Genomic DNA, 55,961 nt, shown 5'->3' on the forward strand with positions numbered 1-55,961 from the left:
ACCAGTTCAGGTTCGAAGCTACCGTCCCGGTCCCGTGGCACAGCGATAGGCAGTTCGCCGTCTTGCCCCTTCAATCTCTTGGCGGATGACCCGTTGCGACGGTTGGTCTGATCAGGCGGGGCATCCTTGCCGTCTTCATAGCCCAAATGTGACGTCAACTCAGCACCGAGCATTCGCTCCATCAGCTTGATCTTGAGCTCTTTCATTAGACCGGCATCGCCAAGCAGATCTTCAGGCCGCTCGCAGCCCTTCAGTAGTTCGTCCAGCAGTTCCTCGGATATGGTCATCGTCCTTGCTCCTCTCAGGAAGCATGGACCAGATCGCAATTACACAGAAGATCGGACACTCTCCTGATTACCGGGTCAGCGTCTTCATCCCGCGGCTCAGCCCTTCGAGGGTCATGGGCACCATGGCATCCTGTCCAAAGATTTCCTGCACCATTTTGATCGATTGCGTGTAGGGCCAGTATTTCTCGGGGATCGGGTTAATCCAAAGGTTGCTGGTCCACTGTTCGCGCGCGCGTGACAGCCAGACTGATCCGGCTTCGGCATTCCAATGTTCGTTGGCCCCGCCGGGATAGGCGATCTCGTAGGGGGACATGGATGCGTCGCCGACGAAAATACATTTATAATCAGAACCGTAGGTGCGCAGAACTTCCATTGTGTCCAGCTGTTCGGTCCAGCGGCGACGGTTGTCGCGCCAGACGCCTTCGTAGAGACAGTTGTGGAAATAGAAGTGTTCGAGGTGTTTGAATTCGGACTTGGCGGCGCTGAACAGTTCTTCGACGGTTTTGATATGCGGGTCCATAGAGCCGCCAATATCCAAAAACAGCAAGACCTTGACCGCATTGCGCCGCTCGGGGCGGGTTTTCACATCGAGATAGCCGTGTTCTGCCGTGGCGCGGATCGTGCCGCCCAGATCGAATTCGTCATTCGCTCCGTCACGGGCCCACCGGCGCAGACGTTTTAGCGCGACCTTGATGTTGCGGGTGCCCAGTTCAACGGAATCGTCAAGGTTCTTGAATTCGCGTTTATCCCAGACCTTGACCGCGCGTTGATGGCGCGATTCATTCTGGCCGATGCGTACGCCTTCTGGGTTGTAGCCATATGCGCCGAAAGGCGAGGTGCCCGCCGTTCCAACCCATTTGTTGCCGCCCTGATGCCGTTCTTTTTGTTCCTCAAGCCGCTTGCGCAGCGTCTCCATAAGTTTGTCAAAACCACCCGCGGCTTCGATCTCGGCTTTTTCTTCCGCGGTCAGATGCTTTTCAGCCATCTTTTCCAGCCATTCATGCGGGATATCCACCGCCTCCATCACCTCGTCGAGGCTGATGTTTTCAAGACCAGAGAAGGCTGCCGAAAAGGCGCGGTCGAACTTGTCGATGTTGCGTTCGTCTTTGACCATGCTGGTGCGCGCAAGATAGTAGAACGCGTCTACGTCATAGGTCGCAAGCCCGGCCGACATACCATCGAGAAACGCCAGAAACTCGCGCATGGACACAGGCACCTTATGCTGGCGCAGTTGCTCAAAGAACGGCAGAAACATATATTACGCTCCGGTTAGGACTCGGTCCAGAACGACTGTAAGGATCATGCCCACGATGATAAAGGCCATCGCAAAGCCCACCGCGTATTGAGCAATATCCTTGCGGTTTCCGTTGCGTTTACGGGCGGTCAGCCCCCCGATAACAGCGCCGATCACGGCGAGAAGTATGACGATCATTTTAACCCGTTTCGCTAATTATTTGAGCGGGTTAAGCGACGCGATCTCGCGCATTTTGGCCCGCACAGCCCAGTCAGAGCCAAATCCGTACCGTGCCCAGCCCAGACTGTCCAGCCTGACGGCCTGCGCCTCGGCCGCGCGGTTTTCCAGTTCAAGCGCTTCGGCACGCAACAACAGCAAGGTGCTGAGCAAGGCGGCATTTTCGCGCAAGCGTGCGGTGTTGATATGGGGCGCGATCAGACGCAGCGCTTCGTCACCCTGACCCTTGGACACAGCATAAGCCCCCAGTTGCGTCGCGACATAGGCGCGGTGCAGGTCCGTTCCGGGGGTGCGCGCGTAGAAAAGGTCGGACATCTTGTACTGTTCATGCGCGGCTTCGGCGTCACCAGATTGCAAGGCGCGGCCCATTGCGTAATGGGCGAAGGCGCGGCGGTGATCCTGCCAGCCGAGGCTTTGCGCGATCTTAATGGCGCTATAGGCAGCGTCCTGACGTTGACCACTGGACCGGCCGGGTCCAAGAGCGCCTTGAACGGCGGCGTTCCATTCGCGTGGGGTGCGGGTCACAAACCGTGCTTGGGTCGAGGTGCCGCCGGGATTGATCCGTGCAAAAATGCCGGGCAGGGCGTTGGCCACTTGACCCCGTGTCATGCCGGACCGCAGCGCAGGATCGTAATAAGCGCGCAGAATTGTCATATCAAAGCCGGTTAACACGGTATGCACGTTGTCATCGTTGAAGACTGAATCCGGCAAGCGGTAAAGATCATTCAGCGGCCCGAGGGCTTGGGCCAGCTCTTCGTGCAGGCAGTCGCGGACCTCTTGCGGGCTGGCGTCATTGGGGATGAATATCGACACGCGGCTGCGGGTTTTCAGCAAGGACCAGTTGGTCTGCGCGGTGCGGCGGACTTTCTTGTATTCATCAAGGCTGCTGACATTCGGGGCCACAAAACAGGCGGCTTGCGGCAGCACCTTGCTGATGGTGCGACGGCTGACGGCTTCGACCGTGATATTGGCTGCCGGGTTGGTTGTCGGGCTGATGTCGATGCGGGCCTCTTGCCGCAAACGGTTCATCAGCGCGGTCAAGTCAGGGCCGAGGGTCGGCGGCGGCGCACCGATGACGCGCACGCTGACGGGGCCTTCGAAACGGGTGAAAACGGGCAGCTCTTTACCGCTTTCCATACGGAACGACAGCTCGATGAAATCAAGTGATAAATCGTTGTTGGACCGCGGCGCGGGCAGCGATTGATGCACAGTGAACCGTTTCATCGCGGGCAAAGAGGACGTCGAGGCGGGCTCCATCGCGGCGCGGGTGACCACACCGGGGTGCGAGGCCGGAACACAGGCACTGACCGCTAGCACGAGGGGCAACAGGAGGATCTTTTTCATGGACGCGCCCCCGCTGCGACAGACGTAAAGACCGTTCGGGCGACTTTAACGATATCCAACGCGGTGCGCACGAACAGTGCGAAAATCATATGCATCATAAACCTGACTGCCCTTTTGAGCTGATTACAGGTGTTTTTTCGCCCGCTATCCCGACCATTCTAGGGAGCAAGCATGTCAATTTAGAGAAAAATGTTAACAAATAAGGCAGGCTTGTGACCATCGTTGCCGGAACGTCACAAGTAAAGCTATTAAAGCTATTTCGCTGGTCGCCATGAAATAACGGGGCAGCGGACAATATCAGGCGCGTCAGGGCGCGGCGTGCCGCGCCCTTTTCGGGTCACTTTTGCGCGCGGGCCATAAAGGCAAGGCGTTCAAACAGATGCACATCCTGCTCGTTCTTCAACAACGCGCCGTGCAGCTTGGGCAGGGCAGATTTGCCGTCTTTTTTCAGATCGGACGCCTCCAGATCTTCGGCCAATAGAAGTTTCAGCCAATCAAGAACTTCGGACGTCGACGGCTTTTTCTTCAGGCCTTGCTGGTCGCGGATGTCGTAGAATTGGGTCAATGCGGTGGTCAACAAGGCGTCCTTGATGCCAGGGTGGTGAACCTCGACGATCTTGCGCAGAGTGTCCATCTCGGGGAACTGGATATAGTGGAAGAAGCAGCGGCGCAGAAAGGCGTCGGGCAGCTCTTTTTCATTGTTTGAGGTGATGATCACGATGGGGCGGTTCACCGCCTTGATCGTTTCGCCGGTCTCATAGACGAAAAACTCCATCTTATCGAGCTCTTGCAAGAGGTCGTTGGGGAATTCAATGTCCGCCTTGTCGATCTCGTCGATCAGCAACACGTTTTTGCCCTCCGCTTCGAAGGCCTGCCACAGCTTGCCCTTACGGATGTAGTTCTTTACATCGTGCACGCGCTCTTCGCCAAGCTGGCTGTCGCGTAGCCGGCTGACGGCGTCATATTCGTACAGGCCCTGTTGTGCTCGGGTCGTGGACTTGATGTTCCATTCAATCATCGGCAAGCCCAGCGCATTCGAAACCTGACGCGCAAGTTCCGTTTTACCTGTACCCGGTTCGCCCTTTACAAGCAGAGGGCGTTCCAGCGTCACGGCCGCATTTACCGCAATCGTGAGGTCATCTGTGGCAACGTAATCTTGAGTACCTTGGAATTTCATCTTGTTTTCAACCTTCTTCAACGCGCTATTCTTGGTCCTTAAACCAACAAACATAAGCATTGTGTAGTGACAATCCGCTAACGCTGCGTTAGATGCACGCCACGGGAGTGATGTCGGGAGACGCGCCTTCATGACAGGGATTAAAGACCGCGATGGGGAATGATATGAAGCAGGAAGTTTTTTTGGCGGATGGCTATACACCCGCTGAAGACGAACCGTTCATGAATGATCGGCAAGTTGAATACTTCAGACGCAAGCTACTGAATTGGAAATCCGAACTGCTGGCAGGAAGCCGCGATACCATCGAAGGCTTGCAGGACGGCACGCGGAATATCCCAGATGTAAACGATCGGGCCTCCGAAGAGACAGACCGTGCGCTTGAACTGCGCACACGGGACCGCGCACGCAAGCTGGTGAGCAAGATCGACGGGGCGCTGCGCCGCATTGACGAAGGTGAATTCGGGTATTGCTCTGTCACGGGTGAACCTATCTCGCTGAAGCGTCTCGACGCGCGTCCAATCGCAACAATGAGCCTCGAGGCGCAAGAGCGTCACGAACGCCGCGAGAAAGTCCACCGCGACGATTGATCGCCTGAAGACGGTGTCGCGCATGATGGCATTCGTATGAGAATAATAATGAAAGCGCCGCGGTGAGAGCCCGGCGCTTTTGTGTATGAAGCTGACAAGACAGGCTTGGTAACATGGGTATCAGCAACGCAATTGTAATAGGTGGTGGGATCGGCGGGCTGGCCGCAGCGGCGGCATTGTCACGTCGGGGCATGGCCGTCACTCTACTTGAACAGGCCCCCGCGATTACCGAGGTTGGCGCAGGCTTGCAGATCAGTCCAAACGGCATCGCGGTACTGCGCGCCATGGGGCTCGAATCCAAGCTGACCGAACGCGCCGCCGTGCGGGGGCAGGCGGTCGTGTTGCAGGACTATAAGACAGGCACGCGTGTCGCACGGCTTGACCTGATGCGCGGGCAGGGTGCGTACCCATATATGTTTGTGCATCGTGCGGATCTGGTGGACATCCTTCTGGGGGCTGCCAAACGAGGCAATGTGTCGATTGAGCTGGGCGTCGAGGTGGCAGAGGTGACGCCCGGTGCCACGCCGCAACTGCGCCTCACAGACGGATCGCACCGACGGGCCGAGCTGATCGTGGATGCCAGCGGCATTCATAGCCGCGCGCGCGCGGTTTTGAATGGCGCAGATCAGGCAGAGTTCACCGGACAGGTGGCATGGCGGGCTGTCGTACCCAATACCTTTGACCATCCGAACGAGGCGCATGTAACCATGGGACCGGGGCGGCATCTGGTAAGCTACCCCTTACGTGGTGGACGACTGGTGAATCTGGTCGCGGTGGAAGAGCGGGACGGATGGGCTGCCGAAGGATGGAGCTGCTTTGACGATCCGGCCAATCTAAAGCAGGCGTTCGCAGGCTTTGGCGGTCGTGCGAAGGCAATGATCAACGCGGTCGAGACATGCACGCTTTGGGGGCTGCATCTACATCCCGTGGCACAGACTTGGCATCAGGGCGGGGTCGCGTTGCTTGGCGATGCTGCGCATCCGACGCTGCCGTTCCTCGCCCAAGGGGCCAATATGGCGCTAGAAGATGCATGGGTGCTGGCCGACAGCGTTCTGAACCACTCTGCAGAACAAGCGCTAACCCGTTATCAAAGCCTGCGCCAACCGCGTGTTACCCGTGTCGTCAAAGCGGCGGCAGGCAATGCCACGCGCTATCACCTGCGCCCCGGTGCGGTACGGACAGCCGCCCATCTGGGGTTGAAGGTGGCCAGCACCCTTGCCCCCGGGGCGATGGTCGGCGCGTTCAACTGGCTATATCACCATGATGTGACCGCGCCGAGATAGCCCCGTTTTGCCAGTTACTTGGCGCGTTGAAGCATTCCGAAAAGGTCACGCGGATCTTCGGGGTCGGCCAGCAGGTCAAGGGGATCAAATAGATCGGTCGCCTTGATCTGGTCGCGCACATACCGCAGCGCCGAGAAATCCTCGATCGCGAAGCCGACGCTGTCGAACAGGGTGATCTGCTTGTCATCCGTGCGCCCCTGCGCCTGACCGGTCAGAACCTGCCAGATTTCCGTAACGGGATGGTCCGATTCTAGCTGCTGGATTTCGCCCTCGATACGGGTCTGTTCGGGGTATTCTACAAAGATCCCTGCACGGTGCAGGATCGCGGGGGCAAGCTCGGTCTTGCCCGGACAGTCACCGCCGATGGCGTTGATGTGGATGCCGCTGCCAATCATGTTATCGGTGAGGATGGTGGCATATTGCTTGTCCGCCGTGCAGGTGGTGACAATCTGTGCGCCCAGCATGGCCTCTTCGGCGGTGCCGCAGGGCACGATCTTGATGCCCAGACCTTGAAGGTTGGCGGCGCATTTGGCGGTGGCATCTTTGTCTATGTCGTAAAGCCGCACCTCGTCGATACCGACGATGGCCTTCATGGCGAGGGTCTGGAATTCGGACTGCGCCCCGTTGCCGATCATTGCCATCACATGCGCGCCCTTGGGGGCCAGCAGCCGCGCCACCACCGCCGACGTCGCCGCCGTGCGCAGCGCGGTCAGCATCGTCATCTCGGACAGCAGCACCGGATAGCCGTTGGCCACATTCGCCAGCAGACCAAAGGCGGTCACGGTCTGCAAGCCGTCGGCGGTATTCGAGGGGTGACCGTTGACGTATTTGAACCCGTACACTTCACCATCCGAGGTCGGCATCAGTTCGATCACACCTTGTTCCGAGTGGCTAGCAACGCGGGGCGTTTTGTCAAAAAGCTCCCATCGCTTGAAGTCAGCCTCAATATAGTCGCCGAGGCCAATCAGCATGGGCTCTAACCCGACGTGATGGATCAGCTTCATCATGTTGTCGACGGATACAAAGGGCACCAGCGCTTTGTCGGAGGGGGTCAGCTTGGTCATGGCAGGGAGCCTTTCAGTCAAATCAATATGCACGGGTGGGGCGGTCGAAAACCCAGCGGCCAAAGGCAGAGGCAGCCAGATCAACCATCAGCTGCGCGGTGCGGCCCCGTTCATCAAGAAACGGGTTCAGTTCGACCAGATCAAGCGAGGTCATGAGCCCACTGTCGTGCAGCATCTCCATGACAAGATGACCTTCGCGTACCGTCGCACCGCCAGGGACAGTTGTGCCAACAGCAGGTGCAACGGACGGATCAAGGAAATCCACGTCAAGCGAGACATGCAGCATCCCTTTCGCGGCCGCGACCTTTTCAAGGAAGGTGTTCAGTGGCGTGGCGATCCCGGTTTCATCAATCTCGCGCATGTCGACGCGCTGGATGGTGGTTTCCTGCAACGCAGCTCGTTCCGCGGCGTCGACGGACCGCAGCCCGATGATCGCGATATTATCATGCGGCAGGGCATAGGGCAGAGCAGGGAACGCGTCGAAGCCTTCGCGGCCCGTGACATAGCCCAATGGCGTGCCATGCAGATTGCCGCTGTCGGTGCTTTCGGGCGTGTGGAAATCGCTATGGGCATCCAGCCAAAGCACAAACAGCGGACGGTCCTGCGCCTGCGCATGGCGCATCGCGCCCAGAACGGTGCCGGACGCCAGCGCATGATCGCCGCCCATGATGATGGGTGTGCCGTCTTGCAGGGCCGCTTGGGTGGCGTCAGCCAGACTATGAGTCCAAGCGATGGTCTCTTCAAGCGCGTGCAGCTTGGGGTGCTGACCGGGGGTGAACGCTGCGGGGGCCACGTTGCCGCGATCGGTGACATCATGGCCCAGATCGGTCAGGGCGCGCGCCAGTCCAGCTGTACGATATGCGTCGGGGCCCATCAAACAGCCCAAACGACGCTTGCCACTGTCCAGCGGCGCGCCAAGAAGAATGCAGTTTTGTCCAGTCATACAAGCGGTCCTTTATTCCGAGTTTCATGCAGATTATCTGGTTGGTATGATCAGCAACAATCAACTAAAGTGACCAAATCGGAGAATAATTATCCAATTTGGGCAAACACTATGGACAATACGGACGAAGCAATTTTGGCAGCCCTGCGCGATGACGCGCGAGCCTCGCTTTCTGATCTTGCCGCCGCCTTACGGTTGTCGCGCACAACGGTGCGTGCGCGACTGGCGCGCTTGCAACAAAACGGAGAAATTTTGGGGTTTACCGTCGTGACACGATCGGATGTCAGGGCCGATCCCGTGCGCGGCTTGATGATGATCGAAATCGAAGGCCGCGGGACGGAACGTATCACGCGTACGCTTGCCGGCATGGCGCCGCTGCGCGCGGTGCATTCGACCAATGGGCGGTGGGATGTGATAGTTGAAATCGGGACCAAAACGCTCGAGGAATTTGACGAGGTTCTGGCCCGTATCCGCAAACTTGATGGGGTGGTCGCCAGCGAAACCAGCTTGTTGCTGAAGACTCGCAAGGCGGGGCAGGTCGCCGTTTAGCGCGGCGACCTGCCGGATATATTAGCGAGACCTGCGCGCCGCAGAGACCCAGAACGCCAGCAGTACGGCGCATGCGACGGCGTTCCATCCTGCCATGGAAAGCCCGAACAACTGCCAGACGATAGCGTCGCACATGACCAGACCGGAAGGCGCTGTCGTGGACAGCAGGTCGCTCCCGCTCATGGTGCCCAGATCCATGCCGCCACCGGTGCAGGACGACGGACCGGGCCAGTATTTCCATTCGACCCCCGCGTGATAGACGCCGATGAGGCCAGTAATAGCCACCGAGAGGGCCCCAAGCCAGATCAATGCACGCGGCGCGCCGAATAGTACAATCACCCCGATGACAATCGCCGCGGCATGGGGCCAACGCTGCCAGAGACACATTTGGCACGGGGCGTAGCCGCCGATGTGCTGGAACCCAAAGGCCCCCAGTAACAGTGCCGCAGAGCCAAGCGTGGCGATCAAGACATAGAAGTTTCGGGTCATCACAGATACCTCAGTAGAAAGAAGCTGCCAAACAGCAGCACGACAAATACGGTAAACACCAATGGCAGGCGGCGTTCAATAAAGTCACGGATCGGTGCGCCAAATTTCCACAGCAGCCCCGCGACGATAAAGAAACGTAGCGCACGCGCGAGGATAGAGGTGACGATAAAGGTCGCCAGCGGCATGCCGGTCCAGCCAGACATGATTGTGATCACCTTGTACGGGAAGGGCGTGACCCCTGCGCCAAGCACCGCCCAAAAACCGACATCATTAAACCGCGTCGAAAATTCAGCCATCGCGTTGCCTTTGCCGAGGCTGGCGAGGATCGGCTGTCCCAACTGTTCAAACGCGAGCGCCCCGATGGCATAGCCCAACATGCCGCCCAAAACCGACGCCACAAGCGCAACCCCTGCGATCAACCACGCCCGGCTGGGGCGAGCGAGGATCATCGGGATCATCAACACATCCGGTGGAATAGGAAAAACCGAGCTTTCGAGGAACGCGACAACCGCAAGCGCCCAAAGTGCGTGTGGATGGTTCGCCAGGCCAAGAACCCAGTCATAAAGCCGTCGGATCATACTGATTTCTCCGGTAAAGGTTGTCCGTAAACTGGCAACACCAGAACAATCGAACGGGGTCAAGCAAAAGCGGTAAAATTGCTCTTGCCGCGGGGCGCGTTGCACGGTAACAGACCCCCATTGTGCCCAAGTGGCGGAATGGTAGACGCAGGGGATTCAAAATCCCCCGCCGCGAGGCGTGCCGGTTCGAGTCCGGCCTTGGGTACCACCTTGTTTCGACAGGGTTTTCCGTGAAATAGAGTTTCGACCAGTGATGTGGTTTCGTATCGGACTGCTTTCGAGTCGCGCGTTCGTTCGACTTCTGTGCCGATGGTGGGATTGTGCTGGACTGGTACAACAATCGCAGTCTTAGCAGGCTGGTTGTCATGTCGCCTGAGGTCGATCCAATGGCCCTGCAAAGATAATTTTGCGTCAAAAATGATGTAATTATTGCTTTGCAGTCGGGAAATGCGGCTGTTCGATGCCGCTGCACGATCACAGTCTCGTATTGAAAACGGGCTGTTTTAAGGTGAATTTCCCGTATCGTTTGAGCCGTTGACTACTCTTTCGCCCAGCAGATGATTCGGACGTGTCAGCAAACACTACCTACATTTTTTGAAGAAATCCTCGCTGGTACACCCTATTGGTTCCATTCTGTGCTTTTTAGAAATGGCGCATATCGGTATAGTTGAATTTGTGGGCACGCGGTGCTTTCTGTATCAGATATCGAAACAATAAATATTTACTCCGGAACGATAGTTCGGTTCTCTATTATTTTTCGATATTTTCGGCAGTTGGATGAGTATCCGTTCAGATGAATTGGAAACAATGCACTACCTTTGCGTGTGCAGCCATTCATTTCATCCTGACGAAACATGACCGAAAAGTGGCGTATCAGCACTTTCTTGCCACTTTCCTCTTTCTACATAGCTGACCGAGGCGTATTTATGGGCCTGCCCAACTGGGGGGCAAAGTTTTTAGGTTTCGGGGACGACCGCATTGAACGCGCAAGTTGTGCGGGGAAGATGTGTCGCTCGGCTCTTCGGAGATCGTTGGATACACCACTGTCGATTGCTCGGCAGAGGGCGGCCTTGTTTGGCTGTCTCTCCCTCCAGAACGGTAAAGTTCTTTGCGCGTCGTCAATGGCCGCGAAGCGTTGTTAGGGGGTTAGTGTTCGCCATTTTGCGATGGCCCGCCATATCGGTGGAAAACGGGAGAGACCGATGGGATCACATGTCTACCTAACGCGAAAGCCAGACCGGCTGGTTAAAGGCGAGGACGCAACGCTGCGTTGCGGCAGGCGCGCCGCTTTCGCCTTTTTTAAATCCCCAAACCGCCGCCGTCGGATCACGTCAAGAACACAAATGCCCCATACCCAGTTGATTACAGATTTAGACAATCGGCGCCGCGCTTTTTGTCCTGCACCGCTACGCGCCCACCCGTGGCGGTGCGGACAGGGCGGCACCGCGTCTGACATTAAATATCTCGCGCCTTTCTGGCGCACCACGAACTGATGAGCTTCGCCCGTGAACGCGCACATTACTATTTTGGGCTGACGGTACCCACCGCAGCGTGCCCGAGCAAATTTTGGAGACGACTGATATGACCATTTTTTTGAACAGGCTATGGCTTTTTGGTAAAACCAGCACCGCCGAGGCCGAAAAAACGGCGACCGAGGCTCCGAGCGAGGGGCCGAACGGGATCGTGGATGGTAACCAACAAGACAACCTGATCGACGCCAGCTATACAGACGACCCCCATGGTGACCGCGTTGATGCAAATGATGCGGTGTTTGGCTATGCCAACAACGACGACATCATCCTTGCGCGCGGCGGGAACGATACCGTTAAGGCGGGTTTAGGCGATGACACAGTCGTGGCAGGGTCGGGCGATGATTTGGTCGAAGGTGGTAGTGGCGATGACATCCTGATCGGTGACGGTGCGACCAAGGGTACCTACGGCGACAGCCGCGAGAGCTTCGAATGGTCCAAGGCGCCAGATCCTTCCGGCGACGGGTCCGAGATCGATGACGATGATTCCCTCAAGGGCGGGTTCACCCAGAACACCGGTTCCGTCAATGTAACGTTCGATCTGAAAAGCTTCTCTCCCCATAATAATGCCTCGCAGGAATTCAGCGATCGTGACCAGTTTACCGGCAACATCGATAGCGGTTCCGAAGTAATCAACGACGAGAGCTCCTTTGAATCGCTGGCAAACTGCACCGGTGAGACGAAGTTCGAGCTCCGTTTCGATCAGGCCGTCGGCAACGTATCGTTCAACGTGAATGATATCGACAACAATGGTGCCGTTAAGGTTCTGGCCTATGATGCGTCAGGGAATATGATCGATGTCGACCTGATTGCGAACAGCAGCTCCAGCGGTGTGAAACTGACTGACAGCGATGGCAAATTCGGTGTCGATACCGCAACCAGCAAAGGTGGCGACGACTACCCCTCTGATAGCAAATATTCGGTTAACGTCTCGATCGACGGCCCCGTATCGCGCATTGAATTCATTCACACAGGTGCGACCAGCGGCAATTCAGGCGTGAACGTGACCGACGTGTTCTTTGACAGCCCCGTGGCCGCGCTGCCCGATGATGACGGCACCGTTGGCAACGACACTCTGGACGGCGGCGAAGGGGATGACATCATCTTTGGCGACAGCGCTGGCCTGACCAAGGCGGAGCCTGTGTCCAAAGGGGTCGATCCTGTAACAGGTGCAGATCACACTGTTTTGACGTGGGACTTGTCGAATGTCACCGTCGCTGGCGGCTCTAGCCCGTTCCGCGATAGCGATACCGGCACCAGCGATCTGGCGGGTAAATCATTTACTATTAACGATAATTCGGCCCCGGTAGCTGTTGGCGTCAAGGACGGGGACGACTCGTTGAATGACAACGATGGTACGCAGACCCTTGTTCAAACCACCAAGCTGAACGGCAACACCGAATACGCAGGGGATAAATTCATCCCCGAATATTCCTATGTTGTGCGTCCCTTGGACGCCGTGGATTCCTCGCAGGATGTGACCGTTTACGTGATGAACTTTGACGGTACGGATGCCGTCGGGATCGTGACAGACAAACCGCTTGAGGTTGGTAAATCCTATGATTTCGTTAGCCACAGCTCTGACCTGCCGTCGATCAAATACGACCACATTGCGAACACCTACACCACGCCCGGCGATGCGACATCGCCGACAGACGGGCTGGCCGGTGGCGACGATGTGCTGACCGGCGGTGCCGGTAATGACACGATCTTTGGCGAGGGTGGCAACGACGATATCGAAGGCAACGAAGGCGACGATTACCTCGAAGGTAACGGCGGCGATGACACCATTTCCGGTGGCAGCGGCAAGGATACGATCTACGGTGACAACAACACCGATGATGGATCATCTGGCGGCACGAAAGAGCGCGAGAGCTTTGAGTGGGACAAGGCACCTGACCCCCACGATACCTCTGCTGTCGACAATAATGACAATCTGGGTGGTGGCTTTGTTCAGGACACGGGCAACGTCAATGTGACCTTCTCGGTCACGGGCAGCAATAAAACACCCGAGACGACATTCTCGACGGACCAGCAAAAGGTGCATTCGATCACTGGCGACGGTCAGGCGACCAATGCCAACAGCTCTTTGGCCTCGCTGGCGAACCAGGATGGCGAGAGCGCGACATATCGTTTGGATTTCTCCAAGGATGTGACCAACATTAGCTTCCGCATCAATGACATTGATAACGCGTCGAAAGTCGTCATCGTGGCGGTTGGTCCCGATGGGACACGCACACCGATCAAGGTCGATGCAGGCAGCGGCATCAATGCCCATAACCAAGACGGCGTTGGCGGTTACGAAACGCTAATCAGCGGCGGTGATAATGGCCCCGATACCGATCCCGACCACTCTGCCCTGGTGAACATCGAAGGCCCGGTCGATTACCTCGAGATTACCCACACGATGGTTCAGGATCTGTCGGATGGCAATCACGCGGGCATCAACATCACCGATGTCTATTTTGACGCACCCGTAGGTAGCATTGACGATGGCGCGGGCAATGACCTGTTGATGGGCGACGAGGGCGACGACTTTATCGACGGTGGCGCAGGCGACGACACGCTGTTCGGCGGCGATGACGACGATACGCTGATCGGCGGTGACGGGGATGACCAGCTGACCGGTGGCGAGGGCAAAGACAAGATCAGCGGTGGCGCAGGCAAGGATACCATATTTGGCGGCAACTATGGCGATGAGGTCGACGGCGGCGCAGGCGGCTTCGATACAGACCCGGACTTGAACACCGACGATGACACGCTTGATCTGACTGGCCTCAATTTCCGCCTGCGTGATCTGGAACCAGATAGCAACGGCAATGGTCAGAACGGTACTGTTGACCTTTACAATGCCGATGGCAGCTCTGCTGGATCGTTCAAGTTCACCGAGATCGAACACATCATCGGCGAGGAGATGGCCGGTCCGGTTGATGGTCTGGACAGCGGCGAAACCATGCTTCCGGAATATACCGACGCGCAGGGGGACCAGATCGACGGTACCGACGGTGACAACGATACGATCTTTGGCAACGGCGGCGACGACACGATCGACAGCGGTCTTGGCGACGATACCGTTGACGGCGGGTCGGGCGACGACACCTTCACGCTGACTGATGGCATTGATAACGACGTTATCATCGGCGGCGAAAGCGGCGAAACCAACGGCGACGTGATCGACAGCACGGCAGTGGATGATGATCTGACAGTCAACTTCACAGGTGACGAGGAAGGGACACTGACCAACGGCCCGGGCAATACTGAGTTCTCGGAGATCGAGAAGCTCGAACTGGGTGGCGGTGATGACACGGTCACAGGCTCTGGCGGTGACGAACATGTCTTGACCGGCGACGGGAACGACGTGGTGAGCGCCGGTAGCGGCGATGATACAATTGATGGTCAAGGCGGCGATGATACCATCGACGGTGGTGGCTATGATGACAGCCTGATCGGTGGTGAGGGCAGCGACTCCCTTGTTGGCGGATCGGGTGACGATGTGCTGATCGGCAACAATTCGGGTGTGATCGGCGTACCGGATGCTGACATCCCCCTCATTGACACGCCAAAAGATCAGGATACCAATCCCTACGATGATAGGGACACGTTGATTGGTGGACGCGGCAATGACACCATCGATGGCGGCGATGATGCCGACTATATCGACGGTGGCGCGGACGATGATTTAATCGAAGGCGGTGTCGACAATGACACGATCCTGGGCGGCGGCGGCAACGACACCATCACCGATATTCAAGGCGCGGACAGTATCCATGCTGGCGACGGCGATGATTATGTCAATGCGGGTACGGATACGTTCTCTGACTACAAGAATGACCAACCGTTCCTGATTAACCCGATTACCGGCGCGTCCTATCCGAACCCATTCTATGGTAAAGGCGATCCGAACACGGAAGATGGTCGCGACTTTGTCGATGGCGGTGACGGAAACGATACGATCCTTACTGGAGACGACGCGGACACGATCTATGGTGGCGCGGGCGAGGATTCTATTGACGCGGGCATTGACGACGACGAGGTGCACGGTGATGGGGGCGATGACTTTATCATCGGCGGTCATGGATCCGACAAGCTGTATGGTGACGCTGGCAATGATACGATCTATGGCGACTACGAGACCGGACCCAATCCCGGTTTCATCTCAGAAGAAGTAGACGCAACTGATCCGCAGCCGGATAACGGCAAGGATTACATCGAAGGCGGCGGCGGCAAAGACGTGATCTTTGGTGGCGACGACGAAGATACCATTCTTGGCGGTGCCGACGACGACTATATCGACGGCGGGATCGACAATGACAGCCTTGATGGCGGCAGAGGCAATGACACCATTCTGGGGGGGCAAGGCGACGACACCATCAACGGGGCGCAAGGCGACGATACAATCGACGGTGGCGACGGTGATGACGATATCTCGGGCGGCTTTGGCAACGACAGCATCGATGGCGGGGCTGGAAATGACACGATCGTTGGTGCGGCTGACAATGATACCCTCAACGGCGGTTCCGGCGACGATTCGCTGAACGGCGATGGCGGCAATGACCAGCTCTCGGGCGACGAGGGGAATGATTTCCTGTCCGGCGGCAGTGGCGATGACAGCCTGTTCGGCGGCGACGGTAACGACACGATCATCGGCGGCGCGGGCAACGACAGTATGCGCGGTGACGACGGTCGTGATACCTTCTCCGATGTGAATGGGGGCGACACCATTGCGGGCGGTAGCGGTGATGTCGAAACCGACTATGACGTCATTGACCTGCGTGGATCGTTGAACGGTGGGAAATATCGTCTTGAGAATATCACCGACGATACCGATGCAAATGACACAATCGATGACGGCAGCGATAACGACGGTATCGACGGCACGATTGTCTTCACGGATGCATCAGGCACCGAAACCGGCCGGTTGGACTTTACCAATATCGAAGAGATCATTCCCTGCTTTACACCGGGTACCTTGATCGCGACGCCCAAAGGCGAGCGTCGGGTCGAAGAACTGGAGGTCGGTGACCGTGTCATTACCCGCGACAATGGCATTCAGGAAATCCGCTGGGTTGGTGCGCGTGAAATGTCCGGTCATGAGCTGGCACGTAAGGTGCATCTGTTGCCGGTGCTAATCCGTCAGGGTGCTTTGGGGAACAACCTGCCCGAGCGAGACATGCTCGTCAGCCCCAACCACCGCGTTCTGGTGGCCAACGACAAAACGGCGCTTTATTTCGAAGAACGTGAAGTCCTCGTCGCGGCGAAACACCTCACTGGTCTTGAAGGCGTTGATATCGTCGAGACCTCGGGGACGACCTACATCCACATGATGTTCGACCAACACGAGGTGATCCTGTCCGACGGTACATGGACTGAAAGCTTCCAGCCGGGCGATATGAGCCTTGCAGGGGTGGGCAACGCGCAACGCAACGAGATTCTGGAGCTGTTCCCGGAACTGGCGACACGCGAAGGGGTGGACGGCTATGTCGCCGCGCGCCGCACGCTGAAAAAGCACGAAGCGAAACTTCTCACGAAGTAAGCGTCAGGCTGAATGCAGCAACATCCGTGTTCCCCACAAAAGGGGGTGCACGGCGATGAACGGGGCAGGAGACTGTCCCGTTTTGTCGTTTTTAGCTTTATCGTTGAAAGGCAGGGGTCAGCGAGCGGCGCGCCAAGCGGCCCAGGCTTCGGGCGTATCCAGATCCAGCCGCGCACGGTTCCCCGGTAGGGGCACGGTCAGCGTCTCTGCCTGTGCCTGTGCGATAATCTCTTTGGCGCCTGTATCACCGGACATCTGCAAAATGCGGTTGAAATGATACGCGGCAAACACCGTCGGATGTCCGGCTTTTCCATCAGAGGTCGCGCCGCGCCATATCGTATACTTAGTTTTTAAATCAACGGACTGCATCACATACCTAAGGTCACCTTCGGTGAGTTCCGGTAGATCGGCCAGCAGGATCATCGCGGCCAGAGAACCGCTCGGCAAGGCCGCAAACCCCGCGCGCAGCGATGCGTTTATCCCTTCCGCTGCGTCTGGCACCGGCAGCAGTGTGACATCCAAACCGCGCAGCAGATCATAGCGCGGATGGGGCGCGGGTGGCAGTGCTACGATCACTGCAGCCTTTGTCGCGGCGCGTGCGATCCGTGCCTGCCGTCGCAAAAGCGGCTCAGCGTCAATCAGTTCTGTCAGCTTATCGCGCCCCCGCATCCGCGAGGATTGGCCCGCGGCCAGCAAGATGATGGGAATGTCGTCTCGCATCCGGAGTCCCTGATAAAAATAGTGTGGTGTCTAGAAGACGTAAGCCTATTCGCTGCCTCAACTTTTCATGCTAACCAGTATGAACCAGTCGGGTGACCTGCGTATTGAGTGTAAAAGCCAAGTGATCTGCGCGCAAGTTTAGGAAGCTCGGTAGCCCAAGCGCGGAATGTATATATGACACCTGAATTTTTAATTCCCTCGACGCTGATCCGTAAAGGCCGCGAATACAGCCGCAAACTTTGGGTGCGGGTTCTGATTATGGGGCTCTTGGCGGTGTTTTCTTTGTTGGTCAGCACGCTGATTGAAAGGTGGATACCACAGTCACTCGCGACATACCTGACGGGCAGTGCTGCAGACCGGCTTTTGTCGATTATTGCCAACGCGATGCTCGCGGTGACCACCTTTTCGCTAAGTGTTATGGTCACCGTGTATCGCAGCAGTTCCACGCAATGGACGCCGCGGGTGCACCGTCTGATCGTAAAGGACCGTACAACGCAGAACACTTTGGCGGTCTTCATCGGCGCCTATGTCTATGCGTTGATCGCGATTATCCTGCGCGAATTAGGGGTGTTCGACGACAAACGATCGTTTGTCTTATTTATCATGACCGTGATCGTTCTCATCGTTATTGTGTTCAGTCTGATCCGCTGGGTGCTTCATCTGCAGTCCTTTGGCAGCTTGATCGATACGTCACGCCAGGTCGAAGAACAGACCCGCCAGACTTTCCGCGAGAGACTGCAGAACCCCTGCCTTGGGGCCAATGCGCTGACCGGTGATATTCCCGACAGTGCCGAACCGTTCACGGCCGACGAGAATGGCTATATCCAGCATCTCTACCCGGAAGCGTTGAACACCGTCGCGGCAAACCATGGGGTGAAAATATACTTTCGACGCAACATCGGTAGCTTTGTGTTCGTAAATGAACCGTTGATGATGATCGACCGCGTGGGCGACCCCATCGACGACGAACACACCGACGAAACCCTAAGCGCGGGGATCAAGGCTAGCGTTATCATCGGCGACCTGCGGACCTTTGACCAAGATCCCCGTTTTGGCCTGATCGTGATGGGAGAGGTCGCCTCAAAGGCGCTGTCACCTGGCGTAAACGATCCCGGCACCGCGATCGACATGATTACACGGATCGGGCGGGTTCTGACGGACTACGAGGACGAAACGTCACAAGAGAGAGACGAGGTTTTGGACCATATCTACGTCGAACCCCTAAAGGCGTCGGATCTGGTCCAAGACGCCTTTGGCGCGCTGGCGCGGGATGGCTGCACGGTCGTAGAGGTGCAGCAACGCCTGCAAACGACCTTGAACGGATTGATGCGCCACCCCGACAAGGGGCTGCGCGATGCGGCGCGTACTTCGGCTGAACGTCACCTGCGTCGGGCCCTCTATGCTATCGAGTTTGAACCGGACCGCGCACAATTGATGGAAAGCGCGAGCGATGCCGTGCGCGAGGCGGTCACAAAGACCTTGCGGCAGAGCCCGGAACAGGACGATGCACCTGAAATGGACAACGGCACAGATACAACCTAACGCCTCGGTGCGCCTCGCGCTAATCAGAGCGGACGGATTTTCAGCTGGGTAATGCGGTTACCGTCACGCGCCATGACTTCGAACCGGAACCCGTGGAAGGAAAATACCTGACTGGGCGTCGGGATCATCTGCGCTTCGTGAATCACCAGACCGGCGACGGTGTTTGCCTCATCATCAGGCAGGTCCCATTCTGTCGCGCGGTTCAGGTCGCGGATGGTCATGGCCCCGTCGACGAAAAACTGCCCGTCTTCGGTCTTAGTGACCCCGTGATCTGCGTCTGGGTCAAACTCGTCAGTGATCTCGCCGACGATTTCTTCCAGAATGTCTTCGAGCGTGATTAGCCCTTGCAGCGATCCGTATTCATCTACCACGAGTGCAAAATGGGTACGCCGGCGGAGGAACTGGCGCATTTGTTCGTCAAGCGTAGACGTTTCTGGCACAAAATAGGGCTTCACCGCGATATCGGCGATTTTGAAAGACTTGAACGGCGCGTCGTCATCGGCATCATTGATATGCTCGTACATGGCCCGCAGCACGTCCTTGGCGTGGATCACACCAATGATGTTTTCTGGGTCGTCGCGGTAGACGGGCAGGCGGGTGTGATTGCTTTCAAGGATCTGTTCAAGGATCTGTGACGGGTCATTCGCGGCGTCGATCATCTCGATCCCCGACCGGTGGAGCATGACCTCTTCGACCATACGTTCTCGTAGGTCCAATGCCCCAAGAATACGATCGCGATCCTCTTTTTCGACCACACCTTCGGATCGGCCGATTTGCAGCGCACCAGCAATTTCTTCACGCACGGCAAGGATGTTACTGTCAGGGTCGATCGTCACGCCGAATAAACGCAAGATACCACGGACCAAAAAGCGGACAGCCGACACAACGGGGCTGAAGACCAACACCACCAGCGCAATGGGGCGCGACACAGCGGCTGCGGCGGTTTCTGCATTGGTGATCGCATAGGTCTTAGGCAGCACCTCGGCAAATATCAGCACAAGCAGGGTCATCACCAGCGTCGCCAGCGCCACACCGGATTCACCGAAGACACGCGTAAACAGCGCCGTCGCAAGCGAGGCTGCAAGAATGTTCACAAGATTGTTGCCCAGCAAGACAGAGCCAATCAGCCGCTCGTTATCTTCGGTGATCCGAAGCGCCCGTTCAGCACCCTTGGACCCTTTGTCTGCTTGCCCGCGCAGCTTGCCCCGCGATGCAGCCGTCAGCGCCGTTTCAGACCCCGAGAAGAAGCCGGAAAGCACCAGAAGAAACAAGATGATACCGCAGCTGATCCAAAATGCGCCGTCTAGGATTGCGGGGGCCGTGTCCATTTGTGATTATACCTTATCCGTTTGCTCTTAGGGTTATGGGCGTGTGTGCGGTTTCATTCAAGGGATGAGCAGGGTGAACCATCAAGATTTGGGACAATTGAACGGGCCGATTGTGCTGTTCGGCGGGCCATATTCGAACCTGCAGGCGCTTGAGGCGCTGTTTGAGCGTGCGCGGGCCTTAGGGGTTGGGCCGGAACGGATGATCTGCACCGGCGATGTGGTGGCCTATTGCGCTGACGCCTATGCGGTCAGCGAAAGGATGCGGTCCAGCGGTGTGCCTGTCGTCGCTGGAAACTGTGAAAAGCAACTCGCCGCCGGGGCGATGGATTGTGGCTGCGGGTTCGAGGACGGCAGCGCCTGTGATCTGCTGTCTGTCGGCTGGTACGGCTACGCCAGTGCGCGGATCTCTGACGTGCAGTGCAGATGGATGGGGCAGGCGCCCGACATCATTAGTTTTGTCCACGCCGGAAAACGCTATGCCGTGATCCACGGCGGGCACCATGATATCGCCCGCTTTATCTGGCCAGTCTCGTCCGAGGCGGTGTTCGACGAAGAATGGCAAGCGGTTGAACGCAGCATCGGGCCCATCGACAAGATCATTGCAGGGCATTGTGGTGTGCCATTTGAGCGCCAGACCCCGCGGGGGGCTTGGATAAACGCCGGTGTCATCGGTATGCCGCCCAATGACGGTGCGCCGCAGACCCGTTTTGCCGTACTAGACACGGGACGGGTCACATTCCACACGCTTGACTATGACCACGTTGGCGCGGCGTCTGCGATGGAACAGGCTGGCTTAACGCAAGGATATCATAGTGCGCTACTGACAGGTTATTGGCCGTCTGAGGATGTCTTGCCGCCCGAATTGCGCTGCGCTGCCTTGGCGAGTGGGTGATTTTCCAGCACCAGCTCGGACAGGCGCGCCTCTAGCACGTGGGTGTAGATTTCGGTCGTAGCAACATCGGCGTGGCCGAGCATGGTCTGAATGGCCCGTAGATCTGCGCCGTTGGCCAACAGATGGGTGGCAAAAGCATGGCGCAACGTGTGGGGCGTGACCTTTGAGGGCTCTACGCCGGCGGCAAGCGCGAATTCCTTGATCAAAAGATAGAACCGGTGCCGCGTCAGGTATCCGCTACTGCCACGGCTGGGAAAGAGGTAGATCGACACGGGCTTGCCTTTGGCATGTGCCGCTTCCTCGGTCTTGTCGCGCTGCACCAGCCATTCCGCAAGCGCCTGTCGCGCCGGTTCAGACAGCGGTACCAACCGTTCCTTACCACCTTTACCCATGATCAACAGCAATCTCGGGTCGCCCCGTGCGGCGCTGGCCTTGAGGCTGACAAGCTCGCTCACCCGCATGCCCGTGGCGTAAAGAAGCTCCATCAGGCAGGTGTTGCGCAACTGGTCCGACATGTTCCGGCCAGAATTATGCGCCGCGTCGAGCAGCAGGTCGACTTCGTGTTCGGACAGTATTTTAGGCAGGCGTTTGTCTTGACCCGGTCCCGCAATCTGTATCGCGGGGTTATCTGTGCGCCAGCCTTCCTCGAAAGCAAAGCGGTACAGCTGTTTGATAGCCGATAGCCGTCGCGCACGGGTCGATTTGGCAAGGCCCTGCGCATCGCACCAGATCAAATAGGCTTCGATGTCCTTGCGGCCCAAAAGCGCGAAATCCAAGGAGCGGCGGGCAAGAAAACTGTCGAAATCCTTGAGGTCGCGACCATAGGCGAGCTGTGTATTCGTTGCAGCACCCAATTCAGCCGCTTGCGCCTCTAGAAAGGTCGATATCCAATGCAGCAGGTCAGTTTGCATCACTCACGTTCCAGCAAGGACGTCTGCAGTGCCGCACGGCGGGCCGCATCCTCTAGCCCTAGGGCACGCAGGGTAGAGATGGCATCGCGCAGGGCAGCCGTGTCCCCGCGGGCACCGTCTTCCAAAAGAGCAATTGTATGCAAAATGGCACTGCCCAGCTGACCGTTTTGCGCCAGTTCAACCAGCCCGCTGCGCGGCGTGGGGGTGCTGAATGCGCTCGCGATGCCCTGAGCATGGGGAATATCGGGGGTAGCGCTTGGGGCTTCGCCGCGTGCGATTTGCGCGAGAAAGGCGATCTCTGCCGATTGCGTATCACCCCCGACGACCTGTTCGTATAGTGGCGAAAGAAGCAGGACACGATCGCGCAACGCGGCACTGGCACCGGTGAGTTTCATGCCCTGCAAACCTTCGGCATAGAGCGTGGCAAATGTCACCTCCGTCTCGGCCTGTTGCATGGCACGCCACGCAGGGCGAAGGGTTTTGGCAATCGTCTCTGGATTACCGGAGGACATGGCACTGTCGAACCGCTGCAAGGCGTCGACACGGTCCCAAATACCGCCAGAAGCTGCGGGTTCGCGGTCGGTGTAGATGCCAAGAAACCGGTTATCGGGCAGGGCACCGATACGGGTCAGCCGTTCAGAGGCTTCCAGCTGCGCCTTCCACCCTGCGATGTCGCGCAGATCGGCGACGGCATAGGCGGGCGGTAGATTACGGGTCGGCTGCGGCTCTCCGATAGCTTCAAGCAGACGAAACTTGAGCGGGGTCATCTCGCGCGGGCCTGGCAATGGGGCTGCGCCCTCGTAAAGGTCGGGATTGAGAAACCGGTCGAGCAGCAACAGATCATTCTCGGGCAGCAGCGCCAGCGCTTGGGCAGAGCCCAGGGTCAGCGACGCCGTGTCCCATTCCCCCGACCGCGCGGCGCACAGGATACGCACGCCGTAATCTGTGGTCAGAAAAGGTTTGTCTTTCAGGCGCAGACAGGCGCGATCCTCTGTGCCAAGCAGCAGGCTGACCTGTATCCACAGATCAAAGTGAGCAACGGAGGTATCGACGCCGGCCTGTTCGATCAACGACATTGCCGGATCAAGGGCTGCGGCCTCCATCAAGGTACGCACGCGGGCGAGGGCGAGCGTATCGCCCTGCTTTGCGTCACCTTGCGGGGCGGTCGCTTGCGCAAGCAGTATGGTAAACAGCAATGAATGGGCAACAGGCAGATGCAGCTCTGGCAAGCGGTCAAGCTGATGCGCGATATCCTCGGCGGTGCTGCCCACCCACAAATCCTGCGGCAGACCGGTGACCTTTGTTGGCACCAGCCCGATGGTACGTGGTCCGCCCTTGCCCAAGGGCGCAACGGTCACGGCGGGCGGCAGCGCGCTGCGCGCTACGGGGGCCTCTGCGGGCTTTACAGGGGGTTTGCGGCTGGGGCGTGGCGGTTTGGGACGTTCACCCAGCCAGTCGATCACAGAAAGGGGCGCATCAGGTGCGTTCTGCGACGCGGCTTGCGTGGCGGCACCAAGGGGCAGGGCAATCAGGCAAAAAACGCTTAGCTGCCTGACAAATAGGATCATTGCTGCTCCAACGTCACGGATTCGCGGATTTCAACCTGAGGGGGGGCAAAGTCCGCGCCAAAGAACGGCCCGACATAGGCATAGACCGCAAGGCCGATAAACCCGATAATTGCGAGGTAAATCAGAAACTTGATGAGTTTGCCCATGAATTCCGCCTGCTTTGTTCTGCATATTTTGACTATTCTATATATGGCCTTTTAGGCAAGATCACGTCATTCACACAAGAATGAGCGAAATTCAGCAATCCCCAGCCGATACGGCGCAAAACCCACCCCGGTACCACCTGAAAAAGACGGTTGTCATGGTCGGTATGATGGGCGCAGGTAAAACTGCGGTGGGTCGCGCTTTGGCCACTAAACTTGGCGTTCCGTTTGTGGACAGCGACCACGAAATCGAAGCCGCTGCCAATCTGACCGTGCCCGAGATCTTTGAACGCGACGGCGAAGCCTTCTTTCGCAAGCGCGAGACCGAAGTGATCTCGCGTCTACTCGATAAGGCACCGGGTATCCTGTCCACCGGCGGCGGGGCCTTTCTGGCAGAGGCCAACCGCGACAATATCTCGGCGCGTGGTCTGTCCGTCTGGCTGGACGCTGACCTTGACCTGCTGTGGAACCGCGTGCGGTATAAAACCTCGCGCCCGCTTTTGCGCACCGCAAACCCCCGCGGCACCCTGACCGAGCTTTTTGAAAAACGCGTACCGATCTACCGGCTTGCGGATATGACCGTCGTCAGCACACCGGCGCTGTCGATTGATGCGATGGCGCAGCGCGTGGTGGATGCGCTGGCGGATCGCCCAGATGTACTTGAGGTGCTGTGATGCGAAAAACGGTTCATGTCGGCCTTGAGGGTCGCGAATATGACGTGGTTATCGGCCCTGATCTGTTGGCCGAGGCAGGCACACTGATTGCGCCTCTTTTACGGCGCAAGCGTGTGGTGGTGGTCACTGACGAGACAGTCGCAGCACACCACCTTGATACGTTGCGCGCCGGTCTGTCGACCGCCGGCATTACGGTAGAGGCGCTGGCGCTGCCACCGGGTGAGAAGACAAAATGCTGGGCAGAGCTGACCCGCACTGTCGATTGGCTGATGGACCAGAAAGTCGAACGCAACGACATCGTTATCGCCTTTGGCGGCGGGGTGATTGGCGATCTTGTCGGCTTTGCCGCCGCGATCCTGCGCCGTGGCGTGCGGTTTGTGCAAATTCCGACATCACTGCTGGCACAGGTCGATAGCTCTGTCGGGGGCAAAACTGGAATCAACGTGTCGCAGGGCAAGAACCTTGTGGGCGCGTTTCACCAACCCTCACTGGTTTTGGCTGATACGGCCGTTCTGGGCACGCTAGAAACGCGTGATTTCCTTGCCGGCTATGGTGAGGTGGTCAAATACGGGCTGCTTGGCGACGCCGTTTTCTTTGACTGGCTCGAAGAAAATGCCCCCGCAATGGCGGCAGGCGATATGGCGCTGAGGGTCGAAGCGGTGCGGCGGTCGGTTCAGATGAAAGCCGATATCGTGCTACGCGACGAGAAAGAGCACGGCGATCGCGCGCTGTTGAACCTTGGTCACACTTTCTGTCACGCGCTAGAGGCGGCGACGGGCTACTCTGACCGGTTGTTGCACGGCGAGGGCGTGGCCATCGGGTGCGCGATGGCGTTCGAGCTTTCGGCAAGATTGGGGCTTTGTGCGCAAGAAGATCCCAGCCGCGTGCGTGCCCACTTGCGTACAATGGGAATGAAGACCGACCTGCGCGATATCGACGGCGATTTACCCGATGCAGATCATCTGGTGGATTTGATGGGGCAGGACAAAAAGGTCATCGACGGCAAGCTCCGCTTTATTCTTGCCCGCGGTATTGGCGAGGCTTTCGTAACAGCGGATGTGCCGCCCGACGCCGTTCGCAGGCTTTTGTCTGATGCTTTGGCCGAGCGCGGATAGCAAAGTGCAGATGCGCTGACCCTGCGGTCTGGATACAGAAAAGGCGGGGAATTCCCCGCCTTAACTATGTCTTGTACTGGATTGGCTTAGAACGGAATTTCGTCATCCAGATCGCGCGAAGAGCTGCGGCCGCCATCGTTGCCGCCGCCGGATGGGCCACTGTCGTAACCGCCGCCATAGCCACCTTGATCGGATGGGCCGCTGTCATAGCCCCCACCGCCGCCGCCATAGTTGCCACCACCGCCACCGGAACCACCACCGTCGCGGCCATCGAGCATGGTCAGCGTGCCGCCAAAGCCCTGCAACACGACCTCGGTGCTATATTTATCCTGACCGGACTGGTCCTGCCATTTGCGGGTTTGCAGCTGGCCTTCGATATACACCTTGGAGCCTTTTTTCAAATATTGCTCTGCGATGCGCACAAGCCCTTCCTGAAAGATTGCAACCGAATGCCATTCGGTTTTTTCGCGACGCTCGCCCGTGTTGCGGTCTTTCCATGTCTCGGAGGTAGCGATGCGCAGGTTGCACACTTTGCCGCCGTTCTGGAACGAGCGCACTTCGGGATCGCGTCCCAGATTGCCGATTAGGATCACTTTATTAACTGAGCCGGCCATGATGCCCCCATTTGCTGCAAGATTAAGAGCCACGCGCGAATCCCGCGCGCGCCTAGGATTGGCCGACGTTATACCTAGCAGGGTTTGCGATAAACAGGGGGGAGGCAGGATAATCGAAGCCGATTGCCCACGCTGATGTGAGCGGGATCATGAAAAAGCTGGCACGCGTGAGCGAGTTTGCTATGGTCTGCCGGAATTGAAGCTACGCGGAGCAAAGACAATATGCGAAATTTGCTAACGGCGGCGCTGTGCTGCTTTGCAGTGGGTCCAGCACCGGTTGCTGCTGACGTCTTTTCTTCTAAGAACCGGACCAAGCTTTTCGCGTCCCAGACCAAGATCTTGGACACGCGTGCTTCGAAACAATATGCGGCCTCGGTCCGGCTTCAGCCGCAGGGCGTGGTAACGCCGACCAAATGGGATACGCCAAAATACCGCGGCAAGTACAAGGGTGTCTACCTTGGTATGGCCCGCGAAGCCGCGATGCGCCACGGTATCCCGACAGACCTGTTCTTGCGTCTTGTGCAGCAAGAAAGCGGCTGGAACCCCACGGCAAAATCCCACAAGGGCGCGCTTGGTTTGGCACAACTGATGCCGGAAACAGCGCGTCATCTGCGCGTGGACCCGACCGATCCGTATCAGAACCTCGACGGAGGGGCGCGGTACCTCAAGCGGCAGTATCGGGCGTTTGGCTCGTGGAATTTGGCGCTGGCCGCATACAACGCCGGGCCCGGTGCAGTGAAAAAATACGGTGGTATCCCGCCCTATGCCGAAACCAAAAACTACGTTAAGGTCATTGCCGGCCTTTGATTGGGGGATCTAAGTTATTGAATTATAGGGCATAAAATATCTCGTGCGCTATTATTCGCCGTTCCGAGGCGGTGCCCATCGGAACCTAACTCTCAATTGCCGTGTTCCCTTTCCACAGCGTCAGCAGGTCGTCTTCTACGATCGGCGCGCATCAGAAAGATAAGGAGCATTCGCATGTTCAACTCAGTTAAATCAATCGCATTGGCCACAGGTGTAAGCCTCGCCGCACTGTCCTCCGCCGCGTTTGCGGACGAGCCCGTATCCTTCTCGGCAATTGACGTAGACTCGTCGATCAGCGCAGCGCAAGACGCGAATGCGATGGAATACTATCCACAGATTACTGATGACCTGAAAGCTGCCGTGGCCGCCCGTGTTCTGGGCAGCGATGACGCAAGCGACCCAACCATCAAAATTGACGTCCGTAAAGTGTCGCTGGATGGCGCCACGATGCTGAACGACGGCCAAGAGTTCAACGAGCTTGAGGGTGTTGTAAATATTTCGTCTCCCGATGAGTCGATCGGTGCGCGCAGCTTCCCCGTGAATATTGCAGCCTATGCGGTGGATCAGGTTGTGCCCGAAGGTTACGTCGCAGTGACGCCATCCGAAGGTGTATTCTATGATGTCATGATCAACGGGTTTGCCGATGAGGTGGCCAAACAGGTCGGCAATCTGAACACCGCAGGTAGCGGCGTCAGCAAATAAGCCACCCTGCCTCGATCAGGCGAAAGCGGCCATCGCGAGAGCGGTGGCCGTTTTTTCGTTCTACGAGCAGCGTATAAAAGACTGGAATTTGCCTATGCGTGCATCACCTCAAGCAGTCGCTGCGCGAAGCCGCGATGGGGTGCTGCCGGTATGCTGTTGTATAAAGCGCGTGAAATAAGCCGCCGAGCCAAAGCCCAAATGCCGCGCGATATCCTGAGCGGGGTGTTGCGTTGAGCCAAGCAGGTGCCGCGCCTCATGCAGGACGCGTTCGGTCAGTATATCTGCTGCGGTTCGTCCCGTTGCGGATTTTACCGCACGAGACAGGTGAGTCGGCGTGACCTCAAGTGTTTCAGCGTAGTGCGACATCGGCGCGCCGCTGCGATAGCGTTCAGAGACAAGCCGGCAGAATCGCGCGCTCAACCGTGCCCCTGCATTGGGCCGGTTGGGAATGTGTTCGTCCTGCAATATCTGCCGCCGTAACCAGACCGACATAAGCGCGGCTTGCGCCTCTAGGGCGTCGTGGAAAAGCGGCCGTTTGGTTTGTTGCTCGCGCTGCGCGGCCTCGATCAGGCCAGTGAGTTCTGTCTGCGCCTGAACATCACGGATACGAAGATGGCGTGGCATCTGCGGCAGCCGTAAGTCCGAGCCTTCAGGGATCACAACCGCCTGACCGATACCCTGTCGCCCCAGATCAAGCGCGAAAAGCGCGCCGGAGGGGATGAACACGGCGTTATGCGCCCCAAGGCCACGGCGCTGCCCGTCAAGCTGCAACAGACCTTGGCCGCGCGTAATCCAGATCAGTATATTTGCCGGCCGATCGTGGCACAGATGCACGCGCCAGTCTTGCCCTTGGGACAGTTGCGCGAGTGTCAGCAGTTCGATCGTGTTCGCAGTCATTGCATGGCCCTAGCGGCATAAGACAAGTGAATACGAAGGTTATACAGAGATAGGTAAAGATAAAGGCAGAAAAGGATAATTATGCTGGTTCGACGGCTCTGTGTTATCTTGGCACATAGTGTAGCCAGTCCGCTGTGTTTCGGCGCAACCATGTGCGTTGCCGCTTGGCATACTGGCGGGTTGCGATGATGGCCTCTTGCCGTGCCTCTTCAAGCGACAGCGCACCGCCAAGATAGCGCATCAACTCGGGCACGCCAATGGCGCGATGCGCGGGCAGGGTCGGGTCATAGACGGGACGTACGGCAGCGACCTCGTCCAAAGCGCCTTGGTCTAGCATTTGGTCAAAACGGCGGATGATCCTGTCGTTCAGCCAGTCTTTCGATGCGCTGACCGCGATGGCCTGACATCGATCCATCGGCAAGGTCGGCGGCGGCGTCGCGTCCTGCCACGCGGCCAGCCCGCGCCCTGTGGTTTGCTGCACCTCCCACGCGCGCTGCACCCGCATCGGGTTCTGCAGGTCGATCCGGCTGGCTGTCACGTCATCAAGCGTGTCGATCATGGCCGGGCGGGTCATCGTGTTGCCGATCTTGCGCACGCTGTCGGGGGTCGGGGGTATATCCACCAATCCGTTGGTCAGCGCTGCAAAGTAGAGACCCGTACCGCCCACGATAATCGGACGTGCCGGTTGCTGTAGAACCTCGGTGACCTCGCGCAGCCAGTGACCGACGGAATAGGGGTCCCTGGCCGACACATGCCCGTACATAAGATGCGGGGCCAACGCCTCTTCGTCGGCAGGCGGGCGGGCAGAGATGACACGCCAGCAGTCGTAAACCTGACTGGCATCCGCGTTCACGATCACGCCGCCTTGTTCTTGCGCAATCGCCAGTGCCAGCGCGGATTTACCCGACGCCGTCGGCCCCGCGATCAGCACAGGCTGCGCGGGGTTCATGCGGGATACGACGTCTAAAACGCGCGATAGCGGGGCATCTGGCATTTCTTTGCGTGAACCTCTGACGGAGCATTGAATGTTTGCGCTATTTGCGACATTTTACGGCGCAATGAAAACCCCTCCCATACCCCGAAAGGTGCCCCCATGCCCGAGAGCCAGTCAAAAGTAACATTCAAGCGGGTTATGCTGAAAATCTCAGGCGAAGCATTGATGGGCGATCAGGGGTTTGGCCTGCATCCGCCAACGGTGCAACGCATCGCGAACGAGGTCAAATCGGTTCATGACCTTGGCGTCGAAATTTGTATGGTCATCGGCGGCGGCAACATCTTTCGCGGTCTGCAAGGGTCTGCTCAAGGGATGGAACGCACGACCGCTGATTACATGGGAATGCTGGCCACAGTGATGAACGCGCTGGCGATGCAATCGGCGCTCGAAGAACTGGGGATCCACACGCGGGTTATCTCGGCGATCACCATGAACGAAGTGGCCGAGCCCTACATCCGTCGCCGCGCTGTGCGCCACCTTGAGAAAAAGCGCGTTTGCATCTTTGCCGCCGGCACTGGCAACCCGTATTTCACCACCGATACAGCTGCAACGCTACGCGCCAATGAAATGGCCTGCGAAGCGATTTTTAAAGGCACTAAGGTCGATGGCGTCTATGACAAAGACCCCGCGAAGCACGCCGATGCGGTGCGCTATGACGATGTGACTTATGACGATGTCTTGCAAAAACGTCTTGGGGTAATGGACGCCTCTGCCATCGCCTTGGCACGCGACAATAGCCTGCCGATCATCGTCTTCTCGCTGGACGAGCCTGGCGGTTTTAAGGGGATTCTCGCGGGCGAGGGGACGTATACACGGGTGCAGGGTTAACGCCCAACCTGCGATAGATGCGTGCCTCTCTATACAAGAGGGGCACGATCGCGTTATATCGGTTCAAATTTAGATAGTTACAAAACCACCGGGGACATCATGTCAGACGATTTTATGCTGGACACAGACGATCTTGAGCGGCGCATGAATGGCGCAATTGCGTCGTTGCGTACCGAATTTGCCTCCCTTCGCACAGGCCGCGCGTCCGCCTCCATGCTGGAGCCGGTGATGGTCGATGCCTACGGCAGCAGCACACCGATCAACCAAGTGGGTACCGTCAACGTGCCCGAACCCCGCATGGTCACCATCAACGTGTGGGACAAGGGTCTGGTCAGCAAAGTCGAAAAAGCGATCCGTGAATCCGGTCTGGGGATCAACCCTCAGCTGAACGGCACCATCATTATGCTGCCGATCCCGGAGCTGAACGAAGAGCGCCGGACACAGCTGACCAAGGTTGCTGGTCAATATGCCGAAAGCGCACGTGTTTCGATCCGCAACGTGCGCCGCGATGGCATGGACCAGATCAAGAAAGCCAAGGCCGACGGCATGTCCGAAGACGACCAGAAAGTCTGGGAAGGCGAGGTTCAGGACATGACCAACAAGTTCATCGGCCTCATCGACGAGCAGCTTGAGACGAAACAAGCAGAGATCATGCAGGTTTAAGCGGATCTCACGATGTGCGTTGCCTTTGGTTTCGCGCATCGGCCTGCTGCTCGATAAGGATACATGATGCCTGCTGCGACCGACCAGACCACCCAGCTTGTCCCAGGGGCACCGCGCCATGTTGCGATCATCATGGACGGAAATGGCCGTTGGGCAACCCAGCGGGGGCGTCCACGTCTGTTCGGGCATCACGCCGGCGCCAAACGTGTGCGAGAGATCGTCGAGGCCTGCCCCGATTTCGGCGTCGAATATCTGACGATCTTTGCGTTTTCGACCGAAAATTGGAAGCGGACACAAGTCGAAGTTGCGGGCCTCATGAGCCTGTTTCGCCGTTATATCACCAAAGAAACCAGAGCGTTAAAGGTCAAGGGCGTGCGGGTGCGCTTTATCGGGGACCGTGTGCGTCTGGACGCCAAGCTGGTCAAGCTGATGAATATGCTCGAAGCGGAAACCGCTGAAAATACGTTGACCCATCTGACAATTGCCCTGAACTACGGTGGCCGCGACGAGGTCGCACGGGCCACGCAGCGTCTGGCGCAGGATGTGGCGTCGGGCCTGCTACACCCCGATGACGTAGACGAAGAAACGCTGCCACGCTATCTGGATACCCACGTGTTGCCGGACCCCGATCTGGTGATCCGTACCAGTGGCGAGGCGCGCATTTCGAATTTTCTGCTGTGGCAATCGGCGTATGCTGAATATGAATTCATTGATACGCTTTGGCCGGACTTTACCAAGGCGGAGTTCGGACATCTTTGCGCGGCCTACGGCAATCGCGACCGGCGCTTTGGCGCTGTGTCCTCCTGATCGCACGACGAAAGGAAATCACTATGACGACACCTTCATCGGAGCGTTGGTCCGACCTCACGGCGCGCGTTGGTTCAGCGCTGGCAATGATTGTCGTCGGTTTGGGCGGCATCTATCTGGGCGGGCCCGTATTTCACGTTCTGGTCGCACTGATTTGCGGTGTGATGGCGTGGGAACTGGTGGGCATGTTAAACCCGTCAAACCGCGGTGCACGCATGCAAATGGGGCTATTGGTAGGGGCGGCATCGCTTGCGTCCATTTACCTGCCCGTTGGGTTTGCTTTGCCAGTCTTGCTCGCACCAGCGCTGGTGGGCTTTGGGCAGCTCGAAAAACACCGCACCATCTTTATGTGTTTCACCGTGATGATCATGCTGGCGGGCTTTGGCCTGACGCAGGTGCGCGATGATTATGGCTTTGGCTGGCTGATGTGGCTGGTGCTGGTTGTGGTGATCACCGACGTTGTCGGTTATTTCGCTGGTCGCGCCATTGGCGGGCCAAAGTTCTGGCCCAAGGTCAGCCCTAAAAAGACATGGTCGGGCACTGCCGCTGGCTGGATCGGCGCGGCGGCCGTGGGTTTCTTGTTTTCGATCAATACAGGTGTCGGCTTACAGCTTGTGGGCGTGTCGATTGCGATGTCGATGGCGTCGCAGATGGGCGATATTGCTGAATCCGGTATGAAACGTCGCTTGGGCGTCAAGGACAGCTCTAACCTGATCCCGGGTCACGGTGGGCTGCTGGACCGGTTCGACGGCATGTTGGGCGCAGCACTTTTTCTGCTGATCATCGGCCAATTCCTAACTATTACACCCGCGCTCAGCTGATCCGCACCGCATGAAGAAGATTAGCATTTTCGGGGCTACCGGCTCTATCGGGCAGAACACCATTGATCTGATTGCGCGTGCGCCCGATACCTATGAGGTCGTGGCACTGACGGGGGCAAACAACATTGCGCAACTGGCAAAGGATGCGCAGCGGTTGAACGCGAAAATTGCGGTCACTGCCCATGACCACCTTTTGGAAGACCTGCGCGACGCACTGGCTGGCACCGGGATAGAGGCCGCCGCCGGGACCCAAGCGATCAATGATGCCGCCACACGACCCGCCGATTGGGTTATGTCTGCAATCATCGGGGCCGCCGGACTTGCACCAGGGGTCGCCGCGCTGAAGCAAGGCGCAACACTGGCATTGGCCAATAAGGAATCGCTGGTCTGTGCCGGTCAGCTAATGCTGGAAACCGCTGCTGCCCACAGCGCGACCATGTTGCCGGTGGATAGCGAACATTCCGCTGTCTTTCAGGCCTTGATTGGCGAGGACATGACGGCGGTCGAGCGGATCATCATCACCGCCAGCGGGGGGGCGTTCCGCGACTGGCCGTTAGAAAAGCTCGCTGATGCGACGCTAGAGCAGGCCTCTAGCCATCCGAATTGGGATATGGGGCAGCGGATCACGATCGACAGTGCATCCATGTTTAACAAAGCCATGGAAGTCATTGAAACGCGTGAATATTTCGGAGTCTCACCGGAGCAAATCGAAGTCTTGGTGCATCCGCAGTCGATGATCCACGCGCTTGTAGGGTTTAACGATGGCGCGTTGATGGCGCATATCGGCCCGCCGGACATGCGCCATGCCATCGGTTTTGCCCTCCACCACCCGAGCCGCACACATCTGCCGGTCGAGCGGCTGGACCTTGCCAAAATCGGCAGTTTTGAGTTCCGTGCGCCCGACGACACCCGCTGGCCAGCTTTGCGCCTCGCGCGGGAGGTGATGGCGCGTGGCGGAATGGCCGGTGCGGTGTTCAACGCCGCTAAAGAAGTGGCGCTGGATGGCTTTGTAGACGGCAAACTGCGTTTTCCGCAAATGGCACAGATTGTCGAAGACACAATGGAAACACTTTTCCCTGACAATGGGGTGATCGACGCGGCCATCACTCTTGATAACGTGGCCCAAGTGGACCATCTGGCAAGACAGGCCGCATGGGCCGCAATAACAAAAAGGGCAGGGTAGAGTTTTGGATATTTTCGCATTGATTCCGCAGTTTGGCGGGCTGATCTGGACGCTTCTGGCCTTTGTTATCGCCCTGTCGGTGATCGTCGCGATTCATGAGTACGGCCATTATATCGTTGGTCGCTGGTCGGGTATCCATGCCGATGTCTTCTCTCTCGGGTTCGGGCCGGTGCTGTATAGTCGCGTCGATAAACGCGGCACACGTTGGCAGATTGCGGCGCTGCCCTTTGGCGGCTATGTTAAGTTTGCGGGGGATGCGGATGCTGCATCGGGCAAGGACGTCGCCGCAATGGAATCGGCCGAGACCGACCCCAAGCGTTTGCGCGCAACAATGCATGGCGCGCCATTGTGGGCCCGTGCAGCGACGGTTGCGGCGGGGCCGGTGTTCAACTTTGCCCTGTCCATTCTAGTATTTGCAGCCATCGGGCTGTCGGTGGGCGTGCCTCGCGACCCCATGACCGTCGGTGAATTGTACCCGCTCCCGTTTGAACAGAATGATCTGGCCACAGGCGACGAGATTGTCTCTATCGGGGGGGTGGCCCTACCGGCGGTAACAGACGCGACCGCCTATGCCGACGCTTTTGCTAGCATCCCGCTTAGCCAGCCGCTGCCTTACGAAGTCAATCGCGAGGGCGCGGTGGTGACCGTGGACGGGCCTTATGTCATGCCGTCCCTGATAAAGCAGGTCATGCCGCAATCCGCCGCCTACGAGGCTGGCCTAAAAAGCGGTGACGTGATCACAGCGGTCGACGGGGCCGAAATTTTCGCGTTCCGCCAGTTGAAGACCGCGGTCGAAGCCTCGGACGGTGCGCCGCTTGAGCTTGACATCTGGCGCGATGGGCAAATGCTCGACATCACGCTGCGTCCCAAAGTGACGGACGAGCCCCAGCCCGACGGCAGCTTTAAGTCGCAGATGCGCATTGGTATCGTCGGTGGCACCGCCTTTGATACAGCCACCACTAATCCCGGCGTCCTTTCCGCGCTTTGGGGCGGGGTGGAAAACACGGGCCGGATCATCAATGGATCGCTGTCGGGCCTCAAACACATGATCGTGGGCAATATCAGCACCTGTAATCTTAGCGGGCCGGTCGGCATTGCGCAGACATCGGGGGCGATGGCATCGCAAGGGGCACAAAGCTTTATCTATTTCATCGCCGTGCTGTCGACGGCAGTGGGGTTGTTGAACCTCTTTCCGATCCCTGCGTTGGACGGCGGACATCTGGTGTTTTACGCCTACGAGGCAGTCACCGGCAACCCCCCAAGCGATGGTGCCCTGCGTGTGCTGATGACCATTGGTTTGACACTGGTGCTTGGACTGATGGTATTCGCATTGGGGAATGACCTGTTCTGCCCGTAAGCGATAATTTGCCGATATGCGGCGGTAAAAGAGGCGAAAATCTTACTTTTGCCACATTTGGCCCAAGCTGTGCCGTAATCCTTTGTCATCTTTAGCCCTAGGGTAATAAGGGGTAAGATTATGATGGCACTTAAAACAAACTATCGCGGACTGAGCTTGTTGATGGACCTGAACTGGGACCGTGCTTTGTATTTCGGATTTTTGCTGATTGCGTTGACCGCGGGCGCATGGGTTGGCGCATAAGGCGTCTTAAACGCGCTGCTGATGGGCGCCGCCGCACTGTATCGTGATTAAATAGGCCGTCGGACACTCTATATAGGTGTCTGGCGGCCTCTTCGTTTTGACAATGCGTCTTAACCTGTCTAGTCAGTACGAAAGAGTTTTTTGACAGCGGGTAGGGCAGATGATGCACAACGACAGGTGGAATAAACCCACTGAGACAGCGGTTTTCACTCCTTTTGCGAAATCCCTTCGGGGTGCTTCGTTTTGCGTAATGTTATCAGTCGCTTGGCTGGTGCCAGCGCCACATGCCGATGCGCAGAGCTATCAGTTTAATACGGTTCAGATCGACGGCAACGAACGCATCGGTGACAGCGCCATTCTTGGTCAGGCCGGAATCGCACGCGGACGCGCCATTAGCGCGGGTGAATTAAACGACGCTTATCAGAAATTGCAGGCGTCCGGCCTGTTCGAAAGCGTCGCCATCGAACCTCGGGGCGGCACGCTGGTCATCACCGTGGTGGAATTCCCCACGATCAACCGCATCAGCTTTGAAGGCAACGCGCGTATCGACGACGAAGCGCTGGCATCGGTTGTCGATTCAGACGAACGCCGTGTCTTCAATCCGACCCAAGCGGAAAAAGACGCAAACGCCATTGCCCAAGCCTATAGCAACGACGGCCGCATTGCTGCCCGTGTTCAGCCCAAGGTCATCAAGCGCGACCAGAACCGCGTCGATCTGGTTTTCGAAGTCTTCGAAGGTGACAACGTCGAGATCGAGCGTCTTAGCTTTGTTGGCAACCGCGAGTATTCCGACCGGCGTCTGCGCCGTGTTCTGGGGACCAAGCAGGCCGGCCTTTTCCGTCGTCTGATCAAACGTGATACATTTGTTCCCGAACGCATCGAAGCTGACCAGCAGATGCTACGTGATTTCTATTTGTCACGCGGCTATGTCGATATGCGTATTGCCGCGGCGAACGCGCAGCTTACCCAAGAGCGTGACGGGTATTTCGTACAGTTCAATGTCCAAGAGGGGCAGCAGTTCAAATTTGGCGAACTCACCGTTACCTCGACAATCAATGGCGTGAATGCGGATGATTACCGTGGTGTGGTCAAAACCAAGTCGGGTGCCGTTTATTCTCCGTCGCTGGTGGAAACCGACATCGCGCGGATGGAACGCAAAGCCATTCGTGATGGCGTCGACTTTCTTCGTGTCGAACCTGTGATCACCCGCAACGATCGCGATCTCACGTTGAATGTGGAATACCGCATTTCACGGGGTCCGCGCGTTTTTGTTGAACGGATCGATATCGAAGGCAACACCACCACGCTTGACCGTGTTATTCGCCGACAGTTTGACAGCGTTGAGGGCGACCCGTTCAACCCACGCGAGATCCGTGAAAGCGCGGAGCGTATCCGTGCCCTTGGCTATTTCGAAGGTGCCGAAGTCAACGCCCGCGAGGGGTCTTCCCCCGAACAGGTCGTGGTCGACGTGAATGTCGTTGAACAGCCTACAGGCTCGCTGAATTTCGGTGGTTCATTCTCGTCCAGCGACGGGATCGGTATCGCGGTTAGCTTTGCGGAGGATAACTTCCTTGGGCGCGGCCAAAAACTGAAGCTCACCGTAAGCACCGCCGAAGCCGCGCAGCGCTATGGGTTCAGCTTTGTAGAACCCAGCCTGCTGGGTCGCGACGTCGCATTCGGGCTGAACCTCGATTATGCCGAAACCAGCTCGTCCTATAACTCATTCGACACAGAGCGTATCGTTGTGCAGCCAACGCTGTCTTTCCCCGTCAGTGAAAACGGGCGCTTGGGGCTCAACTATACCTACGACGATCTCGAGATGTCCGCGCGTGACGACACCACTACGGGTTTTGTTGTTGCAAATGACATTGCGGCGGGCCGTCAGGTGACGTCTTCGGTCGGCTATAACTACAACTATGATACCCGTCGCGCCGGTTTGGACCCGACCTCGGGCGTTTTGCTGCAGTTCGGTCAGGATTTTGCAGGCATCGGTGGTGACACCAAGTTTGTAAAAACCACAGCCAAGGCCATCGGTGAAAAACGCATCTTCAACGAAGAGGTGACATTGCGCGCCACGCTGCAAGGTGGCGCACTGGCATGGAGCGAAGGCAACAACCGCGTGTCAGACCGTTTTGTGATCGGTCCTTCGATCATGCGTGGTTTTGAAACAGGCGGCATTGGCCCGCGCGATCAAAGCAACGGGTCGGACGACTCGATTGGCGGTAACCTGTTTGTCGTCGGTAGCTTAGAGGCGGAATTCCCGCTGGGGCTGCCCGAGGAATACGGGATCAGCGGCGGCGTTTTCTATGACGTCGGTAATGTCTGGAACCTGGATGATGTAGCAACCAGCTTTGAAGGGCGGAACGGAATTATCGTTGGTGAATCGGGGTCGTTCCGCCATGTGATCGGGGTCTCGCTCTTTTGGGATACACCGGTCGGTCCTTTGCAATTCAACATGTCTAAAGCGTTGAAAAAAGAAGACTACGACGAAGAACAGAAGTTCGAAGTGACCCTGCGGACTGACTTCTGAGGTCAATATGAAGCTGCGGGCACTCTTGATCTGCCTTCTGCCGGTGCTGCCCCTTGGGGCGGTGCCGGTTTTTGCACAGCAACAGGCTGAACGCCGCTTGGTGCAAAGCCCGATCCTGACCATCGATTCCGACCGCGTCTTTACCGAAAGCGCCTTTGGTTTGCGCGTCGCGGACGACGTCGAAACCCAAAGCGCTGAAATCTCTGCCGAGAACCGCCTTATAGAGGCGGATTTGAAGGCCGAAGAACGCAAGCTAACGGACCAGCGGAGCAAGCTTAGTCCCGATGCCTTCAGCGGACTTGCAGATGCATTTGATGAAAAAGTTCAGAAAACCCGAGCGTCTCAGGCAGCCAAGGGGCGTGCACTGAATGAGCTGGTCGAAAAAGAGCGCCACGTGTTTCTGGCCGCGGCAGGACCGGTGTTGGAACAAATGATGCGCGAAGCAGGGGCCGCTGTAATCCTTGAGCGTCGGTCAGTCTTTGTCAGCGCCAACGCCATCGACATCACCGACGAGGCCATCGAACGGCTGGATGCGTCGGTCGGCAGCGGCAAGAACTGATCCCCCCGCTTGCCCATGGCGGCCAGAATTGGTAGCCACAATACAGCTTTTAACAGACAGGACATGCAATGACCGACACCCTGCCAACTGCCGATATCCAGATGATCCAACGGATCATTCCGCACCGCTATCCCTTTTTGCTGGTCGATAAAGTGGTCGATATCCAAGGCACGCAAAGCGCCGTCGGGATCAAGAACGTCACGATGAACGAACCGCATTTTCAGGGGCATTTTCCCGGTATGCCAATCATGCCTGGCGTCACCATCGTCGAAGCCATGGCGCAGACTGCGGCTGTGATGGTTGGCGTCACGCTCGAAATGGCGGACAAGGACATGAAGGTTTATTTCATGGCCATCGACAAGTGCAAATTCCGCCGCAAGGTCATTCCCGGGGACGTCGTCCGGATGGAGCTGACCACCCTGCGCGGCAAGCCGGGCGGCAAGGTCTGGAAGTTCGGCGGCGTCGCGTCGGTCGAGGGTGAGATGGCCGCTGAAGTTGAATTTACAGCGATGATGGACCTGTCCTGATGGGCAATGTCCACCCAAGTGCGGTGATCGAAGAGGGCGCGCAGATTGCGGCCTCTGCCAAGGTTGGTCCGTTCTGCGTGATCGGGTCCCAGGTCGTGCTGCAGGACGACGTGGAGGTGAAATCCCACGCTATCGTCACCGGCGACACGGAAGTTGGTGAAGGCACGGTGATCTTTTCGTTCGCGGTGATCGGCGAAATCCCTCAAGACCTTAAGTTCAAGGGGGAAACCAGCCGGCTGGTGATCGGGAAACGCAACCGGATTCGTGAACATGTCACCATGAACGGCGGGACCGAAGGTGGGGGTGGCCTGACCAAGATCGGCGACGACGGGCTGTTCATGGCAGGCTGTCACATTGCACACGACGCGATCCTTGGCGATCGGGTGATCGTGGTGAACAATGCCGCCGTGGCAGGGCATTGCATCATTGAAGACGACGTACTGATCGGCGGGCTTGCGGGTATCCACCAGTTCGTGCGCATCGGGCGTGGCGCTATTATCGGTGCCGTGACGATGGTGACCAATGACGTGATCCCCTACGGGCTGGTGCAAGCGCCGCGTGGCGTGCTGGACGGGTTGAACCTTGTCGGGCTCAAACGGCGCGGTGTCACCCGCGCGGATATCACAGCGTTGCGGGCGGCGTTTCAGATGCTGGCGCAGGGCGAGGGCACTTTCCACGACCGCGCACGCCGCTTGGGCGAGGAAACCGGCAGCGATTACGTGCGCGAGATCGTCGACTTCGTTCTCGCCGACACAGGTCGCCATTTTCTGACGCCGGGTTGATGCTGGCGCTGATCGCAGGGGGCGGCGGACTGCCTCAACGGGTGGTGTCATCTCTGTCCGACGCGCCTTTGGTTTGCGCCTACGAGGGGACTGCACCAGTGGGGCTGGTGCCCGATCTTGGGTTTCGGCTTGAGACGCTTGGCAGCCTTTTGGTTACGCTTCGCACGCGCGGCATCACGCGGGTTTGTTTCTGTGGCGCGGTTACACGCCCGTCGTTCGATCCTTCAAAGCTTGATGCCGCAACGCTGCCTTTGGTGCCGGCGTTCCAAAAGGCGCTTGCCGCTGGTGATGACGGTGCCTTGCGCGCCTTGGTTGATATCTTCGAGACAGCGGGCTTTGACGTTGTAGCCGCACATGAACTAGTGCCTGACCTGATGGCAGGCGAAGGCGTATTCAGCCAGCGTCAGCCGGATGCGCAGATGAATGACGACGCCGCCCGCGGTGCCGCGTTGGTACGTTGTCTCGCCCCGATGGATGTCGGCCAATGTTGCGTTGTCGGCCAAGGGCAGGTCATGGGCATAGAGACGATCGGCGGGACCGATCACCTGCTGTCTACGTTGCCCACACGCGCGCGTGGCGTTGATGCAATCCTGTTCAAAGGACCGAAACCGGGCCAGAGCCATCTGGTTGATATGCCAACCATTGGCCCGGACACGCTGCGCCGCGCCCATGAGGCAGGGCTGTCAGGGGTGGTGATCGAAGCCGGTGCCCTGATCGTGCTTGAACCCGAGGTTTGCGTGAGGCTGGCAGATGAAGTGAACCTCGTACTATGGGCTAGGACCGCAGGATGAAGGTGTTTATCGTCGCGGGTGAACCGTCGGGCGACCGTCTGGGGGGCGCGTTGATGGCGGGACTAAAGTCGCTGCGCCCTGACATCACATTCGAAGGGATCGGTGGGACGGATATGGCGGCCGAGGGGCTGACCAGCCGTTTCGACATGTCGGAACTGTCGGTCATGGGGATCGCCGAGGTTTTGCCCAAGTACAGATCACTGATGGCACGGATCAACGAGACGGCGCAGGCCGTCGTGGACGCCAAGCCCGATGTGATGATCACCATCGACAGCCCCGATTTCTCGCTCCGCGTGGCCAAGCGGGTTAAGGCCGTGTCGACGATCCGTACCGTGCATTACGTAGCTCCGACGGTCTGGGCATGGCGCCCCGGTCGGGCCAAAAAGATGGCGCAATATATCGACCACGTGCTCGCGCTTTTCCCCTTCGAGCCCCCGTTGATGGAGGCCGAAGGCATGGCCTGTGATTTCGTCGGTCATCCGGTGGTCGGAGAAAAAATCGCATCGCACCGTGAAGCCGCTGCATTCCGGCAGGCCCATGAGATTGGTGACGCCCCCCTGCTTTTGGTGCTGCCAGGCTCGCGCCGGTCAGAGGTGGCGCGGCTGTCGGGCGTCTTTGGCGACGCCGTCGCGGGCTTTGCCCACACGCATCCCGACGCACGGGTCGTCATTCCTGCGGCAGGTCCTGTCGCCGAAGCGGTGATCGCACAGACCAAAGACTGGGCCGTGCGCCCCATCGTCCTTGACCCGCGCGTCGGGACGCGTGCAGGCAGTGCCGCGATGAAACGCGCAGCCTTTGCTGCGGCCGATGTCGCTTTAGCGGCCTCTGGGACTGTCTCGCTGGAACTGGCGGCGGCGTCTTTGCCTATGGTGATCGCCTATCGGATGAACTGGCTCAGCTTCCGTCTGATCAAGGCGATGGCGCTGATTGATACAGTAACGCTGGTGAACCTCGTCTCTGACACGCGGGTGGTGCCGGAATTTCTAGGCCCCGATTGCACGCCCCAAAAGATCGCCGGCGGTTTGGAGCATGTCTTTGCCCATCCCGAAGAACAAAAAGACGCTATGGCGCTAACGATGGAGCGTCTAGGCAAGGGCGGCGACGCACCTGGCCTACGCGCAGCGCGAGCGGTTCTGTCGCGGTTGTAAGCCTGAAGACTGACTTGTGAGCAAAATGAGGGGCGCAGCCCCTCAAACTCACGACACAAATGAGGGGCTCCGCCCCTCAAACTCCCCGGGATTTTAAGCCATTTGGAAGGGGTTCAGCCCTTGTGGATCCAGCCGCCGCCGAAAATACGGGTGCTTTCGGGGTCGTAGAACACACAGGCCTGACCGGGGGAAATGCCTTCCTCGGGGGTGAGCAGCTCTACCGTGGCTTCGGTATCAGAGATGGGGCGCAGAATTGCATCAATGGGCGGGCGCGTTGAGCGGACACGCACGGCAATGGGCCATTCGGACTGGGACATTAACGGGGTTTCACCCAACCAGTTGATCTCTCTTACAGGGACGGTGCGGGTGGCCAGCATCGATTTTGGCCCCACGATGACCTGCCCCTTATCCGCGTCAAGCTTAACCACGTAAAGCGGGTCGGCCAACCCGCCGATACCAAGCCCGCGACGTTGCCCGATGGTATAATTAATCACCCCGTCATGCCGGGCAAGTACAGTGCCATCAGTATCGACAATATCACCGGGATTGGCCGCTTCGGGGCGCAGCTTGCGGATCACTGACGCATAATCGCCATTTGGGACAAAGCAGATATCCTGGCTGTCCGGTTTGTCCGCAACGCTAAGGCCGTATTTTGCGGCAAGCGCCCGTGTGTCATTCTTGGAGGGCAGGTGCCCTAGGGGAAAGCGCAGATAATCGAGCTGTTCGGGCGTGGTGGAGAACAAAAAATAGCTTTGATCGCGGTTGGCATCTGCCGCACAATGCAGTTCGGCCCCGTCTGCCCCCATCTTGCGTTGGATGTAGTGACCAGTGGCCATGCAATCGGCGTCCAGATCCTTGGCTGTTTCCAGCAGGTCCTTGAATTTGACCCGTTCGTTACAGCGGATGCAGGGCACCGGCGTGGCACCCCCCAGATAGCTGTCAGCAAATTCGTCGATCACCGCATCCTTGAACACGTTTTCATAGTCGAGCACGTAATGTGGAAAACCCATGGATTCCGCGACGCGGCGCGCGTCATGGATATCGATCCCGGCACAACACGCCCCTTTGCGCGCCAGCGCGGCACCGTGGTCGTAAAGCTGTAGCGTAACCCCGACGACATCATAGCCTTCCTCGGCCAGCATCGCGGCCACGACAGAACTATCGACGCCACCAGACATCGCCACAACGACGCGGGTGTCGGCAGGGGCTTTTGCAAAGCCCAACGAATTGAGCGGCGGGGTGCGGTCAAGCGGCATGGTCATACTCCGGGAGGTTTGAGGCTTAATATAGGAAAATTGACGATACTCTCAAGGGGTGACTTCACCAGTCGTTAACGCGCCGCGACCTAGCTTGCACGCGATATGACCGGTCGCGTGGCCGGCGTTGGTAAGGGGTAGAAAGGGAATGATTGTGTATCTGAAAAAAGTGGGACGTCCCAGAGCTGTGACATTGCCCGACGGGTCCAGTTTTAGCCTCGCTGATCTGCCCGACTGTAACACACGCCGCTGGGTGGCATCGCGCAAAGCCGCCGTGGTGCGCGGCGTTCTATATGGGTTGATCACCGAAGCTGACGCAGAAGAACGATACGGGGTGGGACGCGATGAATTTGTGGAATGGGTACGTGCTGTTTCTGATCATGGGGAAACGGCGTTGCGCGCCACAGCGCTACAAAAGTATAGACAACTTTAAGTTGCTAGCTTAACTATTTAAGCACTATTAACGAGTGGTTAAACCTTTTTGGTCACGGTGCATATTACACCCAATTCATTTAAGCGGAGTGAGAAAATGCGAATACTGCTGGTTGAAGATGACCCAACCACGTCCAAGAGCATCGAGCTGATGCTGACCCATGCCAATCTCAACACCTATACCACCGACCTTGGGGAGGAAGGGATCGATCTGGCGAAACTGTATGACTACGACCTTATCCTGCTTGATCTGGATCTGCCCGATATGAATGGGCACGACGTCTTGCGGCAATTACGCCTGAGCAAGATTGAGACGCCCATTTTGATCCTCTCGGGCTCTGATGATACAGAAAACAAGATCAAAGGGTTTGGATTTGGCGCGGATGATTATCTGACCAAACCGTTCCACCGGGAAGAGCTTGTCGCCCGTATTCACGCGATCATCCGTAGGTCCAAGGGCCATTCGCAGTCCGTCATTAATGTCGGACGGGTGTCAGTTAACCTTGACGCCAAGTCGGTGACCGTGGCGGGCAAACCGGTCCATCTTACGGGCAAGGAATATCAGATGTTCGAGCTTTTGAGTCTGCGCAAAGGGTCCACATTGACGAAAGAAATGTTTTTGAACCATCTTTACGGGGGAATGGACGAGCCGGAGTTGAAAATCATCGATGTTTTTATCTGCAAATTGCGTAAAAAGCTGAACATTGCGACCGGAGGAGAAAACTATATCGAGACGGTCTGGGGCCGTGGCTATGTGCTGCGCGATCCGATCAGCATGGGCTTCCCCGAACCGGAGAGATTGGCGGTTGGCGGCTAGTCACTCAAGTTAGGGAAATAATGTAGACGTCGGGTGGCTCCCTGCGTATCTAGCCCTCAGTCGAAACAGTAGGCTGGGGAAAACCGTGACTGATAAAACCGCACTTCAGGATCTTTCTCAGGAGGATGCAAAGGCCGAATTGGCGCGGCTGGCTGACCTGCTAAGCCGTGCGAATAAGGCGTATCACACGCAGGATGCGCCAGACCTGTCGGATGCGGAATACGATCGCCTGAAGCTACGGAATACGGAGATCGAGGACCGTTTTCCAACCCTTAAACGCGCCGACAGCCCGAGCGACAAGGTTGGTGCTGCGCCAGCGGAAGGGTTCAGCAAACTACGGCATGATGTGCCGATGCTGTCCTTGGGGAATGCGTTCGAAGACGATGACGTTGTCGATTTTAGCGCACGCATTCGAAAGTACTTGGGGCTACCCCCGGGGGCACCATTGGCGTTTACGGCTGAGCCAAAGATCGACGGGCTTTCGCTGTCGTTGCGCTATGAGAAGGGCGATCTGGTTCAGGCCGCCACGCGCGGCGACGGGGCTGTGGGGGAGAATGTCACTGCGAATGCGCGCACCATCGGAACAATCCCGACACGGATCGAGGGCGCACCGGACCTGCTTGAGGTGCGCGGCGAAGTCTATATGCGACACGATGACTTTAACGCGTTGAACGCCCGCCAGACTGCAAATGGCGGTAAGGTATTCGCCAACCCCCGCAACGCTGCTGCTGGGTCATTACGTCAGCTGGATGCTGAAATGACCCGCGCGCGGCCCTTGGCTTTTTTTGCCTATGCGTGGGGCGCATTGTCTGAACCACTGGCCGAAACGCAGTATCAAGCGATCGCGCGACTGAAAGGCTTCGGATTTGACACAAACCCCCTGACCAGTCTGTGCGACGGTCCGCAAGCAATGATCGCACACTACCGCAAGATCGAAGAGCAACGTGCGACGCTTGGCTATGATATCGATGGCGTGGTCTACAAAGTGAATGACCTTGCTTTGCAAGATCGGCTTGGCTTTCGATCAACAACCCCCCGTTGGGCGATTGCGCATAAATTCCCGGCCGAACTTGCTTGGACCCGGCTCGAGGATATCACCATTCAGGTCGGGCGCACCGGTGCGTTGTCACCCGTGGCCAGACTACAACCTGTAACCGTGGGCGGCGTCGTCGTGTCGAACGCCACCCTTCACAACGAAGATTACATTAAAGGGCTGGACAGCAAAGGGGCCACGATACGCGAAGGTAAAGATGTGCGCGTCGGCGATTGGGTGCAGGTGTACCGCGCGGGCGATGTGATCCCCAAGATCGCGGATGTGGACCTATCCAAACGACCCGAGGACGCCGACCCTTTCGTATACCCCACACGTTGCCCCGAATGCGGCAGTGACGCCATACGCGAAGAAGGCGACGCCGTCCGGCGTTGTACGGGCGGCCTGATTTGCCCGGCGCAAGCGGTTGAAAAGCTGAAACATTTCGTCTCGCGGGGGGCCTTTGACATTGACGGCTTGGGCGCGAAACAGGTCGAACAGTTCCATACCGACGGCTGGGTCGCAGAGCCCGCGGATATTTTCACGCTGAAGTCCCGCTTTGGAAGCGGCATGCAGCAGTTGAAAAACCGCGACGGCTGGGGTGAAAAATCTGCGGACAAGCTGTTCCAAGCCATTGACGATAAGCGGAAAATTCCGCTGTCCCGCGTGATCTTTGCGCTTGGTATCCGACACGTGGGGGAAGCGGCCTCTAATCTCATCGCACAACATTACGGCAGCTGGACAGCGTTCGAGCGCGCGATGGAGCAGGCCAAAACAGGTGACGGGCCCGCTTGGAACGATCTGATCGGAATCGATGGGGTCGGCAAAGTGATGGCGCAATCTTTGGTCAACACTTTCGCCCAAGAGGCCGAGCGCGCATCGATCGACCGTCTGGTCGCCCAACTTTCGGTGCAGGATGTGGCGCGCCCAGATACTGACGGGTCGCCTGTGGCAGGCAAAACCGTCGTCTTTACCGGCACGCTGGAAAAGATGACCCGCGCAGAGGCCAAGGCGCGGGCGGAACGGCTCGGGGCCAAGGTCTCGGGTTCTGTCAGCGCTAAAACGGATATTCTGGTGGCGGGCCCAGGGGCCGGGTCCAAAGCGAAAAAGGCCGCTGATCTAGGCATTCAGACGATGGATGAGGACGGCTGGCTTGCGCTGATCGCAGACGCATGACGGGCCGCCCCGAAGCGCTGTTCCCTTTGTTTTCCAAGCTGGAAACGCTTGAAGGGGTCGGGCCGAAAACCGCGCAGAACTTCGCCCAACTTGGCGTGATGGCACCGCGAGACCTATTGTTTACGTTGCCCTATTCCGGCATCGACCGGCGGCTCCAAGGTTCAGTTCATGACGCGATCTTGCCCACGACGGTGACGGTCGCTGTTACCGTTGGGGCGCATCGCGCGCCGGCGAATAAAGGCGGTGCCTACCGTATTCATGTCGAGGACAGTGCCACCGCCTTTCAGCTGGTTTTTTTCCATGCCCGTGGGGATTACTGGAAGCGGCAGATGCCCGAAGGGTCGCGCCGTATCGTGTCGGGACGGGTCGAGCTCTTTGATGGCAACCCCCAGATGGTCCACCCCGATTTCGTCGTTCCCGAAGCAGAGGCGGACGATATTCCAACGTTTGAACCGGTGTATCCGCTGACCAGCGGGATTACGCAAAAGCTGATGTACAAAGCCACCCGTGCCGCGCTGTCGCGTGCGCCAGAGGTTGGCGAATGGATTGATCCCAATCAGAAAAAACAAGAAGACTGGCCCGATTTCGCCGACGCCTTGCAGCAGGCCCATGCGCCGCGCGACATGGCCGATCTGTCTTCTGCCGCGCCGGCACGGGCGCGGTTGGCCTATGATGAATTGCTGGCCCATCAACTGACGCTCGCCCTCGCGCGGGCCAAAGACCGGCGTAAGGCCGGGCGCGAAACGGTTGGCAACGGCACGCTTCAGCAGCGCGTGCTCAAGGCGTTGCCCTATGCGCCGACCGCTGCGCAGACCCGCGCCATTGGCGAGATTACAAATGACATGGCGTATGGCACGCGGATGAACCGCTTACTTCAGGGGGACGTGGGAGCGGGCAAGACGTTGGTCGCCTTTATGGCGCTTTTGTGCGCGGTCGAGGCCGGCGGGCAAGGTGTTTTGATGGCCCCGACAGAAATCCTTGCGCGTCAACACCTTGAAGGGCTTCGCCCGTTGGCGGAGCAAGCCGGTGTGGTGCTTGAACTTTTGACCGGACGCGACAAAGGGGCTGAACGACGGGCGAAGCTTGCAGCGTTGGAAGGTGGCGCGATCCAGATCCTGGTCGGCACCCATGCGGTGTTTCAGGCGGATGTCGCCTTTGGCGATTTGCGCCTTGCGGTGGTCGATGAACAGCACCGCTTTGGCGTACGCCAGCGGCTTGAGCTTGGACGAAAGGGGCAGGCGGTTGATGTCTTGGTCATGACCGCCACGCCAATCCCACGGTCGCTGGCTTTGGCGCAATATGGCGACATGGACGTTTCTGTGCTGGACGAAAAGCCCCCCGGTCGGAAACCCATTCGCACAGCTCTGATCGCGACCGACCGGATGGAGGAGGTCGTTACGCGTTTGCGCGCCGCAATCAACGAGGGACGGCAATGCTATTGGGTGTGCCCGCTGGTCGAGGAAAGCGAGGTCAGCGATCTCATCGCTGCAGAGGCGCGGTTCAAACACCTGCGCGCTGCCTTGGGCGAGGGCGTTGTTGGATTGGTCCACGGGCAAATGCCCCCTGCGGACAAAGATGCCGCCATGCGCGCCTTTCAGAAGGGGGAGACTAAGCTGCTGGTTGCTACGACCGTGATCGAGGTTGGCGTCGACGTGCCAAACGCAAGCATCATCGTGATTGAACGCGCCGAAAGCTTTGGTCTGGCACAGCTACACCAGTTGCGCGGCCGTGTGGGGCGCGGGCAGGCGGCCTCTACCTGTTTGCTGATGTATCAGGCCCCGCTCAGCGAAACCGGCCGTCAGCGGCTCGAGGTTCTGCGCGAAAGCGAGGACGGTTTTGTAATCGCGGAAACCGATCTGAAGATGCGCGGCACCGGCGATCTGATCGGGACGGCGCAATCGGGCGTGCCACGGTTCAGGGTTGCAGACCTAGAAAAGCAGGCCGGTCTTATGCAGGTGGCCCAATCAGATGCGCGGGCGTTGCTGGCGGTGGACCCTGATTTGACGACCCCCCGCGGTACGTCAGCACGTCTGCTTTTGTGGCTGATGCGGCAGGATGAAGCGATACGTTTAATATCAGTGGGTTAACGGGTAGATCCCATTTTGTTCTCCTTTCTTCTCATAAAGTTCTTTACACGGGAGCGTGAAAATGAGAACAAATAGGCAACGGAAACGGGAGAACGCACATGACCACGATCCTTACAGTCAAAGCCATTGCTAAACGGTCGAAAGACACGCTGTTGCAAGACGCCGCAGGGGCGGCTGCCTTGGTTGTTATTCTCGTGGTCGGCCTGCACCTTCCCGCCTTCGTTTGACTTCTGCCTGCGTACCCCGTGTCGTTTTGATCTAGCCCGCGCATCTGTCCCAAACTTTATGCGTTGGCGAAGTCCGCAATATCTTCGTCCCAGTGCCAGAGTTGTCCCCTCTGACGCGGATCAAAACGAGCCTTCACGGTCATCGCAACCTTGCGCCGCCATCCTATCGGGATGTGCGGCGTTTTTTTTTCGGCAGTTATATAGCGGCAAATGAACGATAAGGGTGCAGCAACTGAGCGGCTGGTGCCCCTGCAATACAGCTTATCCGTTCTGCGCGACCGTTTGGGTCTGTTCCATCGCTTCGGCTAACGCTTCAATCGTAAGCAGGATCGACGCGTGACGGTTTTTATAAGCGACAGCGGGGGTCAGTACCTCGAACCCGTCAAAGGGCGCGTCTGGCACAGGGCCTTTGCCTTTTAACATCGCCTTGAGCTGATCCCGCGCCGTTTGAATTTGCCCAAGGGAAGCACCAACAGCGGCAGCCCCAGTCACAGCGGCAGAGGCTTGGCCAAGCGCGCAGGCTTTGACGTCTTGTCCCATTTGGATCAACTCTCCGTCTTTGACCACCACGTCGACGGTCACTGTTGATCCGCAAAGGGGCGAACGGCGTGTCACACTGGCGTCTGGTTCGTCCAAACGGCCCACATGCGGAATATCAGCCGCAAGCCCCAATATCCGCGCTGAATAGAGCTTGATCAGGTCTGTGTCGTCACTCATGGCTGTTCCTTTCCGCAGTTAATCCCTACATAAGCTTTCACGTGGATGATGCAAAAATAAACTGAAGGCTTGGCCATGGACTTTGACACCAGCACTTTGAAATACAACGAAGCAGGGCTGATCCCCGCAATCGCGCAGGATGCGGTTTCGGGCGAGGTATTGATGATGGCATGGATGAATGCACAGGCCGTAAGCCAGACGCTGGATACCGGACGCGTCACATACTGGAGCAGGTCACGGCAATCGTTCTGGATCAAGGGTGATACCAGCGGCCATGTGCAAGAGCTGGTTGAACTGCGCATCGATTGCGACCGCGACTGTTTGCTGGTCAAGGTAAATCAGACCGGCGCGGCGTGCCACACAGGGCGGCGGACCTGCTTTTATACGGTTGTCGAAGATGGCGTTGAACGTATCACGCTTGATGTGATGGATGATAAATAGCCTCTAAAGACCTATCATCAAACGAATATCATCCGGAGACGCGCCGTCTTTCCGATAGACAGAGATCGCGCGCGCATCGTCACGTTTTGCCAGTCTCTTGCCATCATCATCACGAATAAGATCGTGGTGGTGATAGCGCGGCGGCGTGTGACCCAGCAAATCCAACAGCAAAATCTGAACCTGCGTGAATTCAAAAAGATCAACACCGCGGACCACGTGGGTGATATTCTGGCGCATGTCATCGATGGCCGAGGCGAGGAAATACGCTGCAGTCTGGATATCCTTGCGGCCAATTACGATGTCGCCGATTTCATCCAGAAGTGCAGCCGGATCAATGGGATGTACGCCACAGTGCAAAGGCCCGTCTTCGATGAAACCCAGCCCAGCCGAAGCTTGATTCAGTGCACGGTCCATATGAAGGCGGACGGCATCGCCGGCACCACGTTCAACCATGCTGCGCGTTTTGCATGTTTGGGGGTAAACCGCATGTGGCGCGCCTTCTTGCGGGGCTGCTAATGCGGCGGCGATATCCTTGCGGCTGCACCTGCATGGGTATGTCAGGCCACGTGAAGTAAGCCCTTCAACGCTTTGATTATAAATACCAAGATGCGCCGACTGCATCAAGGGAGGCGCATCCCACGTGATGCCAAGCCACGCCAGATCATCCAGCGCTTGGCGCACATACTCCGGCTTTGACCGCTCCAGATCCGTGTCCTCGAACCGGAGCAGAAAACTGCCCCCCTGTGCGCGCGCCATGTCGTGCGCTACCAGCGCAGAATAGGCGTGCCCCAGATGCAGCGGCCCGGTAGGAGATGGCGCGAACCGGGTGCAAAAGCTCATGCGGTGGGGGCGCTGCTGTCCAGCCAGTCTTGCCAGTCGACTTTGGCACGATCAGTATACGCCTTATAGCGATCCTTGCGCCCGCGGCGTCCCGCTTTCAGCCCCTCGACCGGTGGGAACAGTCCGAAGTTGACGTTCATCGGCTGGAAGGTTTTTGCATCCGCACCCCCGGTGATGTGGGTGATCAATGCGCCAGTTGCCGTCGTCGGAGGCGGCGGGGTTGCTGCCTCGCCGTTAATTTCAGCCACCGCAAGACGCCCCGCAAGCAATCCCATTGCGGCACTTTCAACATACCCTTCGACGCCGGTGATCTGGCCCGCAAAGCGCACATTCGGCTGGCTGCGCAGCCGCATCTGATCATCCAGGAAGGTGGGCGAATTGAGGAAAGTATTCCGGTGAATGCCCCCAAGGCGGGCGAAGGAAGCATTTTCCAGCCCCGGAATCATCCGCAGCACCTCTGTCTGGGCCCCGTATTTCATCTTGGTTTGAAAGCCGACGATATTATACAATGTTCCCAGCTTGTTATCGCGGCGTAACTGCACCACGGCATAGGCTTTGGTGTCGGGATCATGGGGGTTGGTCAGGCCTACGGGCTTCATCGGACCAAATCGCAGGGTTTCGCGACCCCGTTCTGCCATCACTTCGATCGGAAGACAGCCGTCAAAGTAGCCGGCGGTTTCGCCTTCTTTGAATTCGGTTTTATCGGCGGCCAAGAGCGCGTCGATGAACGCCTCGTATTGGTCCTTGGTCATCGGGCAATTGAGGTAAGCAGTGCGCTCCTCCTCGGTTTCGCCCTTGTCATAGCGCGACTGCATCCACGCTTTGCTCATGTCGATGCTGTCGTGATAGATAATCGGCGCGATGGCGTCGAAAAAGGCCAGCGCCTCGGCACCGGTTTGGGCTGCAATAGATTGCGCCAGATCACCCGAGGTCAGCGGGCCGGTCGCAATAATCCAGTGGCCGTCGCGGGGCAGGTCGGTGATCTCTCCATATTCGACAGAAATATTGGGGTGCGCCATCAGCGCATCTGTCACCGATTGCGCAAAAGGATCGCGGTCCACCGCCAAGGCGCCACCCGCAGGCAGGCGGTGCTTTTCCGCTGTGGCCATGATCAACCCGTTCGCAGCCCGCATTTCCCAATGAAGCAGGCCCACAGCGTTCTGTTCATCGTCATCGGAACGGAAGGAGTTGGAGCAAACCATCTCTCCCAATAGTCCCGTTTGATGCGCAAATGTGCCTACGTTTGGCCGCATTTCATGCAGCACAACCTGAATGCCTGCGTTTGCAGCCTGCCAAGCGGCCTCTGACCCGGCCATGCCGCCGCCGATGATATGGAGTGTATGTGTCATGCCTGCGATGTAGGGCAGGGGCTGGCGCGGTGCAATAGGCAGCGGTGCCTGTAGCGAAACGCGTGCCAACTGCCCTTTGGGCCGTCAAACATATCGACTGAATGTGAAGGGGGATTTTTGGGGTCGCCGCTGCGGGAACGGTCGGTCAGTGAGAGGCTGACCTGGAGGGACCTTCCGCCATCGGCGACCCAAAATCATCAAGGCATCGGCCTTGTCTTATTTGTGCCACAAAAGCGCCTGAATTGAAAGCACGAAAATGTGAGCATTCTGCGAGGCTTTGGAAACAGTCTGTTTCTGGCCTACTGATCCCACTCCGGCGCGCGTTTCTCCAGAAATGCAGCGATACCTTCGGCTGTATCAGGATTAAGCATGTTCTCTACCATAACGTCGCCGGTATAGACGTGGGCCTGCGCAACCGGCAGGGCGAGCTGCGCATAGAAGGCCTGTTTCCCGATCCTCACGGCCGTGCCCAATTTGTCCGCGATCTGCCGAGCAAGAGCCGTCGTTTCAACCCTGAGCTGGTCCGGCGCGACGACGCGGTTGATCAACCCAAGCTCGCGGGCACGGGTGGCGTCGACAAACGCGCCCGTTGTCAGCATTTCGAACGCTTGCTTGCGCGGGATATTGCGGCTTAGCGCGACCATCGGGGTCGAACAGAAAAGGCCGATGTTCACCCCGTTGACGCCAAAACGCGTGTCGTCGGCCGCGACGGCCATATCACAGGTCGCCACCAGCTGGCATCCTGCGGCGGTTGCGATACCGTGGACCTGAGCGATCACGGGTTGGGGCAGGGACTGGATGCGCGCCATGAGGCGGGCGCATCGGTCGAACAGATCCTTGAACCCCGCGGCCCCGTTATCGCGCGTCGTGCGCAATGCCGTCATCTGCTTGAGGTCATGACCGGCGCAAAATGCCTTGCCCGCGCCGGCGAGGATGACAACCCTTATATCGGGGCGATGCGCGATCTCGTCCAGGCGCGATTGCAACGCGGCCAGCATTTCGTCTGACAGCGCATTCAGCCGTGCCGGCGCGTTCATCGTTAACCGTGCTACCGCACCGTCACATTCCATTTCAACGATTGTCATCTTGCACCCCTCCCGCTTTTACCAGAGCCTAACCGCGACATATGAGGGAGGACAAGTATGCCGATCATGATGGATGCCGATGCGCTTTCGGTTTTTATGAAGGACGTGTTCAAGCAGGTTGCCGATGACTTTGCGATTGATCACGTGGGAGAGACGGATCTAACGACGCGCCTGCTGACCGCCGACCGCCACTTGCGCCCCGGCGGAACCGTGTCGGGCCCATCGATTTTTGCGCTTGCGGACGTAAGTGCCTATCTGATGACACTTGCACGGATCGGGCCAAAAGCGCTGGCAGTGACGACGAACTGTTCCATCGATTTTATGCGCAAGCCTGCGGCGAATACTGATCTGATCGCCAAAACGCGGCTGCTCAAGCTTGGTAAGCTGCTGTCGATCTGCGATGTGCTGGTTTATTCCGACGCGCTGGAAGAGCCAGTCGCGCGGGCCTCGCTTACCTATGCGATTCCGCCACGCTGATTGTATCAATTTTTAACTGGTACAATCGAAAAAAGGGCCGGTATATACCGGCCCGAGTGAAGAGGTCTGGACTGCGCCACAGGGACGTTACGCCTTCCAGAACACCCGAATAGACTCATCATGAGCCTGTCGCGGTGTAAGTCCCACGTCTGCCAACTGCCACGGCTCAAGCTGAGCGAGCGCTTTGCGGGTATGGCGACGCGATGCCATTTTCGTAACACAAACCGCAAATTTGACCGCTAGAACAGCAGCGAACGGCGTGCTGCGCTGGTTCAGGATCGCCACCGTATCGTGGGAAAGGGTCAGGGTCTGTGTCATGAGAATCTCCTATTACTGAATTGTATTGACACAATATTGCGTTCTGTCGTAATGAAGGGGTACAAAATACGATACATTTTGAAAAGGAAAACATTGTAATGGGTACAATTTGGCATCCCGAGCGCATTGATGGGCCAGGACCTAAATACAAAGCCGTTGTTACAATGATACGAAACGGCATCGCGAATGGGGGCCTGACGGCGGGTGAAAAGCTGCCCCCGGTCCGGGAGCTGGCATGGAAGCTGGGCATAACGCCGGGGACCGTGGCGCGCGCCTATACCATGCTGACTGACAGCGGGATGTTGCAGGCAGAGGTCGGGCGCGGCACCTTTGTTGCCCTGCCGCCCAAGAAACCCGATCGCAACAGTCCAATCGAAATGGACGTCATCGCCCACCATGTGCACCAAGGTACCAAGAATTATCCCGCCGACACTTACGCGGTGAATATGTTCTCGCCTCACTTGCCCTCCGCAGGGCAGGCCACCTTGATCCGCACATTGATGGCAGAGGTTGCACAGGATCCGGCATCGGGTGTGATGCATTACCCTAGTCGCACAGGAGCCCGTCCCGCACGCGAAGCGGTCGTTAAATGGCTGGCCGGGACACCGCTGGGGTCATTCACTGAGGCGGATGTGATCCTGTCTCATGGGGGGCAGAACGGGCTGTCGCTGGTGTTTCAATCCATTCTGCAAGGACGCCGGCCCGCCATCGCCATAGAGGCGCTATCTTACCCTGGCTTCCGACGGGCGGGGGAATTGCTGCGGGCTGATGTTGTCCCGATCGCGATGGACAAAGACGGCGTGATCCCCGAAGCGTTAGATGAAGCGGCGCGAAATCATGACGTCCAGATCTTCTGCACCTCGCCCGAAGTACATAACCCAACCGCCGGCTTCACCCCTGTCGCCCGCCGCGAGGCGCTGGTCGAGGTGGCGCGTAGGCATGACATTCAGATCGTTGAGGATGACTGCTATCGGATGCGGGTAGACCGCGCGCCCACCTACCGAATGTTGGCGCCCGAGCGGGGGTGGTATGTATCATCGCTGGCTAAAACCCTGACACCCGCGCTGCGCATCGGCTTTGCCATTGGCCCGCGTCAGCGCACGTCCGATCTGCGCCGTGTGGCTGAATACAACTGCTTCGGCCTCGCGACCCCGCTTATTGATCTATGCGCAAAATTGCTTGTGCATCCGGACATTGATGCGATCGCGGAAGGCACGCGACAGGGCTTTAACGCCTATGTGCAAAGCGCGGTCAATATTCTGGGCGGCTATGATGTGGCGTGGCGGATCAATGTACCCTTCTTGTGGCTGAGCCTGCCTGTTGGCTGGAGGGCAGGGGCGTTCTGTCAGGCGGCAGAGGGGCAAGGCGTGCAAATTCGGTCAGCCGAAGAATTTGTTTGCCGTGACGCCCGCGCTCCTCATGCTGTGCGCCTTGCGATCAACGCCGGCGTCGCGCTGCACAGCTTCGAAGATGCGATCATGCGGCTGCGTCACCTGCTGGACTCCCCGCCAGAGCAGTTAAGCGTGTAACTTTCGTGGGGTAAAATAATACCTAATTTATAGACCGTTGTTTTTAAACGCTAAATTAGCCGAACCCACGCTTGACGTGGCGAGGGGCGTGTTTATAACCCAGCAATCAGATAGCGGGGTTCGGTTTCGGACCCTTTCACCAAACTAACGGGAATTCCCTCCATGAAAACCTTTTCTGCAACACCGGCAGATATCGACAA

55 protein-coding genes and 1 tRNA gene (1 of these 56 running past the window's edge) are annotated in these 55,961 nt (G+C 57.9%); 33 read left to right on the forward strand and 23 right to left on the reverse strand.

Features of this window, described 5'->3' with window-relative positions; translation table 11 throughout:
- The 5 genes from BLQ98_RS04510 to BLQ98_RS04530 all read right to left on the reverse strand — a co-directional run.
- Nucleotides 1–287: transposase (locus BLQ98_RS04510; protein WP_208596019.1), on the reverse strand; the 287-nt coding region annotated here is incomplete at its 3' end.
- A 67-nt stretch (nt 288–354) separates the two neighbouring features.
- Nucleotides 355–1,542, reverse strand: coding sequence for a vWA domain-containing protein (locus tag BLQ98_RS04515; protein ID WP_093732156.1), 1,188 nt, complete (start codon nt 1,540–1,542; stop codon nt 355–357).
- A 3-nt stretch (nt 1,543–1,545) separates the two neighbouring features.
- Nucleotides 1,546–1,719 carry an apolipoprotein acyltransferase gene (locus BLQ98_RS04520; RefSeq protein WP_093732157.1) on the reverse strand — a complete coding sequence of 58 codons (174 nt, stop codon included), beginning with the start codon at nt 1,717–1,719 and terminating at the stop codon, nt 1,546–1,548.
- Nucleotides 1,720–1,737: 18 nt separating this feature from the next.
- Nucleotides 1,738–3,102 (reverse strand): DUF2927 domain-containing protein, encoded by a 1,365-nt coding sequence (locus BLQ98_RS04525; protein ID WP_093732158.1) that lies wholly within the window; start codon nt 3,100–3,102, stop codon nt 1,738–1,740.
- Between the two features lie 337 nt (nt 3,103–3,439).
- Nucleotides 3,440–4,279, reverse strand: coding sequence for an AAA family ATPase (locus BLQ98_RS04530; protein WP_093732360.1), 840 nt, complete (start codon nt 4,277–4,279; stop codon nt 3,440–3,442).
- 152 nt (nt 4,280–4,431) lie between these two features.
- On the opposite strand from BLQ98_RS04530, the gene dksA reads away from it, so the two are divergent.
- The gene (gene dksA, locus BLQ98_RS04535; RefSeq protein ID WP_093732159.1) at nt 4,432–4,866 is read left to right on the forward strand and encodes an RNA polymerase-binding protein DksA; all 435 of its coding nucleotides are present in this window, start codon (nt 4,432–4,434) and stop codon (nt 4,864–4,866) included.
- Nucleotides 4,867–4,979: 113 nt separating this feature from the next.
- Nucleotides 4,980–6,149, forward strand: a complete 1,170-nt coding sequence (locus tag BLQ98_RS04540; protein WP_093732160.1) for an FAD-dependent monooxygenase — start codon at nt 4,980–4,982, stop codon at nt 6,147–6,149.
- A gap of 14 nt (nt 6,150–6,163) precedes the next feature.
- On the opposite strand, the gene BLQ98_RS04545 is transcribed toward BLQ98_RS04540, so the two are convergent.
- Both BLQ98_RS04545 and rocF read right to left on the reverse strand, forming a co-directional pair.
- Entirely contained in the window at nt 6,164–7,213 is a 1,050-nt protein-coding gene (locus BLQ98_RS04545; protein WP_093732161.1) for an ornithine cyclodeaminase, read from the reverse strand.
- Nucleotides 7,214–7,235: 22 nt separating this feature from the next.
- Complete coding sequence (gene rocF, locus BLQ98_RS04550; protein ID WP_093732162.1) at nt 7,236–8,156, reverse strand: arginase; 921 nt, start codon at nt 8,154–8,156, stop codon at nt 7,236–7,238.
- A 111-nt stretch (nt 8,157–8,267) separates the two neighbouring features.
- Here rocF and BLQ98_RS04555 point away from each other — a divergent pair, with 111 nt between their 5' ends.
- Entirely contained in the window at nt 8,268–8,705 is a 438-nt protein-coding gene (locus BLQ98_RS04555) for an Lrp/AsnC family transcriptional regulator (protein ID WP_093732163.1), read from the forward strand.
- Between the two features lie 21 nt (nt 8,706–8,726).
- Here the strand turns inward: BLQ98_RS04555 and BLQ98_RS04560 are convergent, their stop codons facing one another.
- Together BLQ98_RS04560 and BLQ98_RS04565 are read right to left on the reverse strand one after the other, a co-directional pair.
- Nucleotides 8,727–9,194 (reverse strand): disulfide bond formation protein B, encoded by a 468-nt coding sequence (locus BLQ98_RS04560; protein ID WP_093732164.1) that lies wholly within the window; start codon nt 9,192–9,194, stop codon nt 8,727–8,729.
- Nucleotides 9,194–9,772 carry a YqaA family protein gene (locus BLQ98_RS04565; protein ID WP_093732165.1) on the reverse strand — a complete coding sequence of 193 codons (579 nt, stop codon included), beginning with the start codon at nt 9,770–9,772 and terminating at the stop codon, nt 9,194–9,196. Before BLQ98_RS04565 ends, BLQ98_RS04560 begins: the two co-directional genes overlap by 1 nt.
- 124 nt (nt 9,773–9,896) lie before the next feature.
- On the opposite strand from BLQ98_RS04565, the gene BLQ98_RS04570 reads away from it, so the two are divergent.
- Together BLQ98_RS04570 and BLQ98_RS18570 are read left to right on the forward strand one after the other, a co-directional pair.
- Nucleotides 9,897–9,980, forward strand: a tRNA-Leu gene (locus BLQ98_RS04570).
- A gap of 1,373 nt (nt 9,981–11,353) precedes the next feature.
- Complete coding sequence (locus BLQ98_RS18570) at nt 11,354–16,834, forward strand: Hint domain-containing protein (RefSeq protein WP_279614902.1); 5,481 nt, start codon at nt 11,354–11,356, stop codon at nt 16,832–16,834.
- Between the two features lie 117 nt (nt 16,835–16,951).
- On the opposite strand, the gene BLQ98_RS04580 is transcribed toward BLQ98_RS18570, so the two are convergent.
- Nucleotides 16,952–17,554 carry a nucleotidyltransferase family protein gene (locus tag BLQ98_RS04580; protein WP_093732167.1) on the reverse strand — a complete coding sequence of 201 codons (603 nt, stop codon included), beginning with the start codon at nt 17,552–17,554 and terminating at the stop codon, nt 16,952–16,954.
- A gap of 174 nt (nt 17,555–17,728) precedes the next feature.
- On the opposite strand from BLQ98_RS04580, the gene BLQ98_RS04585 reads away from it, so the two are divergent.
- The gene (locus BLQ98_RS04585; RefSeq protein WP_093732168.1) at nt 17,729–19,096 is read left to right on the forward strand and encodes a DUF2254 domain-containing protein; all 1,368 of its coding nucleotides are present in this window, start codon (nt 17,729–17,731) and stop codon (nt 19,094–19,096) included.
- 23 nt (nt 19,097–19,119) lie between these two features.
- Here BLQ98_RS04585 and BLQ98_RS04590 read toward each other — a convergent pair whose 3' ends face one another.
- Nucleotides 19,120–20,424 carry an HlyC/CorC family transporter gene (locus tag BLQ98_RS04590; protein WP_093732169.1) on the reverse strand — a complete coding sequence of 435 codons (1,305 nt, stop codon included), beginning with the start codon at nt 20,422–20,424 and terminating at the stop codon, nt 19,120–19,122.
- A 64-nt stretch (nt 20,425–20,488) separates the two neighbouring features.
- Here BLQ98_RS04590 and BLQ98_RS04595 point away from each other — a divergent pair, with 64 nt between their 5' ends.
- Entirely contained in the window at nt 20,489–21,316 is an 828-nt protein-coding gene (locus tag BLQ98_RS04595) for a metallophosphoesterase family protein (RefSeq protein WP_093732170.1), read from the forward strand.
- On the opposite strand, the gene BLQ98_RS04600 is transcribed toward BLQ98_RS04595, so the two are convergent.
- The 3 genes from BLQ98_RS04600 to BLQ98_RS18215 are packed head-to-tail and all read right to left on the reverse strand — an operon-like array spanning nt 21,253 to nt 23,941.
- Nucleotides 21,253–22,227, reverse strand: a complete 975-nt coding sequence (locus tag BLQ98_RS04600; RefSeq protein ID WP_093732171.1) for a site-specific tyrosine recombinase XerD — start codon at nt 22,225–22,227, stop codon at nt 21,253–21,255. The two genes, BLQ98_RS04595 and BLQ98_RS04600, sit on opposite strands and share 64 nt — an antisense overlap.
- On the reverse strand, nt 22,227–23,795 hold the full coding sequence (locus tag BLQ98_RS04605; protein ID WP_093732172.1) for a hypothetical protein: 1,569 nt from the start codon (nt 23,793–23,795) through the stop codon (nt 22,227–22,229). Before BLQ98_RS04605 ends, BLQ98_RS04600 begins: the two co-directional genes overlap by 1 nt.
- Complete coding sequence (locus tag BLQ98_RS18215) at nt 23,792–23,941, reverse strand: hypothetical protein (protein ID WP_005853380.1); 150 nt, start codon at nt 23,939–23,941, stop codon at nt 23,792–23,794. The genes BLQ98_RS04605 and BLQ98_RS18215 overlap by 4 nt, the downstream gene beginning before the upstream one ends.
- Before the next feature lie 80 nt (nt 23,942–24,021).
- Here BLQ98_RS18215 and BLQ98_RS04610 point away from each other — a divergent pair, with 80 nt between their 5' ends.
- Both BLQ98_RS04610 and aroB read left to right on the forward strand, forming a co-directional pair.
- Nucleotides 24,022–24,612 carry a shikimate kinase gene (locus tag BLQ98_RS04610; protein WP_093732173.1) on the forward strand — a complete coding sequence of 197 codons (591 nt, stop codon included), beginning with the start codon at nt 24,022–24,024 and terminating at the stop codon, nt 24,610–24,612.
- Nucleotides 24,612–25,727 (forward strand): 3-dehydroquinate synthase, encoded by a 1,116-nt coding sequence (aroB, locus tag BLQ98_RS04615; RefSeq protein WP_093732174.1) that lies wholly within the window; start codon nt 24,612–24,614, stop codon nt 25,725–25,727. The genes BLQ98_RS04610 and aroB overlap by 1 nt, the downstream gene beginning before the upstream one ends.
- A gap of 86 nt (nt 25,728–25,813) precedes the next feature.
- Here the strand turns inward: aroB and BLQ98_RS04620 are convergent, their stop codons facing one another.
- Nucleotides 25,814–26,341 carry a single-stranded DNA-binding protein gene (locus BLQ98_RS04620; protein ID WP_093732175.1) on the reverse strand — a complete coding sequence of 176 codons (528 nt, stop codon included), beginning with the start codon at nt 26,339–26,341 and terminating at the stop codon, nt 25,814–25,816.
- Between the two features lie 222 nt (nt 26,342–26,563).
- On the opposite strand from BLQ98_RS04620, the gene BLQ98_RS04625 reads away from it, so the two are divergent.
- Both BLQ98_RS04625 and BLQ98_RS04630 read left to right on the forward strand, forming a co-directional pair.
- Nucleotides 26,564–27,148 (forward strand): lytic transglycosylase domain-containing protein, encoded by a 585-nt coding sequence (locus BLQ98_RS04625; protein ID WP_167354507.1) that lies wholly within the window; start codon nt 26,564–26,566, stop codon nt 27,146–27,148.
- A 174-nt stretch (nt 27,149–27,322) separates the two neighbouring features.
- The gene (locus BLQ98_RS04630; RefSeq protein WP_093732176.1) at nt 27,323–27,850 is read left to right on the forward strand and encodes a hypothetical protein; all 528 of its coding nucleotides are present in this window, start codon (nt 27,323–27,325) and stop codon (nt 27,848–27,850) included.
- A 108-nt stretch (nt 27,851–27,958) separates the two neighbouring features.
- Here BLQ98_RS04630 and BLQ98_RS04635 read toward each other — a convergent pair whose 3' ends face one another.
- The gene (locus tag BLQ98_RS04635) at nt 27,959–28,747 is read right to left on the reverse strand and encodes an AraC family transcriptional regulator (protein WP_093732177.1); all 789 of its coding nucleotides are present in this window, start codon (nt 28,745–28,747) and stop codon (nt 27,959–27,961) included.
- 103 nt (nt 28,748–28,850) lie between these two features.
- The gene (gene miaA / locus BLQ98_RS04640; protein WP_093732178.1) at nt 28,851–29,741 is read right to left on the reverse strand and encodes a tRNA (adenosine(37)-N6)-dimethylallyltransferase MiaA; all 891 of its coding nucleotides are present in this window, start codon (nt 29,739–29,741) and stop codon (nt 28,851–28,853) included.
- A gap of 99 nt (nt 29,742–29,840) precedes the next feature.
- On the opposite strand from miaA, the gene pyrH reads away from it, so the two are divergent.
- From pyrH to lpxB, 13 genes are all read left to right on the forward strand, one after another.
- Nucleotides 29,841–30,569 (forward strand): UMP kinase, encoded by a 729-nt coding sequence (pyrH, locus tag BLQ98_RS04645; RefSeq protein ID WP_093732179.1) that lies wholly within the window; start codon nt 29,841–29,843, stop codon nt 30,567–30,569.
- A 99-nt stretch (nt 30,570–30,668) separates the two neighbouring features.
- On the forward strand, nt 30,669–31,232 hold the full coding sequence (gene frr, locus BLQ98_RS04650) for a ribosome recycling factor (protein WP_093732180.1): 564 nt from the start codon (nt 30,669–30,671) through the stop codon (nt 31,230–31,232).
- A gap of 63 nt (nt 31,233–31,295) precedes the next feature.
- Nucleotides 31,296–32,039 (forward strand): polyprenyl diphosphate synthase, encoded by a 744-nt coding sequence (gene uppS, locus BLQ98_RS04655; protein ID WP_093732181.1) that lies wholly within the window; start codon nt 31,296–31,298, stop codon nt 32,037–32,039.
- A 23-nt stretch (nt 32,040–32,062) separates the two neighbouring features.
- Nucleotides 32,063–32,860 (forward strand): phosphatidate cytidylyltransferase, encoded by a 798-nt coding sequence (locus BLQ98_RS04660; protein ID WP_093732182.1) that lies wholly within the window; start codon nt 32,063–32,065, stop codon nt 32,858–32,860.
- Nucleotides 32,861–32,870: 10 nt separating this feature from the next.
- Nucleotides 32,871–34,043: a 1-deoxy-D-xylulose-5-phosphate reductoisomerase gene (dxr, locus tag BLQ98_RS04665; RefSeq protein WP_093732183.1), complete on the forward strand. Its 1,173-nt coding sequence runs from the start codon at nt 32,871–32,873 to the stop codon at nt 34,041–34,043.
- 4 nt (nt 34,044–34,047) lie between these two features.
- Nucleotides 34,048–35,400 carry an RIP metalloprotease RseP gene (rseP, locus tag BLQ98_RS04670; RefSeq protein ID WP_093732184.1) on the forward strand — a complete coding sequence of 451 codons (1,353 nt, stop codon included), beginning with the start codon at nt 34,048–34,050 and terminating at the stop codon, nt 35,398–35,400.
- A gap of 120 nt (nt 35,401–35,520) precedes the next feature.
- Nucleotides 35,521–35,643 (forward strand): hypothetical protein, encoded by a 123-nt coding sequence (locus tag BLQ98_RS18575; protein WP_272903347.1) that lies wholly within the window; start codon nt 35,521–35,523, stop codon nt 35,641–35,643.
- Nucleotides 35,644–35,803: 160 nt separating this feature from the next.
- On the forward strand, nt 35,804–38,173 hold the full coding sequence (bamA, locus tag BLQ98_RS04675) for an outer membrane protein assembly factor BamA (protein ID WP_482255535.1): 2,370 nt from the start codon (nt 35,804–35,806) through the stop codon (nt 38,171–38,173).
- Between the two features lie 7 nt (nt 38,174–38,180).
- Nucleotides 38,181–38,732 (forward strand): OmpH/Skp family outer membrane protein, encoded by a 552-nt coding sequence (locus BLQ98_RS04680; RefSeq protein ID WP_093732185.1) that lies wholly within the window; start codon nt 38,181–38,183, stop codon nt 38,730–38,732.
- A gap of 68 nt (nt 38,733–38,800) precedes the next feature.
- Nucleotides 38,801–39,259: a 3-hydroxyacyl-ACP dehydratase FabZ gene (fabZ, locus tag BLQ98_RS04685; protein WP_093732186.1), complete on the forward strand. Its 459-nt coding sequence runs from the start codon at nt 38,801–38,803 to the stop codon at nt 39,257–39,259.
- Nucleotides 39,259–40,041, forward strand: a complete 783-nt coding sequence (lpxA, locus tag BLQ98_RS04690; protein ID WP_093732187.1) for an acyl-ACP--UDP-N-acetylglucosamine O-acyltransferase — start codon at nt 39,259–39,261, stop codon at nt 40,039–40,041. The genes fabZ and lpxA overlap by 1 nt, the downstream gene beginning before the upstream one ends.
- Entirely contained in the window at nt 40,041–40,832 is a 792-nt protein-coding gene (locus BLQ98_RS04695) for an LpxI family protein (protein WP_093732188.1), read from the forward strand. The genes lpxA and BLQ98_RS04695 overlap by 1 nt, the downstream gene beginning before the upstream one ends.
- Nucleotides 40,829–41,980: a lipid-A-disaccharide synthase gene (gene lpxB, locus BLQ98_RS04700; protein WP_093732189.1), complete on the forward strand. Its 1,152-nt coding sequence runs from the start codon at nt 40,829–40,831 to the stop codon at nt 41,978–41,980. The genes BLQ98_RS04695 and lpxB overlap by 4 nt, the downstream gene beginning before the upstream one ends.
- Nucleotides 41,981–42,093: 113 nt before the next feature.
- Here the strand turns inward: lpxB and mnmA are convergent, their stop codons facing one another.
- Nucleotides 42,094–43,236: a tRNA 2-thiouridine(34) synthase MnmA gene (gene mnmA, locus BLQ98_RS04705; RefSeq protein ID WP_093732190.1), complete on the reverse strand. Its 1,143-nt coding sequence runs from the start codon at nt 43,234–43,236 to the stop codon at nt 42,094–42,096.
- Between the two features lie 148 nt (nt 43,237–43,384).
- On the opposite strand from mnmA, the gene sciP reads away from it, so the two are divergent.
- The 5 genes from sciP (at nt 43,385) to BLQ98_RS18580 (ending at nt 49,005) form a co-directional block, all read left to right on the forward strand.
- On the forward strand, nt 43,385–43,669 hold the full coding sequence (gene sciP, locus BLQ98_RS04710) for a CtrA inhibitor SciP (RefSeq protein WP_093732191.1): 285 nt from the start codon (nt 43,385–43,387) through the stop codon (nt 43,667–43,669).
- A gap of 96 nt (nt 43,670–43,765) precedes the next feature.
- Nucleotides 43,766–44,485 carry a response regulator transcription factor CtrA gene (ctrA, locus tag BLQ98_RS04715; RefSeq protein WP_093732192.1) on the forward strand — a complete coding sequence of 240 codons (720 nt, stop codon included), beginning with the start codon at nt 43,766–43,768 and terminating at the stop codon, nt 44,483–44,485.
- 85 nt (nt 44,486–44,570) lie between these two features.
- Complete coding sequence (ligA, locus tag BLQ98_RS04720; RefSeq protein ID WP_093732193.1) at nt 44,571–46,691, forward strand: NAD-dependent DNA ligase LigA; 2,121 nt, start codon at nt 44,571–44,573, stop codon at nt 46,689–46,691.
- Nucleotides 46,688–48,778 carry an ATP-dependent DNA helicase RecG gene (gene recG, locus BLQ98_RS04725; RefSeq protein WP_093732194.1) on the forward strand — a complete coding sequence of 697 codons (2,091 nt, stop codon included), beginning with the start codon at nt 46,688–46,690 and terminating at the stop codon, nt 48,776–48,778. The genes ligA and recG overlap by 4 nt, the downstream gene beginning before the upstream one ends.
- 98 nt (nt 48,779–48,876) lie before the next feature.
- Nucleotides 48,877–49,005: a hypothetical protein gene (locus tag BLQ98_RS18580; protein ID WP_005853439.1), complete on the forward strand. Its 129-nt coding sequence runs from the start codon at nt 48,877–48,879 to the stop codon at nt 49,003–49,005.
- Nucleotides 49,006–49,266: 261 nt separating this feature from the next.
- On the opposite strand, the gene BLQ98_RS04730 is transcribed toward BLQ98_RS18580, so the two are convergent.
- Nucleotides 49,267–49,722: an iron-sulfur cluster assembly scaffold protein gene (locus BLQ98_RS04730; protein WP_093732195.1), complete on the reverse strand. Its 456-nt coding sequence runs from the start codon at nt 49,720–49,722 to the stop codon at nt 49,267–49,269.
- 75 nt (nt 49,723–49,797) lie between these two features.
- Here BLQ98_RS04730 and hisI point away from each other — a divergent pair, with 75 nt between their 5' ends.
- On the forward strand, nt 49,798–50,163 hold the full coding sequence (gene hisI, locus BLQ98_RS04735) for a phosphoribosyl-AMP cyclohydrolase (protein WP_093732196.1): 366 nt from the start codon (nt 49,798–49,800) through the stop codon (nt 50,161–50,163).
- 3 nt (nt 50,164–50,166) lie between these two features.
- Here the strand turns inward: hisI and gluQRS are convergent, their stop codons facing one another.
- The 3 genes from gluQRS to BLQ98_RS04750 form a co-directional block, all read right to left on the reverse strand.
- Complete coding sequence (gene gluQRS, locus BLQ98_RS04740) at nt 50,167–51,003, reverse strand: tRNA glutamyl-Q(34) synthetase GluQRS (protein ID WP_093732197.1); 837 nt, start codon at nt 51,001–51,003, stop codon at nt 50,167–50,169.
- Nucleotides 51,000–52,352: a methylenetetrahydrofolate--tRNA-(uracil(54)-C(5))-methyltransferase (FADH(2)-oxidizing) TrmFO gene (trmFO, locus tag BLQ98_RS04745; RefSeq protein WP_093732363.1), complete on the reverse strand. Its 1,353-nt coding sequence runs from the start codon at nt 52,350–52,352 to the stop codon at nt 51,000–51,002. Before trmFO ends, gluQRS begins: the two co-directional genes overlap by 4 nt.
- A 299-nt stretch (nt 52,353–52,651) precedes the next feature.
- Entirely contained in the window at nt 52,652–53,437 is a 786-nt protein-coding gene (locus BLQ98_RS04750; protein WP_093732198.1) for an enoyl-CoA hydratase, read from the reverse strand.
- A 57-nt stretch (nt 53,438–53,494) separates the two neighbouring features.
- On the opposite strand from BLQ98_RS04750, the gene BLQ98_RS04755 reads away from it, so the two are divergent.
- Nucleotides 53,495–53,914 (forward strand): PaaI family thioesterase, encoded by a 420-nt coding sequence (locus BLQ98_RS04755; protein ID WP_093732199.1) that lies wholly within the window; start codon nt 53,495–53,497, stop codon nt 53,912–53,914.
- A gap of 87 nt (nt 53,915–54,001) precedes the next feature.
- On the opposite strand, the gene BLQ98_RS04760 is transcribed toward BLQ98_RS04755, so the two are convergent.
- On the reverse strand, nt 54,002–54,232 hold the full coding sequence (locus BLQ98_RS04760) for a DUF1127 domain-containing protein (RefSeq protein WP_093732200.1): 231 nt from the start codon (nt 54,230–54,232) through the stop codon (nt 54,002–54,004).
- A gap of 98 nt (nt 54,233–54,330) precedes the next feature.
- Between BLQ98_RS04760 and BLQ98_RS04765 the strand changes: the two genes are divergently transcribed.
- Complete coding sequence (locus tag BLQ98_RS04765; RefSeq protein ID WP_093732201.1) at nt 54,331–55,761, forward strand: aminotransferase-like domain-containing protein; 1,431 nt, start codon at nt 54,331–54,333, stop codon at nt 55,759–55,761.
- A gap of 162 nt (nt 55,762–55,923) precedes the next feature.
- Nucleotides 55,924–55,961, forward strand: partial view of a 50S ribosomal protein L13 gene (rplM, locus tag BLQ98_RS04770; RefSeq protein WP_093732202.1) — the 5' end (the start) only. The gene runs 424 nt beyond the window's last position; 38 of the gene's 462 nt are visible here — the first part of the coding sequence; it begins with the start codon at nt 55,924–55,926; its stop codon lies off the right edge, out of view.

The sequence above is a fragment of the Sulfitobacter litoralis genome, from assembly GCF_900103185.1.
In the GTDB taxonomy this organism is placed as follows: Bacteria; Pseudomonadota; Alphaproteobacteria; order Rhodobacterales; family Rhodobacteraceae; genus Sulfitobacter; species Sulfitobacter litoralis.

What these genes read in the sequence shown, in the direction of transcription:
- mnmA (WP_093732190.1), bottom strand. Translation starts at nt 43,236, where the DNA reads ATGCCGCTTGACCGCACCCCGCCGCTCAATTCGTTGGGCTTTGCAAAA.
- BLQ98_RS18570 (WP_279614902.1), top strand. Translation starts at nt 11,354, where the DNA reads ATGACCATTTTTTTGAACAGGCTATGGCTTTTTGGTAAAACCAGCACC.
- BLQ98_RS04565 (WP_093732165.1), bottom strand. Translation starts at nt 9,772, where the DNA reads ATGATCCGACGGCTTTATGACTGGGTTCTTGGCCTGGCGAACCATCCA.
- dksA (WP_093732159.1), top strand. Translation starts at nt 4,432, where the DNA reads ATGGGGAATGATATGAAGCAGGAAGTTTTTTTGGCGGATGGCTATACA.
- BLQ98_RS18575 (WP_272903347.1), top strand. Translation starts at nt 35,521, where the DNA reads ATGATGGCACTTAAAACAAACTATCGCGGACTGAGCTTGTTGATGGAC.
- BLQ98_RS04530 (WP_093732360.1), bottom strand. Translation starts at nt 4,279, where the DNA reads ATGAAATTCCAAGGTACTCAAGATTACGTTGCCACAGATGACCTCACG.
- BLQ98_RS04750 (WP_093732198.1), bottom strand. Translation starts at nt 53,437, where the DNA reads ATGACAATCGTTGAAATGGAATGTGACGGTGCGGTAGCACGGTTAACG.
- hisI (WP_093732196.1), top strand. Translation starts at nt 49,798, where the DNA reads ATGGACTTTGACACCAGCACTTTGAAATACAACGAAGCAGGGCTGATC.
- ctrA (WP_093732192.1), top strand. Translation starts at nt 43,766, where the DNA reads ATGCGAATACTGCTGGTTGAAGATGACCCAACCACGTCCAAGAGCATC.
- BLQ98_RS04625 (WP_167354507.1), top strand. Translation starts at nt 26,564, where the DNA reads ATGCGAAATTTGCTAACGGCGGCGCTGTGCTGCTTTGCAGTGGGTCCA.
- BLQ98_RS04590 (WP_093732169.1), bottom strand. Translation starts at nt 20,424, where the DNA reads ATGGACACGGCCCCCGCAATCCTAGACGGCGCATTTTGGATCAGCTGC.
- aroB (WP_093732174.1), top strand. Translation starts at nt 24,612, where the DNA reads ATGCGAAAAACGGTTCATGTCGGCCTTGAGGGTCGCGAATATGACGTG.
- BLQ98_RS04555 (WP_093732163.1), top strand. Translation starts at nt 8,268, where the DNA reads ATGGACAATACGGACGAAGCAATTTTGGCAGCCCTGCGCGATGACGCG.
- rocF (WP_093732162.1), bottom strand. Translation starts at nt 8,156, where the DNA reads ATGACTGGACAAAACTGCATTCTTCTTGGCGCGCCGCTGGACAGTGGC.
- BLQ98_RS04580 (WP_093732167.1), bottom strand. Translation starts at nt 17,554, where the DNA reads ATGCGAGACGACATTCCCATCATCTTGCTGGCCGCGGGCCAATCCTCG.
- BLQ98_RS04540 (WP_093732160.1), top strand. Translation starts at nt 4,980, where the DNA reads ATGGGTATCAGCAACGCAATTGTAATAGGTGGTGGGATCGGCGGGCTG.
- BLQ98_RS04545 (WP_093732161.1), bottom strand. Translation starts at nt 7,213, where the DNA reads ATGACCAAGCTGACCCCCTCCGACAAAGCGCTGGTGCCCTTTGTATCC.
- dxr (WP_093732183.1), top strand. Translation starts at nt 32,871, where the DNA reads ATGAAGAAGATTAGCATTTTCGGGGCTACCGGCTCTATCGGGCAGAAC.
- miaA (WP_093732178.1), bottom strand. Translation starts at nt 29,741, where the DNA reads ATGCCAGATGCCCCGCTATCGCGCGTTTTAGACGTCGTATCCCGCATG.
- BLQ98_RS04765 (WP_093732201.1), top strand. Translation starts at nt 54,331, where the DNA reads ATGGGTACAATTTGGCATCCCGAGCGCATTGATGGGCCAGGACCTAAA.
- BLQ98_RS04680 (WP_093732185.1), top strand. Translation starts at nt 38,181, where the DNA reads ATGAAGCTGCGGGCACTCTTGATCTGCCTTCTGCCGGTGCTGCCCCTT.
- gluQRS (WP_093732197.1), bottom strand. Translation starts at nt 51,003, where the DNA reads ATGAGCTTTTGCACCCGGTTCGCGCCATCTCCTACCGGGCCGCTGCAT.
- BLQ98_RS18580 (WP_005853439.1), top strand. Translation starts at nt 48,877, where the DNA reads ATGACCACGATCCTTACAGTCAAAGCCATTGCTAAACGGTCGAAAGAC.
- BLQ98_RS04610 (WP_093732173.1), top strand. Translation starts at nt 24,022, where the DNA reads ATGAGCGAAATTCAGCAATCCCCAGCCGATACGGCGCAAAACCCACCC.
- BLQ98_RS04760 (WP_093732200.1), bottom strand. Translation starts at nt 54,232, where the DNA reads ATGACACAGACCCTGACCCTTTCCCACGATACGGTGGCGATCCTGAAC.
- BLQ98_RS04630 (WP_093732176.1), top strand. Translation starts at nt 27,323, where the DNA reads ATGTTCAACTCAGTTAAATCAATCGCATTGGCCACAGGTGTAAGCCTC.
- BLQ98_RS18215 (WP_005853380.1), bottom strand. Translation starts at nt 23,941, where the DNA reads ATGGGCAAACTCATCAAGTTTCTGATTTACCTCGCAATTATCGGGTTT.
- BLQ98_RS04595 (WP_093732170.1), top strand. Translation starts at nt 20,489, where the DNA reads ATGAGCAGGGTGAACCATCAAGATTTGGGACAATTGAACGGGCCGATT.
- BLQ98_RS04585 (WP_093732168.1), top strand. Translation starts at nt 17,729, where the DNA reads ATGACACCTGAATTTTTAATTCCCTCGACGCTGATCCGTAAAGGCCGC.
- lpxB (WP_093732189.1), top strand. Translation starts at nt 40,829, where the DNA reads ATGAAGGTGTTTATCGTCGCGGGTGAACCGTCGGGCGACCGTCTGGGG.
- BLQ98_RS04605 (WP_093732172.1), bottom strand. Translation starts at nt 23,795, where the DNA reads ATGATCCTATTTGTCAGGCAGCTAAGCGTTTTTTGCCTGATTGCCCTG.
- BLQ98_RS04730 (WP_093732195.1), bottom strand. Translation starts at nt 49,722, where the DNA reads ATGAGTGACGACACAGACCTGATCAAGCTCTATTCAGCGCGGATATTG.
- BLQ98_RS04600 (WP_093732171.1), bottom strand. Translation starts at nt 22,227, where the DNA reads ATGCAAACTGACCTGCTGCATTGGATATCGACCTTTCTAGAGGCGCAA.
- bamA (WP_482255535.1), top strand. Translation starts at nt 35,804, where the DNA reads ATGATGCACAACGACAGGTGGAATAAACCCACTGAGACAGCGGTTTTC.
- BLQ98_RS04520 (WP_093732157.1), bottom strand. Translation starts at nt 1,719, where the DNA reads ATGATCGTCATACTTCTCGCCGTGATCGGCGCTGTTATCGGGGGGCTG.
- BLQ98_RS04620 (WP_093732175.1), bottom strand. Translation starts at nt 26,341, where the DNA reads ATGGCCGGCTCAGTTAATAAAGTGATCCTAATCGGCAATCTGGGACGC.
- BLQ98_RS04635 (WP_093732177.1), bottom strand. Translation starts at nt 28,747, where the DNA reads ATGACTGCGAACACGATCGAACTGCTGACACTCGCGCAACTGTCCCAA.
- uppS (WP_093732181.1), top strand. Translation starts at nt 31,296, where the DNA reads ATGATGCCTGCTGCGACCGACCAGACCACCCAGCTTGTCCCAGGGGCA.
- fabZ (WP_093732186.1), top strand. Translation starts at nt 38,801, where the DNA reads ATGACCGACACCCTGCCAACTGCCGATATCCAGATGATCCAACGGATC.
- BLQ98_RS04515 (WP_093732156.1), bottom strand. Translation starts at nt 1,542, where the DNA reads ATGTTTCTGCCGTTCTTTGAGCAACTGCGCCAGCATAAGGTGCCTGTG.
- frr (WP_093732180.1), top strand. Translation starts at nt 30,669, where the DNA reads ATGTCAGACGATTTTATGCTGGACACAGACGATCTTGAGCGGCGCATG.
- BLQ98_RS04660 (WP_093732182.1), top strand. Translation starts at nt 32,063, where the DNA reads ATGACGACACCTTCATCGGAGCGTTGGTCCGACCTCACGGCGCGCGTT.
- lpxA (WP_093732187.1), top strand. Translation starts at nt 39,259, where the DNA reads ATGGGCAATGTCCACCCAAGTGCGGTGATCGAAGAGGGCGCGCAGATT.
- pyrH (WP_093732179.1), top strand. Translation starts at nt 29,841, where the DNA reads ATGCCCGAGAGCCAGTCAAAAGTAACATTCAAGCGGGTTATGCTGAAA.
- BLQ98_RS04755 (WP_093732199.1), top strand. Translation starts at nt 53,495, where the DNA reads ATGCCGATCATGATGGATGCCGATGCGCTTTCGGTTTTTATGAAGGAC.
- BLQ98_RS04695 (WP_093732188.1), top strand. Translation starts at nt 40,041, where the DNA reads ATGCTGGCGCTGATCGCAGGGGGCGGCGGACTGCCTCAACGGGTGGTG.
- trmFO (WP_093732363.1), bottom strand. Translation starts at nt 52,352, where the DNA reads ATGACACATACACTCCATATCATCGGCGGCGGCATGGCCGGGTCAGAG.
- sciP (WP_093732191.1), top strand. Translation starts at nt 43,385, where the DNA reads ATGATTGTGTATCTGAAAAAAGTGGGACGTCCCAGAGCTGTGACATTG.
- BLQ98_RS04525 (WP_093732158.1), bottom strand. Translation starts at nt 3,102, where the DNA reads ATGAAAAAGATCCTCCTGTTGCCCCTCGTGCTAGCGGTCAGTGCCTGT.
- BLQ98_RS04560 (WP_093732164.1), bottom strand. Translation starts at nt 9,194, where the DNA reads ATGACCCGAAACTTCTATGTCTTGATCGCCACGCTTGGCTCTGCGGCA.
- recG (WP_093732194.1), top strand. Translation starts at nt 46,688, where the DNA reads ATGACGGGCCGCCCCGAAGCGCTGTTCCCTTTGTTTTCCAAGCTGGAA.